At 39.6% G+C, this 57671-nt stretch carries 53 protein-coding genes (2 of these 53 running past the window's edge); 22 read left to right on the top strand and 31 right to left on the bottom strand.

Translation table 11 applies throughout. The annotated features are described in order from the left end of the window. The 4 genes from EU510_RS12755 to EU510_RS12770 all read left to right on the top strand — a co-directional run. Positions 1 to 390, top strand: partial view of a LysE family translocator gene (locus tag EU510_RS12755; protein WP_149593799.1) — the 3' portion only. 249 nt of this gene lie to the left of the window's left edge; the window shows 390 of its 639 coding nt (coding positions 250–639); its start codon lies off the left edge, out of view; the stop codon is at positions 388 to 390. A gap of 26 nt (positions 391 to 416) precedes the next feature. After that, complete coding sequence (locus EU510_RS12760) at positions 417 to 911, top strand: gamma-glutamylcyclotransferase family protein (protein WP_149593800.1); 495 nt, start codon at positions 417 to 419, stop codon at positions 909 to 911. Positions 912 to 926: 15 nt separating this feature from the next. Then, positions 927 to 2468 (top strand): serine hydrolase, encoded by a 1542-nt coding sequence (locus EU510_RS12765; protein WP_149593801.1) that lies wholly within the window; start codon positions 927 to 929, stop codon positions 2466 to 2468. A gap of 100 nt (positions 2469 to 2568) precedes the next feature. Then, positions 2569 to 3486 carry a histone deacetylase family protein gene (locus tag EU510_RS12770; RefSeq protein WP_149593802.1) on the top strand — a complete coding sequence of 306 codons (918 nt, stop codon included), beginning with the start codon at positions 2569 to 2571 and terminating at the stop codon, positions 3484 to 3486. A 13-nt stretch (positions 3487 to 3499) separates the two neighbouring features. On the opposite strand, the gene EU510_RS12775 is transcribed toward EU510_RS12770, so the two are convergent. The 14 genes from EU510_RS12775 to rsmD form a co-directional block, all read right to left on the bottom strand. Further along, entirely contained in the window at positions 3500 to 3793 is a 294-nt protein-coding gene (locus EU510_RS12775) for a hypothetical protein (RefSeq protein WP_149593803.1), read from the bottom strand. 6 nt (positions 3794 to 3799) lie between these two features. Then, positions 3800 to 4609: a DUF2797 domain-containing protein gene (locus EU510_RS12780; protein WP_149593804.1), complete on the bottom strand. Its 810-nt coding sequence runs from the start codon at positions 4607 to 4609 to the stop codon at positions 3800 to 3802. Between the two features lie 22 nt (positions 4610 to 4631). Continuing rightward, a complete protein-coding gene (locus EU510_RS12785; protein ID WP_149593805.1) occupies positions 4632 to 7172 on the bottom strand; it encodes an EAL domain-containing protein in 2541 nt (846 codons plus the stop codon). A gap of 112 nt (positions 7173 to 7284) precedes the next feature. Further along, positions 7285 to 8568 (bottom strand): phosphoribosylamine--glycine ligase, encoded by a 1284-nt coding sequence (purD, locus tag EU510_RS12790; protein ID WP_149593806.1) that lies wholly within the window; start codon positions 8566 to 8568, stop codon positions 7285 to 7287. A gap of 15 nt (positions 8569 to 8583) precedes the next feature. Further along, the gene (locus EU510_RS12795; RefSeq protein ID WP_149593807.1) at positions 8584 to 9405 is read right to left on the bottom strand and encodes a class I SAM-dependent methyltransferase; all 822 of its coding nucleotides are present in this window, start codon (positions 9403 to 9405) and stop codon (positions 8584 to 8586) included. 106 nt (positions 9406 to 9511) lie between these two features. After that, complete coding sequence (gene purH, locus EU510_RS12800; protein WP_149593808.1) at positions 9512 to 11098, bottom strand: bifunctional phosphoribosylaminoimidazolecarboxamide formyltransferase/IMP cyclohydrolase; 1587 nt, start codon at positions 11096 to 11098, stop codon at positions 9512 to 9514. 325 nt (positions 11099 to 11423) lie between these two features. Next, positions 11424 to 11714 (bottom strand): DNA-binding transcriptional regulator Fis, encoded by a 291-nt coding sequence (gene fis, locus EU510_RS12805; protein WP_002957804.1) that lies wholly within the window; start codon positions 11712 to 11714, stop codon positions 11424 to 11426. A 19-nt stretch (positions 11715 to 11733) separates the two neighbouring features. Further along, positions 11734 to 12705, bottom strand: coding sequence for a tRNA dihydrouridine synthase DusB (dusB, locus tag EU510_RS12810; RefSeq protein WP_024603689.1), 972 nt, complete (start codon positions 12703 to 12705; stop codon positions 11734 to 11736). Positions 12706 to 12987: 282 nt separating this feature from the next. Next, positions 12988 to 13869 (bottom strand): 50S ribosomal protein L11 methyltransferase, encoded by an 882-nt coding sequence (gene prmA / locus EU510_RS12815; RefSeq protein WP_149593809.1) that lies wholly within the window; start codon positions 13867 to 13869, stop codon positions 12988 to 12990. A 67-nt stretch (positions 13870 to 13936) separates the two neighbouring features. Beyond that, the gene (rpoD, locus tag EU510_RS12820) at positions 13937 to 15787 is read right to left on the bottom strand and encodes an RNA polymerase sigma factor RpoD (RefSeq protein WP_149593810.1); all 1851 of its coding nucleotides are present in this window, start codon (positions 15785 to 15787) and stop codon (positions 13937 to 13939) included. A gap of 390 nt (positions 15788 to 16177) precedes the next feature. Continuing rightward, the gene (gene dnaG / locus EU510_RS12830; protein WP_149593811.1) at positions 16178 to 17929 is read right to left on the bottom strand and encodes a DNA primase; all 1752 of its coding nucleotides are present in this window, start codon (positions 17927 to 17929) and stop codon (positions 16178 to 16180) included. Between the two features lie 244 nt (positions 17930 to 18173). Then, a complete protein-coding gene (locus EU510_RS12835) occupies positions 18174 to 18620 on the bottom strand; it encodes a GatB/YqeY domain-containing protein (protein WP_149593812.1) in 447 nt (148 codons plus the stop codon). A gap of 19 nt (positions 18621 to 18639) precedes the next feature. After that, the gene (gene rpsU / locus EU510_RS12840; protein ID WP_002957797.1) at positions 18640 to 18855 is read right to left on the bottom strand and encodes a 30S ribosomal protein S21; all 216 of its coding nucleotides are present in this window, start codon (positions 18853 to 18855) and stop codon (positions 18640 to 18642) included. A gap of 145 nt (positions 18856 to 19000) precedes the next feature. Continuing rightward, the gene (rsmD, locus tag EU510_RS12845; RefSeq protein ID WP_149593813.1) at positions 19001 to 19606 is read right to left on the bottom strand and encodes a 16S rRNA (guanine(966)-N(2))-methyltransferase RsmD; all 606 of its coding nucleotides are present in this window, start codon (positions 19604 to 19606) and stop codon (positions 19001 to 19003) included. Positions 19607 to 19813: 207 nt separating this feature from the next. Between rsmD and ftsY the strand changes: the two genes are divergently transcribed. The 4 genes from ftsY (at position 19814) to rpoH (ending at position 24788) form a co-directional block, all read left to right on the top strand. Next, positions 19814 to 21880, top strand: coding sequence for a signal recognition particle-docking protein FtsY (ftsY, locus tag EU510_RS12850; protein ID WP_149593814.1), 2067 nt, complete (start codon positions 19814 to 19816; stop codon positions 21878 to 21880). Positions 21881 to 21967: 87 nt separating this feature from the next. Next, positions 21968 to 22645 (top strand): cell division ATP-binding protein FtsE, encoded by a 678-nt coding sequence (gene ftsE, locus EU510_RS12855; RefSeq protein WP_149593815.1) that lies wholly within the window; start codon positions 21968 to 21970, stop codon positions 22643 to 22645. Continuing rightward, positions 22642 to 23628 (top strand): permease-like cell division protein FtsX, encoded by a 987-nt coding sequence (gene ftsX / locus EU510_RS12860; RefSeq protein ID WP_149593816.1) that lies wholly within the window; start codon positions 22642 to 22644, stop codon positions 23626 to 23628. Before ftsE ends, ftsX begins: the two co-directional genes overlap by 4 nt. Positions 23629 to 23924: 296 nt before the next feature. Continuing rightward, positions 23925 to 24788 (top strand): RNA polymerase sigma factor RpoH, encoded by an 864-nt coding sequence (gene rpoH / locus EU510_RS12865; RefSeq protein ID WP_149593817.1) that lies wholly within the window; start codon positions 23925 to 23927, stop codon positions 24786 to 24788. A gap of 168 nt (positions 24789 to 24956) precedes the next feature. On the opposite strand, the gene EU510_RS12870 is transcribed toward rpoH, so the two are convergent. From EU510_RS12870 to gpmM, 4 genes are read right to left on the bottom strand one after another with little or no spacing between them, the layout of a single operon-like run. Next, positions 24957 to 25718 (bottom strand): divergent polysaccharide deacetylase family protein, encoded by a 762-nt coding sequence (locus EU510_RS12870; RefSeq protein ID WP_188085424.1) that lies wholly within the window; start codon positions 25716 to 25718, stop codon positions 24957 to 24959. A 58-nt stretch (positions 25719 to 25776) separates the two neighbouring features. Then, positions 25777 to 27042: a S41 family peptidase gene (locus EU510_RS12875; RefSeq protein ID WP_149593818.1), complete on the bottom strand. Its 1266-nt coding sequence runs from the start codon at positions 27040 to 27042 to the stop codon at positions 25777 to 25779. A gap of 34 nt (positions 27043 to 27076) precedes the next feature. Next, positions 27077 to 28216 carry a murein hydrolase activator EnvC family protein gene (locus EU510_RS12880; protein WP_149593819.1) on the bottom strand — a complete coding sequence of 380 codons (1140 nt, stop codon included), beginning with the start codon at positions 28214 to 28216 and terminating at the stop codon, positions 27077 to 27079. A 3-nt stretch (positions 28217 to 28219) separates the two neighbouring features. Next, the gene (gpmM, locus tag EU510_RS12885) at positions 28220 to 29764 is read right to left on the bottom strand and encodes a 2,3-bisphosphoglycerate-independent phosphoglycerate mutase (protein ID WP_149593820.1); all 1545 of its coding nucleotides are present in this window, start codon (positions 29762 to 29764) and stop codon (positions 28220 to 28222) included. Between the two features lie 339 nt (positions 29765 to 30103). Here gpmM and EU510_RS12890 point away from each other — a divergent pair, with 339 nt between their 5' ends. The 4 genes from EU510_RS12890 to gpsA are packed head-to-tail and all read left to right on the top strand — an operon-like array spanning position 30104 to position 32355. After that, positions 30104 to 30535: a rhodanese-like domain-containing protein gene (locus tag EU510_RS12890; protein WP_149593821.1), complete on the top strand. Its 432-nt coding sequence runs from the start codon at positions 30104 to 30106 to the stop codon at positions 30533 to 30535. A gap of 31 nt (positions 30536 to 30566) precedes the next feature. After that, positions 30567 to 30824 carry a glutaredoxin 3 gene (gene grxC, locus EU510_RS12895; RefSeq protein ID WP_002957783.1) on the top strand — a complete coding sequence of 86 codons (258 nt, stop codon included), beginning with the start codon at positions 30567 to 30569 and terminating at the stop codon, positions 30822 to 30824. A gap of 34 nt (positions 30825 to 30858) precedes the next feature. Continuing rightward, positions 30859 to 31344, top strand: coding sequence for a protein-export chaperone SecB (gene secB / locus EU510_RS12900; protein WP_002957782.1), 486 nt, complete (start codon positions 30859 to 30861; stop codon positions 31342 to 31344). A 3-nt stretch (positions 31345 to 31347) separates the two neighbouring features. Beyond that, positions 31348 to 32355 (top strand): NAD(P)H-dependent glycerol-3-phosphate dehydrogenase, encoded by a 1008-nt coding sequence (gpsA, locus tag EU510_RS12905; RefSeq protein WP_149593822.1) that lies wholly within the window; start codon positions 31348 to 31350, stop codon positions 32353 to 32355. A gap of 72 nt (positions 32356 to 32427) precedes the next feature. Here gpsA and trmL read toward each other — a convergent pair whose 3' ends face one another. Further along, the gene (gene trmL / locus EU510_RS12910; protein WP_149593823.1) at positions 32428 to 32892 is read right to left on the bottom strand and encodes a tRNA (uridine(34)/cytosine(34)/5-carboxymethylaminomethyluridine(34)-2'-O)-methyltransferase TrmL; all 465 of its coding nucleotides are present in this window, start codon (positions 32890 to 32892) and stop codon (positions 32428 to 32430) included. Positions 32893 to 33053: 161 nt separating this feature from the next. Between trmL and EU510_RS12915 the strand changes: the two genes are divergently transcribed. Then, entirely contained in the window at positions 33054 to 33920 is an 867-nt protein-coding gene (locus EU510_RS12915; protein WP_149594088.1) for a cation diffusion facilitator family transporter, read from the top strand. Here EU510_RS12915 and EU510_RS12920 read toward each other — a convergent pair. The 3 genes from EU510_RS12920 to EU510_RS12930 are packed head-to-tail and all read right to left on the bottom strand — an operon-like array spanning position 33880 to position 36913. After that, positions 33880 to 34827: an alpha/beta fold hydrolase gene (locus EU510_RS12920; protein WP_149593824.1), complete on the bottom strand. Its 948-nt coding sequence runs from the start codon at positions 34825 to 34827 to the stop codon at positions 33880 to 33882. The two genes, EU510_RS12915 and EU510_RS12920, sit on opposite strands and share 41 nt — an antisense overlap. Before the next feature lie 3 nt (positions 34828 to 34830). Beyond that, entirely contained in the window at positions 34831 to 36246 is a 1416-nt protein-coding gene (locus EU510_RS12925; RefSeq protein WP_149593825.1) for an ATP-binding protein, read from the bottom strand. Beyond that, the gene (locus EU510_RS12930) at positions 36224 to 36913 is read right to left on the bottom strand and encodes a response regulator (protein WP_149593826.1); all 690 of its coding nucleotides are present in this window, start codon (positions 36911 to 36913) and stop codon (positions 36224 to 36226) included. Before EU510_RS12930 ends, EU510_RS12925 begins: the two co-directional genes overlap by 23 nt. 165 nt (positions 36914 to 37078) lie before the next feature. Between EU510_RS12930 and EU510_RS12935 the strand changes: the two genes are divergently transcribed. After that, positions 37079 to 37567 (top strand): periplasmic heavy metal sensor, encoded by a 489-nt coding sequence (locus tag EU510_RS12935; RefSeq protein WP_149593827.1) that lies wholly within the window; start codon positions 37079 to 37081, stop codon positions 37565 to 37567. A gap of 72 nt (positions 37568 to 37639) precedes the next feature. On the opposite strand, the gene yacG is transcribed toward EU510_RS12935, so the two are convergent. The 8 genes from yacG to nadC form a co-directional block, all read right to left on the bottom strand. Then, the gene (gene yacG, locus EU510_RS12940; protein ID WP_002957774.1) at positions 37640 to 37870 is read right to left on the bottom strand and encodes a DNA gyrase inhibitor YacG; all 231 of its coding nucleotides are present in this window, start codon (positions 37868 to 37870) and stop codon (positions 37640 to 37642) included. Between the two features lie 114 nt (positions 37871 to 37984). After that, the gene (gene pilB / locus EU510_RS12945) at positions 37985 to 39661 is read right to left on the bottom strand and encodes a type IV-A pilus assembly ATPase PilB (protein ID WP_149593828.1); all 1677 of its coding nucleotides are present in this window, start codon (positions 39659 to 39661) and stop codon (positions 37985 to 37987) included. Between the two features lie 126 nt (positions 39662 to 39787). Beyond that, positions 39788 to 40429, bottom strand: coding sequence for a dephospho-CoA kinase (gene coaE / locus EU510_RS12950; RefSeq protein WP_149593829.1), 642 nt, complete (start codon positions 40427 to 40429; stop codon positions 39788 to 39790). Between the two features lies 1 nt (position 40430). After that, the gene (locus tag EU510_RS12955) at positions 40431 to 41324 is read right to left on the bottom strand and encodes a prepilin peptidase (protein WP_149593830.1); all 894 of its coding nucleotides are present in this window, start codon (positions 41322 to 41324) and stop codon (positions 40431 to 40433) included. Between the two features lie 163 nt (positions 41325 to 41487). After that, the gene (locus tag EU510_RS12960; protein ID WP_149593831.1) at positions 41488 to 42717 is read right to left on the bottom strand and encodes a type II secretion system F family protein; all 1230 of its coding nucleotides are present in this window, start codon (positions 42715 to 42717) and stop codon (positions 41488 to 41490) included. Between the two features lie 87 nt (positions 42718 to 42804). Beyond that, the gene (locus EU510_RS12965) at positions 42805 to 44013 is read right to left on the bottom strand and encodes an O-antigen ligase family protein (RefSeq protein ID WP_262501229.1); all 1209 of its coding nucleotides are present in this window, start codon (positions 44011 to 44013) and stop codon (positions 42805 to 42807) included. A gap of 198 nt (positions 44014 to 44211) precedes the next feature. Then, the gene (locus EU510_RS12970; protein WP_149593833.1) at positions 44212 to 44637 is read right to left on the bottom strand and encodes a pilin; all 426 of its coding nucleotides are present in this window, start codon (positions 44635 to 44637) and stop codon (positions 44212 to 44214) included. A 493-nt stretch (positions 44638 to 45130) separates the two neighbouring features. Next, positions 45131 to 45982, bottom strand: coding sequence for a carboxylating nicotinate-nucleotide diphosphorylase (gene nadC / locus EU510_RS12975; RefSeq protein ID WP_149593834.1), 852 nt, complete (start codon positions 45980 to 45982; stop codon positions 45131 to 45133). Between the two features lie 234 nt (positions 45983 to 46216). Between nadC and ampD the strand changes: the two genes are divergently transcribed. From ampD to EU510_RS13010, 7 genes are all read left to right on the top strand, one after another. Next, positions 46217 to 46771 (top strand): 1,6-anhydro-N-acetylmuramyl-L-alanine amidase AmpD, encoded by a 555-nt coding sequence (ampD, locus tag EU510_RS12980; RefSeq protein ID WP_149593835.1) that lies wholly within the window; start codon positions 46217 to 46219, stop codon positions 46769 to 46771. A 13-nt stretch (positions 46772 to 46784) separates the two neighbouring features. Next, entirely contained in the window at positions 46785 to 47636 is an 852-nt protein-coding gene (gene ampE / locus EU510_RS12985) for a beta-lactamase regulator AmpE (protein WP_149593836.1), read from the top strand. Positions 47637 to 47988: 352 nt separating this feature from the next. Next, positions 47989 to 48738 (top strand): pyruvate dehydrogenase complex transcriptional repressor PdhR, encoded by a 750-nt coding sequence (gene pdhR, locus EU510_RS12990; protein WP_002957764.1) that lies wholly within the window; start codon positions 47989 to 47991, stop codon positions 48736 to 48738. Between the two features lie 90 nt (positions 48739 to 48828). Next, positions 48829 to 51495, top strand: a complete 2667-nt coding sequence (gene aceE, locus EU510_RS12995; protein ID WP_149593837.1) for a pyruvate dehydrogenase (acetyl-transferring), homodimeric type — start codon at positions 48829 to 48831, stop codon at positions 51493 to 51495. Positions 51496 to 51505: 10 nt separating this feature from the next. Beyond that, positions 51506 to 53422 (top strand): pyruvate dehydrogenase complex dihydrolipoyllysine-residue acetyltransferase, encoded by a 1917-nt coding sequence (gene aceF / locus EU510_RS13000; protein ID WP_149593838.1) that lies wholly within the window; start codon positions 51506 to 51508, stop codon positions 53420 to 53422. Between the two features lie 205 nt (positions 53423 to 53627). Beyond that, a complete protein-coding gene (gene lpdA / locus EU510_RS13005; RefSeq protein WP_149593839.1) occupies positions 53628 to 55052 on the top strand; it encodes a dihydrolipoyl dehydrogenase in 1425 nt (474 codons plus the stop codon). Between the two features lie 131 nt (positions 55053 to 55183). Continuing rightward, a complete protein-coding gene (locus EU510_RS13010) occupies positions 55184 to 55864 on the top strand; it encodes a tRNA-uridine aminocarboxypropyltransferase (RefSeq protein ID WP_149593840.1) in 681 nt (226 codons plus the stop codon). 10 nt (positions 55865 to 55874) lie between these two features. On the opposite strand, the gene EU510_RS13015 is transcribed toward EU510_RS13010, so the two are convergent. Next, positions 55875 to 56390: a hypothetical protein gene (locus EU510_RS13015; RefSeq protein ID WP_149593841.1), complete on the bottom strand. Its 516-nt coding sequence runs from the start codon at positions 56388 to 56390 to the stop codon at positions 55875 to 55877. 939 nt (positions 56391 to 57329) lie between these two features. Here EU510_RS13015 and EU510_RS13020 point away from each other — a divergent pair. Beyond that, positions 57330 to 57671, top strand: the beginning of a protein-coding gene (locus EU510_RS13020; RefSeq protein ID WP_149593842.1) for a Fe(3+) ABC transporter substrate-binding protein. 663 nt of this gene lie beyond the right edge of the window; 342 of the gene's 1005 nt are visible here — the first part of the coding sequence; the start codon lies at positions 57330 to 57332; its stop codon lies off the right edge, out of view.

A 57671-nucleotide genomic window follows, 5' to 3' on the forward strand; every position in this document is an offset into this window, starting at 1 on the left:
TTAGCTTATTTAGGCGTACAAGCACTCAGAGCTGCAAAACCTCCAGCAAGTAATGAAGGCGAGGCTGCAAAAGATATTGAAAACAAAACCGTTCAAGAGGAACCCGTTTGGGTGGCTTTTAGGCGTGGCTTTTTCACCAATGCATTAAACCCAAAAGCCACGTTATTTTTTATGTCGTTATTTACACTCGTGATTAACCCAACAACACCTACTAGCATACAGGTCGGCTACGGCGTGTACATGGCATTGGCTACTTGGGCGTGGTTTTCAATGCTTTCAATGATGCTTTCTCGAAATAATGTGAGGGGCTTTTTCCAGCAGCGTGGTTATTGGTTTGACCGTGGAATTGGCGTTATTTTAATTGCCCTTGCAGTACGTGTTGTTATTTAACTTATTCAAAGAGCGCAGGAGATAAAATGCCGCTATATAATTTTTCGTTTGGTTCTAATATGTCATCTAACCGTTTGTTAGCGCGCTTGCCCAATGTAAAGCGTGTAGGAACTGCAGTACTGAAAGGCTACGAACTTACTTTTGATATGCTATTTAAAGATGGCTCAGGTAAATGCAGTATTTGTCCAAGCGATAAAGAAGATGCGTTGGTTTACGGCGTTATTTATGAGCTTAATGAAGAAGAAAAAGCTATTTTAGACAGTATTGAAGGGCCCGGTTACGATTGTGTAGATATAGCCCCAACGCTTTTAACGGGCGAGACTGTAGCCGCACATTGTTATATAGCTAATACCCATGACAGCGATGCACTCCCATACGATTGGTACATAAAACATGTTCATCGCGGATCACTTGAAGCGGGCGTACCAAAAGAATACAGTGATGCGATATTAAATCGCGCACAAAAAAGCGACACTAATCAAGAGCGCGCAGCAATTGAATTTGCAGTTCATCAAAAATAATAAAATAGGATTGATATGAAATTAACCAAACTTGCCGCAATTGCACTATTAGCAGGCACTACATTTAGCAGCTGGGCACAAGTTGATACCAACAAAATTGACGACGTAATTAAAGCCTCAATGGCACGTTTTGACGTACCCGGTATGGCAGTTGCCATTGTTGAAAATGATAAAGTGATATTTGCTAAAGGCTTTGGTGTAACTAATCTCGATACCAACAAAAAAGTAAACAAAGACACTTTATTTGGTATTGCTTCAAACACAAAAGCATTCACTACTGCGGCACTGGCAAAGTTGGTTGATGAAGGTAAATTAAGCTGGGATGACCGCGTAATTGATCATTTACCAGAGTTTAGATTGTATGATTCGTACGTAACACGCGAAATGCGTATTCGTGACTTATTAAGCCATCGCAGTGGGCTTGGGCTTGGGCAAGGCGATTTAATGATTTGGCCAAGTACCGACAAGTCAGTTGATGAAATTTTAGCGGGATTACAGTATTTAAAACCAGCGAGCAGCTTTCGTAGTAAATACGCTTATAACAACTTGATGTTTGTTACCGCTGGTGAAGTGGTTGCACGTGTGTCGGGTATGAGCTGGAACGATTACATCGAAAAAAATATATTACAGCCGCTGCACATGGATAACTCACGCGCGGGCTTTTCACGTATTCCTAAAAGTAATAAAAACTGGGCGACAGGTCATATTCCTATGGATGGCACGCTTCATCCATTTTTTGTAAACTACCTTGAGGATTTTAGAGGAGCAGGCGCCATTGCTTCAAGTGTAAGCGATATGAGCCAATGGCTTCGTACGCAATTAGCAGGCGGTAAAATGCCAAGTGGCGAGCAGCTGTTTAGCGAAAAACAACAAGCGCAAATGTGGCACCCACATATTACGTCTATGGCGTCTAAAAGCGCGTTTGACTCGTATCATCAGCAGTTTAGGGGTTATGGGTTAGGTTGGAGTATTGAAGACTACCACGGCTTTAAAAAGCTAGGTCACGGCGGTGGTATTTTGGGAATGGTATCGCAAGTTACTTTACTGCCTGAGAAAAAACTCGGTATTGTTATTTTATCTAATCAACAAGCTTTTGGTGCTCTTTCGGCAGTAACTCATGAAGTGCTTGAAGATGCACTTGAGCTTGAAGATAAAGACTGGGTAGAAGATTTAGCTAAAAGTCATTTTGAAGGCAAGCAGCAAGCATATGCTAATGCAAAACCAGAAGCCCCCGCAGACTACCAACCACAATTACCAAATATTAATTACACTGGTACATTGCACGATGACTGGTATGGCGATGTAATTATTGAGCAGTTAGATGGTAAATTACGCATTGATTTTACGCACACTAAACGCTTGAAAGGCACTCTTGAGCATTACACTGGCAATACATTTATTGTTAAGTGGGATGAAAAGCTACTAGAAGCAGATGCGTTTATTCGTTTTGAAATGAGCACACAAAACCGTGTAAACAGTGCCAAAATGCGCGCGGTATCAACACAAGTGACCGACTTTAGCTTTGACTTTAGAAATCTACATTTAAAATCAAAATAGCTAATATTGATATTTAAAGTATTGATATAAACCAAAGTAGCAAAGCCACCCATCGGTGGCTTTGCTATATTAAGTTTTTACACCTTGTAATGGACTTTTTATGCGTACCGCTGTTATTTCTCATCCTCATTGCCGTAAGCATAAAATGATAGACGACCACCCCGAGTGCCCAGAGCGCTTAGATGCAATTACCGACCGATTACTTGCCAGTGGTGTAGATGTTGGCTTAACACACCTACAAGCACCCAAGGCCGAGCGTGAACATTATTTACTTGCTCACGATGAAGCTTTACTTAAACACGTAGAAAACACGCTACCAACCGAAGGACTCGCTAATTTAGACGGCGATACGTGGCTTTGCCCCGATTCGTTTAAAGCGATTGAGCGAGCAGTAGGTGCTGGGTTGTTAGCAGTTGATGAAATACTTGCCGACAAACTCGATGCTGCTTTTTGCTCAGTACGCCCGCCAGGGCATCACGCTAATAAAAACTCATCATCTGGGTTTTGTGTGTTTAATAACTTAGCTATTGCCGTTAAGTACGCACAAAGCAAAGGGGTTAAGCGCATTGCTATTGCTGACTTTGATGTACACCATGGGAATGGCACACAAGATATTTTTATTGATGACGAAAACGTACTGCTTTGTTCGTTATTTCAGTATCCGTTTTACCCAAATACAGCGGTTAAAAATAATAGTCATATAGTTAATTCACCTCTGCCAATTGCCAGTAATGGCGACGATTTAAAAGAGGTGTTTACTGGGCAATGGCTACCAAAATTAAAAGCGTTTAAGCCTGAATTACTTTTTATAAGCGCAGGGTTCGATGCACACCTAGAAGATGATATGGCAAGCTTAAAATTTGTTGAAGATGACTATATTTGGCTTACCGAGCAACTATGTGGTGTGGCTAAAGAGGGCGGCTGCAAAGGGGTTATTTCGTATTTAGAAGGTGGCTATGCGCTATCAGCTTTAGGTCGCAGTGCTGTAGCGCATATAAAAGTGCTTACTGAGGTTTAAATAAAGAGAGCGTTTATAGCCCTAATAAATCAAACGCCTGTGCTGTGCTTAGGGTTTTGATTTTACCAAGACAGCATTGTCCTTCATTTAATAAGTAAGCTGTAACTAACTGTGCTAGTTGCTCGCCATTCAATTTAGGGCAAACAGTGCCTTGTAAATTAAGGAAGTCACCTTGCTTGTTAAGTACTCGCACATCGCTTAGCTCATTTTGCGTAACGCTGTGTAAGCACTCTTGCTGCTCTTGTTGGTTATGGGCTATCTCAAGCTCATTATAAATAACCAATAATTGTGGGTAGCTGTTTAACATAGCCCGTTAGCCTACGGTTACTTCATAAGACGTAAATTTACGTATATTAATAACGCCTTTTTCAAAGATTAAGTACTGACCTTTAATACCTTGTAAAACACCACTTACAACCGGGTCTTTATCAAAGTTAAATGAGCTGATTTTTGTTGGGTATTCGGTTACTGGAAAGTTTAAATCAACCACATCTTCATCAAGTTGCTCTATGGCTGTTGCGCCAAATAATTCACTGAGCTCGTTTAGCTTTTCACTAATTTGTGGGATCAGCTCGGCTGCTGCTGCCTTTAAGTCAATTGCGTCGTTTTGACCTTTTAGCATATTGCGCCAATTCGTTTTATCGGCAATAAATTCAGCCAATGCAACTTCCACTAAACCGGATTGCAGGCGAGTTTGCACTTTAAAAATAGGCAATGCCTGAGTCGCGCCTTGATCAACCCAACGAGTCGGTATTTGTGTGTGGCGGGTAATACCTACCTTTAAACCTGAGGTATTAGCGAGATACACATAGTGTGGGATCATGCAGTTTTCTTCGCCCCACTGTGGCTCTCGGCAAGTGTCTTGATCGTAGTGGCAAGTTTCTGGTTTCATTATGCACATATCGCAACTAGCAAGCTTGCGCATACATACAAAACAGTGACCTTGAGAATAGCTTTTTTTGGTTTTTTTACCGCAGTTAGAACATAAAATAGTGCCACTAAAGGTAAGCGTAAGCTCCTTACCTATAAATGCATTTAAGTCTACTAAGTGTTCACCCACAGGTAAGTGATATTGTACTGGTTCGGTTAAGCTCGATTTTAGTTTACGAAGTGTGCCTTGCATCTTTACTTGGCCCCTAAAGATGTTAAAAAGAGGAGTCTAACATTTTTAAGCTATATTGGCTTTTTAAGAAGTGTAAATAGTCGGTGTAAGGCAGTGCTTTTGCGTATAAATAACCTTGGGCGGAATCAGCGTTCATATCTTTGAGTAAGTGATGGATTTCTTGGGTTTCTACCCCCTCAATTGTTATTGATAAATTGAGGTTATGCGCCATATCAATGGCTGTTTGTACAATAACTTGGTGAGTTGGGTTATTAGGCAAATCAAAAACAAATGACTTATCTATTTTAAGCTCACTGAAGTGATAATTAACTAAGTAGCTAAGTGACGCGTAGCCTGTCCCAAAGTCATCTAGTACCACTTTAATACCTAATGCGGTTAACTCATCCACTAACTTTATAAGTGCATCTTGACTATCTACAAAGGCCGATTCGGTTAGTTCAAATTTGAGTAAGTGTGCTGGTACTTGGTATTTAATTAAAATGTTTTCCACTTTTTCGGCTAAGTTATTTATGGTTAAGTTTTTAGCACTTAAATTTACGCTAATTGTGTGCTCGTTATAGCCATTTTTTGTAAGCTCAACTATGTCTTTACAGGCTTGCTCTATTACCCACAGTGTTAGCTCGTTAATAATACCTGTGTGCTCAGCAAGTATTATTAGTTCTTCAATTGATAAGTTGCTGTAAGTTGGGTCGGGCCAGCGCAGTAAAGCCTCGGCACCACTAACGTGGTTACTTAATAAGTTTATTTGAGGTTGGTAGTAAAGCGCTAGTTGATTTGTTTTGATGGCTTGTTGTAGCTTAGCGGCTAAAGCAACGTCCATCATCAGGTTATTACCGTTTGATGATGACCCAACTTGATTAATGCTACCTTTTGCTTTTTTAAGCGCTAAATATCCACGCTTTAACCAATATTCAAAGTCGTTACTCTTACCTGCACCACTAATACCTATACTGTAACTAAGCTGCAGGTTTAGTCCTTTAATTTCATATTGTTTTGGTAGGCTACTAATTATTTTAGTTAGTAGTGCTTCTAGCATTTCTTGGTTTTGTGTTTTAGTAGAAATACAGGCAAATACACCACTGCTTAAATCGGCTAAGCGAGGACTAGTGTTTAAATCTGTTTCGAGGTTTGTAAATTCACGTTCATGGCTGAGTTCTAATTCAAGCTCTTTGGCTATATGCTTTATAAGTGTGTAGCCCTGAGAAGAGGTAATAATCGTATTGAGTGAATTAAAGTGACGTATTTTTATTAAACACAACGTTGTTGAGCGGTTTTGGCTCTGTAGTGCCATAAATGCTTGTTTTAGCTTGGAGCTATTAAGTAATCGTGTTTGTTGTGTATGCGTGGCATGGTAAAGCGCACGTTCGCGCTGATACCTTACTCGGTCTGCTAACGCCATTGCCATTAAAATAACTTCGCACAAAATAGCGACTAAAAAGGCATGGCGGGTTGTAAAGGTATACGGTAAAAAGCCGGTGAGTTCCATAGGTTGAATTAACGCACCAATTATTAGCGGTATCCATGAAAAAACATAAAACTTAGCCCATCTAAAGCCACTGCGTAACTTGTTATATATTAAAATAATACAGGTAATATAAAGCAGTGCCATCACACCAAAAAAGATAGGCGCCGCTATGTTTTCAGGAATAAACAAGCTACATACAGCAAGAATAAACATAAGCCAAAGTAAGGTTATGCTCATTTTATAGCGCCAGCATTTATCCTTATGGTAGCGTAAAAACATGGTGCAAAAGGCAAGGGTAAAAAAGGCGACTCCGTAATTACTAAACACAATTTGTTCGTGAATAAAGAGCTGCCATTGCTTAGGCCATAAATAAAAGCCAAAGCCCAGTACAGCCCCCATTAGCGTAATAGCGCTGACGATGTAGCCAATATAAATTAAATAAACACGGTCTTTTATTCCAAAATAAAGCACCAAGTTATAAAGCGCAGCCATCAATAGTACGCCTACAAAAATACCCCAGATCCCAGTTTGGGAGCGCAATAAGTCAATAAACTCTTTGTCACGATACAAGTTTACGGGTGTTTTACTTATGCCGATTGTGTCTATTTTTATTACTAGGCGTTGTGATGATTTTCTTTCTACTAAAAAGCGAATATGCGGTACGCTGTATTCAAACAAAGAGAGGGCTTCTTCTTTATCGCCGAGTTTGTATGTTTCAATCAGTTTGTTATTTTTATCGAGGCGATAAACCGTAAGGTGATCGACCATAGGGTTGTCAAAATGTGCCACAACATTTTGCTTGTTAAGGCTTTTATTTTCTAAATCAAGAAATAACCAATAGTTTTGCTGGCTAAAGCTCCATGGAACATCAGAAAATGGTTGATGGGTAAGTAATTCAGGTTGGTTAATGATGGTATCGAATGTTTTAGTTTTGGTTTCGTCAATATAGTAGGCGTAATCGAGGTACATTGGAGCCGTTTTATCAATTGTATATCGTGTAGGCACGACAAGGTTAGATGCCAATGTACTGATTATAAAAAATATAAAGATCAGTATGGCAACAGCAATTGCATGATAGCGTAAAGTTCTTAGTTCCAACGTTTGTGTACTTTTAAAAAACCTTTTAATTAGTGTAGCACTAAAAAAGCGCAGATAAACTGCGCTTTTGTAGTTAAATTAATTGGTTATACCAATGAATAGGTATTATAGGCTATTGCTCGCGTGCAATAGCACGGTAAGCTATATCAGTGCGATATTCCATACCATCCCAGCTAATTTGTTTAACAAGCTCATAGGCGCGCTGCTGCGCTTGCGTAACAGTGTTACCAAGTGCTGTTGCGCATAATACGCGACCGCCAGCGGTTACTACGTCTTCGCCACTTTGTTTAGTACCCGCATGAAAGACTTTTTCACCCGCAGGGTAATCAACTTGTAGCCCCGAAATTGCATCGCCTTTAGGGTAATCACCAGGGTAGCCTTTAGCGGCAAGTACAACACCAACGGCGGCGCGTGGGTCAAACTCAATTGTTGTTTTATCAAGTTCTACACGGTTAGCAGCTTCAATCAATTCAACCAAATCTGATCGCAAACGTAGCATCATTGGTTGAGTTTCAGGGTCGCCAAAGCGACAGTTGTACTCAATTACTTTAGGGGTACCTGTTTCGTCAATCATTAAACCTGCGTATAAAAAGCCTGTGTACGGATGGCCTTCGCTTGCCATGCCTTCTACCGTAGGGGTGATCACTTCGTTCATAATACGCTGGTGGATTTCATCAGTAACAACTGGCGCAGGTGAGTATGCACCCATGCCACCCGTGTTAGGACCCGCATCGCCATTGTAAGCGCGCTTATGGTCCTGACTGGTAGCAAATGGTAATACGTTTTTACCATCAACCATTACAATGAAAGACGCTTCTTCACCGTCTAAAAACTCTTCAATAACAACACGACTTCCCGCATCGCCAAAAGCATTACCCGCAAGCATATCGCGAATCGCTTCTTCGGCATCGGCTTCCGTCATCGCTACAATTACGCCTTTACCCGCAGCTAAACCATCTGCTTTTACAACAATTGGTGCGCCTTTCTCTTTTAAATAAGCAAGGGCAGGCTCAATCTGTTCAAACGTTTGGTAGTCGCCCGTTGGGATTTTATGACGTGCTAAAAAGTCTTTAGTAAACGATTTCGAACCTTCAAGCTGAGCTGCGCCCGCCGTTGGTCCAAAAATAGCCATGTTATGTTCACGAAACTTATCAACAACACCCAGTACTAACGGTATTTCTGGACCTACAATAGTAAGCTCTACCTTATTTTGCTGTGCAAAACTAAGTAGACCCTCTAAGTCGTCAACGTTTATTGCTACGTTTTCAAGTTTTGGTTCAAGTGCAGTACCTGCATTACCAGGGGCTACAAATACAGTATTTACTTTGGTGTTTTGAGCGGCTTTAAACGCAAGTGCGTGTTCGCGGCCGCCGCTGCCAATGACTAAAACATTCATGGCGAAAATTCCTATTTAAAGCGGTTTCTTAAATTTCAGCGTCATGCGGTCGCTTTCACCAATGGCTTTGTATTTATCAGCATCTTGTTCGCCGAGTCTTAAGCTTGGTGGTAGCGTCCATACACCTTTAGGGTGATCAGCTGTATCTTTTGGATTTGCATTTATTTCACTGCTTGCTACTAATTCAAACCCAGCTTGTTCAGCAAGGTCTACTACGTAGCTCTGCTTCATATAACCTGATGTTTTTTGATCTTCATCAGCACGCTCTTCAGCTAAACGGTGTTCAACTAAACCTAATGTACCACCTGGTTTAAGGGCTTTATAAAAAGCTTGGAATGCACTTAATGCACCGCTTTTATCTTTGCCCATATACCAGTTATGTACATTACGGAAAGTTAAAACCATATCGGCACTGCCAGCTGGCGCAATATCTAAATGTGTTACAGGTGCAAACTCAGTAATTTTAACGCTACTAAAGCGCTCATCTTCAGCTACTTTTTGTTTAAAGCCCGCAAGAGAGCGTTGGTAGTAGCCAACTGATGAATCAGCAGGAAAGTGCGCGGCATAATAAGTGCCTTGCTCTTTTAGTGCTGGCGCTAAAATTTCACTATACCAACCACCGCCTGGCGCAATTTCAACAACTGTCATAGTTGGTTTAAAGCCAAAAAATGCAAGTGTTTGAGCCGGGTGACGATATTCGTCACGAACGCTGTTTTTAGCGCTACGTTCGCTTGATTGAAGTGCATGCTCAAGGCTCGATTCGTGGTTATGGCTAAGCGCCATAGTCGATGTCATCGTTAGTGTGGCTACAAGTAGCGATTTTAGCGCAAATTTCATTGTTTGTTCCTTCACATTATAATTTTAAATAGGTTATTGAATAATCAGAATACGTGAATTTATAGCAAACAAAAAGGGTTAAACCAACGTTTAACCCTTTGTGTGATTAGTGGCGGAAATGGCGCATACCAGTTAGTACCATTGCCATGCCGGCTTCATCAGCAGCTGCAATCACTTCTTCATCACGCATTGAGCCACCAGGCTGAATTACCGCAGTAATGCCAGCGGCTGCGGCTGCGTCAATGCCATCACGGAATGGGAAGAACGCATCAGACGCCATAACTGAACCTTTAACTTCAAGGTTTTCGTCTGCTGCTTTTATGCCTGCAATTTTAGCTGAGTATACGCGGCTCATTTGGCCTGCGCCTACGCCAATGGTCATACCGTCACGGGCATAAACAATTGCGTTTGATTTAACAAACTTAGCTACTTTCCAGCAAAACAGTAAATCTTTAAGTTCTTGCTCAGAAGGCTGGCGCTTAGAAACAACTTTTAAGTCGCCTTGCGTTACCATGCCTAAGTCGCGGTCTTGAACTAAAATACCGCCGTTAACGCGTTTAATATCTTGGCCAGCGGCTTTACCTGTCCACTGTCCACATTCTAATAAACGAACGTTCTTTTTAGCTTCAACAATTTTTGCAGCGCCGCTCGAAATACTAGGTGCGATAATTACTTCAACAAACTGACGGTCAACAATTGCTTGTGCAGTTGCTGCATCTAGTTCTCGGTTAAAGGCAATAATGCCACCAAATGCTGATGTAGGGTCTGTTTTAAATGCACGGTCGTATGCTTCAAGGATGTTGTCCCCAATTGAAACACCACACGGGTTTGCGTGTTTAACAATAACACACGCAGGTACATCAAATTCTTTAACACACTCAAGGGCTGCATCGGTATCAGCAATGTTGTTAAACGAAAGGGCTTTACCTTGCAATTGAGTTGCTGTTGCAACTGATGCTTCAGCAATGTCATTTTCAACATAAAAAGCAGCATCTTGATGTGAGTTTTCACCGTAACGCATATCTTGCTTTTTAGTAAACTGCATATTGATAGTGCGTGGGAATTTAGTCTCTACAGCAGCTTCCTCGGTGTAATCAGGCACCATTTTACCGAAGTAGTTAGCAATCATGCCATCGTATTGTGCAGTGTGCTCGTAGGCGGCAATCGCTAAATCAAAACGTGTTTTGTACGTTGTTGAGCCATTATTGCTTTGCATTTCACTAATAACACGGTCGTAGTCGCTCGCGTTTACCACAATAGTTACGTCTTTGTGGTTTTTAGCTGCTGCACGAACCATTGTAGGGCCGCCAATATCAATATTTTCAATGGCATCTTCAAGGCTGCAGTTTTCTTGAGCGACTGTATTCGCAAAGGGGTATAAGTTAACTACAACTATGTCGATAGCAGAAATGTTGTTATCTGCCATTACGTTTTCATCTTGTCCGCGACGGGCCAATATTCCGCCGTGAATTTTTGGGTGAAGTGTTTTTACGCGACCATCCATAATTTCTGGATGACCTGTGTGATCTGACACTTCAGTCACTTTTATGTTGTTTTCAGCAAGAAGTTTGCATGTGCCGCCAGTTGATAATATATCAACGCCTTGGGCTTCAAGTGCGCGGGCAAATTCAACAATACCGGTTTTATCAGACACACTTAATAGTGCGCGACGAATGGGACGATGAGTATCCATTGTAGTTTGATTTCCTCAGTTAATGAGCTAGCTTAGAAGCGGGCATTTTAACTGATTACAACTCAAAAAACGACTTATAAAGCGCCGATGAGGGTGAGCATTTTGCAATTTGGTTAATAAGTTGTAGGCATAAAAAAAGCACCCGAGGGTGCTTTTTTTGCATAATACCAGTTGTATTGGATTAGTAAGTAGTTATAACGATAGAAAAACAAGTCTATAACAAGGCAAAAATTTTGCTGTGTAGTTATTCTACATAAAAAATTATTAACGACGTTATGGGCTTGTTTAACTCGTTAGAATACTTACGCTTTCAATATAATTGGTATTAGTTCATGCCGTATTTTTTAAGCTTTTTACGTAAAGTACCACGGTTGATACCTAGTAAAATTGCTGCACGAGTTTGGTTACCACGTGTATATGTCATTACTTCTTCAAGTAATGGCGCTTCTAGCTCTGAAAGAACAAGGTCGTAAACGTCTTGCACATCTTGACCGTTAAGCTGCTTTAAATAGTGGTGAACAGCTTTTTTTACTGCATCACGCAATGGCTGCGGTTTCTCGTGTGACTGAACATGAGGGTTAGTGATAAATGGAGAAGTCACGTTTTGTTCGAACATTATTAAGTCTCTTTCTTTCTTAGTTAGCTGCTAGTGTTTTAAAGTATTGCTCTAATGCGACGACCTGTGCCTGCGGGTTGTCGAGCGCATTAAATACTCGCCTAAACTGACCATCACTGTCATGGGTTTGCAAATACCAAGATACATGTTTGCGAGCAATTCGCGCTCCCATCGGCTCACCGTAAAACATATGGAGGTTTGTTAAATGCTCCATTAATATACTGCGCACCTCTGCAATAGCAGGTGGCTGTAAATGTTCCCCAGTTCGCAAATAGTGGTCTATCTCCCTAAATATCCAAGGGCGACCTTGGGCGGCTCGGCCAATCATAATGGCATCTGCACCCGTATAGTCTAAAACCTGCTTTGCTTTTTCTGGTGATGTAATATCACCATTGGCAACAACAGGAATCGACACTGAACGTTTTATATCCCTAATCGTGGCGTACTCAGCATCACCTTTGTACATACATGCGCGCGTACGCCCATGTACAGCAAGTGATGCAATGCCATAACGTTCAGCTATTCTCGCAATCTCTACACCATTACGGTTATCCGGATCCCATCCTGTACGGATTTTAAGTGTCACAGGTATATCTACAGCATTAACTACTGCATCAATAATCTCTTCCACAAGTTCAGGAAACTGTAATAAGGCAGAGCCTGCGAGTTTCTTGTTCACTTTTTTTGCTGGGCACCCCATATTGATATCTATGATCTGTGCACCATTAGCAACATTGAATTGTGCGGCCTGCGCCATAAGCTCAGGATCTGCTCCTGCAATTTGCACCGCGCGTATACCCGACTCACCGCTGTGATCCATACGGTTCATCGACTTTTCTGTTTTCCAAACCTTAGGATTTGACGATAGCATTTCAGACACAGCTAAGCCCGCACCTAAGCGTCGACAAAGTTGTCTAAATGGTCTGTCTGTAATGCCAGCCATTGGCGCGACAATTACATTATTCTCAAGTTGGTATTTACCGATACGCACTATATTCAATAGGCCTCTTTTCAAGGGGCGCTAAGTTTACGGTTTTTTTCACAAAAATCAAAGGCTATAAATTGAACAAAAGTAACTTTTTTTTGCCCTTTTCGTATTGACATTTGATAACCACATGACAAGTAGGTTGATTTGTTTGAAATTCATACAGATTTTATTTTTTACAAGATAACTAGAAAATTTTTGGATATGTAAAAAAATAGTAAAGCCTGTTAAATACAGGCTTTACATGCATGTTTTGAGTTAATGCTCTAGATTTGATTGTTCGATTTATTACGCTTTTTTTGTGCCACTTACTCGAGTCCAATCACCTTCAACGGCAATATCATCTAGCTCAATAAAGGGTGCATAAATATCAGCAACTGATTGTGCTTGTTCTTCTAAAATACCCGACATGGCAATTTTACCGCTAGGCTTTAATAAACCTAAAATTACACTGTGCAATTCGCGAAGTGGCTGGGCTAAAATATTTGCCACTACTATATCTGCACTAAACTCAGGTTGGTTTTCTGGCAGGTATACTTCAAGTTTGTCTGCAACACCATTTCGGTTAGCGTTATCTAGGCTTGCTTCGAGTGCTTGAGGGTCAATATCAATCCCAATCATGCGCTCTGCACCTAATTTTATCGCTGCAATCCCTAAAATGCCTGAGCCACAACCAAAATCAACAACCGTTTTACCCGTCAGATCTTGGCTTTCTAACCATTTAAGGCACAAGGCCGTTGTCGCATGCGTGCCCGTGCCAAAAGCAAGGCCAGGGTCTAGCAATACATTTACTGCATCAGGGTCAGGAATGTCGCGCCAGCTTGGGCAAATCCATAGTTTTTCGCCAAATTGAATAGGGTGGAAGTTATCCATCCATTCACGTTCCCAGTCTTTATCTTCAAGTTGCTCTATTTTGTATACTAAATTGTCTTTTAGCTCATCATGGCGCTTTAATAACGCAACGACTGCGTTCATATCATGATTAGCTTCGAACAAGCCAATAACTGTGGTATCAGCCCAAAACACAACGGTGCCAATTTTAGGCTCGTAGATAGGGGTGTCTTTTGCGTCAATAAAGGTTACTGAAGCGCTACCCGCTTCCATTAATAGGTCGCTTACGGCATCAGCTGTTGCAGCATTGGCATTAATACGAATTTGGATCCAAGCCATGGTTATTTCCTTCAAATAGAAAAAAGGCCGCTATAGCGGCCTTTTTAGTTTATATAGTAGCGCTAAATTATTTAGCGTCTAAAAAGCTTTTCAGTAAATCTGAGCGAGAAGGGTGGCGTAATTTACGCAGCGCTTTCGCTTCTATTTGACGAATACGTTCACGTGTTACGTCAAACTGTTTACCTACTTCTTCTAAGGTGTGGTCGGTATTCATATCAATACCAAAACGCATACGTAGTACTTTAGCTTCACGAGCTGTTAAGCCTGCAAGTACATCGTTAGTTGCGCCACGAAGAGACTCCATTGTTGCCGAATCGATTGGCGAATCAATAGTTGTATCTTCGATAAAGTCACCTAAGTGAGAATCTTCATCATCACCGATTGGTGTTTCCATTGAAATTGGCTCTTTAGCAATCTTAAGTACCTTACGGATTTTATCCTCAGGCATCATCATGCGTTCTGCTAATTCTTCTGGATTTGGCTCACGACCCATTTCTTGTAACATTTGACGAGAGATACGGTTAAGTTTATTAATCGTTTCAATCATATGTACAGGAATACGGATTGTTCTTGCTTGGTCAGCAATAGAGCGTGTGATTGCTTGACGTATCCACCACGTAGCATAAGTAGAGAACTTATAACCACGGCGATATTCAAACTTATCAACCGCTTTCATCAGACCAATGTTACCTTCTTGGATTAAATCTAAGAATTGTAAGCCACGGTTTGTGTATTTTTTAGCAATTGAGATTACAAGACGTAAGTTAGCTTCAACCATTTCTTTTTTCGCACGGCGTGCTTTCGCTTCACCAATGCTCATTCGACGGTTAATGTCTTTAATACGCTCAATGCTTAAACCTGTTGTTTGTTCAATAACAGATAATTTATTAATGCTACGAATGATTTCTGGCTTAACTTCTTCAAGTTTAGCTGAATACTTTTCGTTACCTGAAATTTCTAAATCAACCCAAGAAGCATCAGTTTCGTTGTTAGCAAAGTGCTTAACGAATGTTTTCTTCGGTAATTTAGCAATTTGTACAGCTTGTTTCATGATTAGACGTTCTTGAACGCGAACACGATCCATCATTTCACGCATGTTATTTACCATGCGGTCAAACTGTTTAGGTATTAATTTAAAGGTTCTGAAAAGCTCACCGATTTCAAAAATGGCGGCTTGTGATTCAGGATGCGAACGACCTTTAGCTTCAAACGTATCACGTGCTTTATTGTATAAATCACGTAAGTTTTCAAAGTGAATACGAGCTTCTTCAGGATCTGGACCTGTGTCTACTTCTTCTTCATCTTCGTCATCGTTATCAGCATCATCTTTGTCATCTTTATCGTCATCATCAAGTTGCTTAGCACTTAATTCTGAACCGATGTTAGTTGCTGAAATTGGCGCTGTATCTTCATTCGGATCGATAAACCCAACAATAATATCGCTTAAACGCATTTCTTCAGCTTCAAACTTATCCCACTGCTCTAGTAGGTAAGTAATTGCTTCAGGATACTCTGCAACAGAAATCTGTACTTGGTTAATGCCTTCTTCGATACGTTTAGCGATTACAATTTCGCCTTCACGTGTAAGAAGTTCAACAGTACCCATTTCGCGCATGTACATGCGAACCGGGTCCGTTGTACGGCCGATTTCTTTTTCTACAGTTGCAAGTGCTGCTGCGGCAGCTTCAGCTGCGTCTTCGTCTGTCGTTGTTTCTTGCATCATTAATTCATCAGCATCAGGCGCGTTTTCGCTAACCTTGATACCCATATCATTAATCATGCTTATGATATCTTCTACTTGATCTGAGTCTATAATGTCTTGTGGAAGGTGATCATTTACTTCTGCAAAAGTTAAGTAGCCTTGCTCTTTACCTTTTTGAATCAGAAGTTTTAATTGTGACTGAGGAGTTGGATCCATAGAGATTGTTTCTTCCACTCTGATAAGTTGATACAACAGGCGCCATCATGTAGTTTGCATTAAAGCTAACTAGAATAATGTGACGCAGTGAATAGCACAGTATAACAGTTTAAATCAATTTTGACTAGGGTCTGTTGGTCTTTCAGGATTAAAGTTTGTTCTATCCAAGTGTGGTTTAATCGCGGCGCGAGGTTTGTAACCTAGTGGGCTAAGTAAAAACCGAGCAACAAAGAGTAAACCTCCCTTGGGTCGAACCCAAAGGGCAGCGCGTGTTTGGTATTTATGCTGCGTTATCGCCTATTTATGTGGAATAACCACACTACATAAGCTCTGTCTTGTCTAAATACCAAACACACTGCTGTAAACTTAACCTCGAAAGATAAACAGACCCTAACTGTTAGTCGCTTTTAACGCTGTCATTAACAAATGACACTCAAGTCTTTCGTCGCTACTGAGGCCTTGAGTCTTGTCCTTTATTAATAGGGTCTCGAGTCGATAATTTAAACACTGATCTTCAATAAACTTGAAAGTATTTTTAAAAACCGTCTCTAAACGTTCTTCATTTATTTCGTGTTGCCACGTTGCAAGCTTTATTAATGGCTCATAATCTTCAGTCCCTCTGAAAAATTCGAGCAATTGTGCAGTGGTAACATTTTCTTTTTCTAGGGCTTGTTCTTGTAAGCGTAATAACAGGCCTATGCCAGCAATATTCATTTGCGCGAGTTCTGGTAAGTACGGCACACTTTTAGCTAAATTAGGGTGCTGAATTAAAATACCGATTGCTTGGCGCATGGGTGTTATTTTAAATTTTCGCTCAATCGAATGCTGTTGCTTAGGTGTTTTTAAACGGTTATTTAATTGCTCACGTGTTCTGCCAATTAAACGGCCTAATTGTTCCAAAATATTTTCTTGGTAAAATTCACTCGGAATTTTTTCAATTAGTGGAAGTGCAGCACTAAGCAGTTTGGCTTTTCCTGAGTCGAGCGTTAAATCAACTTCTTGGCTTAATTTATTGAACAATACTTTGGTAAAGTCATCTGCTTGGCCTAGGCGCAATTCAAATTGTTCTTTACCTTCTTTTTGCACTAACGTATCTGGATCTTCACCATCGGGTAAAAATGCAAATTGCAGTGCTTTACCATCGTTTAAATAGGGGAGTGCGTTTTCAAGCGCTCGCCATGCAGCATCACGGCCTGCTCTGTCGCCATCGTAACAACAGATTACTTTATCAGTAGTTCTAAACAATGTGTGCATGTGCTCGCTTGTTGTTGCGGTGCCTAGTGACGCAACAGCATATTCAATTCCCTGCTCTGCTAGGGCAACAACATCCATATAACCTTCAACAATCATGACATGGTCAAGTTTTTTATGGGCTTGTTTTGCCTCATAAAGCCCGTAAAGCTCAAAGCCTTTATGGAAAATTCGGGTCTCTGGCGAGTTTAGATATTTTGGTCCTTGGTCGGCTTGCATTACACGTCCGCCAAAGGCAATAACGCGCCCACGCTTATCGCGAATAGGGAACATTAAACGATCGCGGAAAAAATCAAACTGCCTACCAGGAGTTTTTTCTGAGGCTAGTTTTAATTCAACTAATTGCTCTTTTTGTTCTTTGTTGCGGCCAAGTTGTAGGCATAGCCCGTCCCACTCGCTGGGGGCGTAGCCAATCATAAACTTTTTAACTGTTTCGCCGCTTAAACCACGGCCTTTAACATATTCAATAACAGCAGCTGAATTACTATGATGCTTTAACTGATGCTGATAAAAGCGTGCAGTATGAAGCATTAAATCGTAATCAGAGCGCTTTTGCGCAGCTGTACGTTCTGGTGCTGAACTTGTGCCTTGTTCTCGAGGTACTTCTAAGTTGAGCATGCTGGCTATTTCTTCAATAGCATCTACAAACTCTAGCTTTTCGTACTCCATTACAAACGAAATAGCATTACCATTAGCGCCACACCCAAAGCAGTGATAAAACTGTTTGTCTTGCGATACAGTAAATGAGGGGGATTTTTCGTTATGAAATGGGCAGCAAGCTTGATAATCTTTACCTGCTTTTTTTAGACCTATTTTTGAGTCTATCAGGTCGACAATATCGGTTCTGGCAAGTAAATCGTCTATAAAGTTACGTGGGATCTTTCCAGCCATTAGTAAAATACAGTCCTGAAATAATAAGAAGAATAACGAATATGAAATTTACTTTTTTATACTTGCTTGATGCAAAGTATAGCCTGCTTTAACTTACCAAAATGATAGCAAAATAAATAGGGAAGCTATAAAAAATTTCATTTTAAAGTAACTTAATAGGTGTACTTTTTATTAAAGTTAAAAACAAAGAAACCGAGCGCAAGGCTCGGTTCACTTCAATCATACTTTAATGTATGTGGGAGTATTAGGCAGTTAATCGTTGCTTAATTAAACCAGAAATCTTGCCCATATTGGCACGACCTTCGGCTTTGCTTTTGATTATACCCATTACTTTACCCATGTCTTGCATACCTGCTGCGTTAGTATCAGCAATAGCCGCATCAATGAGAGCAATAATTTCTTCTTCACTCAATTGTTGAGGTAAAAAAGTTTCAAGTGCTACTATTTCACTGGCTTCAATATCAGCTAAATCATCACGCCCAGCATCTTTGTACTGAGTGTAAGAGTCACGACGTTGTTTAACAAGCTTCACTATAACGGAGGTAATACCTGCGTCGTCTAGCGTTATACGCTCGTCAACTTCACGTTGTTTTATTGCAGCAAGTACCATACGAATAGGATTAAGACGTTGTTTGTCTTGGGCTCTCATCGCATCGTTTCGTGCATTTTCTAGCGTTATTAAAAGGCTCATTTATACAAGACCTAATATATTAGTATAATTTAACGCGACGTGCGTTATCACGAGAAAGTTTTTTCATGTGACGTTTAACTGCAGCAGCTTTTTTACGCTTACGCTCAGCTGTTGGCTTTTCATAGTGCTCGCGACGACGAACTTCTGAAAGGATACCTGCTTTTTCACATGAACGCTTGAAGCGACGAAGTGCTACGTCAAACGGTTCGTTCTCTCTTACTTTAATTACTGGCATTAAAAATTCACCTACCTAAATTATGAGCGTTGCTCAAGTTGATCAAACATTGATCAAGTGGTTCAAAAATGGTGCGGTATTGTAATCCGAAGCAACACCACATGTAAAGGACAATATTAACAGAAACGCATTACGTTAAACAGTATTAATTTGCTTGGCGCTGGTACAGTTGGCAAAGTACTTGACCCGCTTTTTTTTCTTTAATTAACAACCAGTTGGTTGGCGTTTCTAAGGCGGCTAGCTCTGCTTCTACTTCAACATAAATTAATGCGTCGTTGCTTAGCCATTGGTTTTTTTCTAATAAATTGCAGGTTGTTTGCGCTAAATCTTTACGAAATGGTGGGTCAACAAATACAAGATTAAAGGTTTCGTTTGTGTTTTTTTGCTCTAAAAACGAGAGTGAATTGGTATGTTTAATGTATGCGTTGTCGAGCTTTAAAGTGCTAATATTTTGTTCTAATTGCTTAGCAGCTAATGAGTCAAGCTCGATAAATGTAGCGCTTTTAGCAAATCGTGATAGCGCTTCAAATCCCAATCCACCAGAACCTGCAAAGCAATCAAGTACATTTGCGTCACGCGTATCTTGCATTAGCCAATTAAATACAGTTTCTTTAATTCGATCGGTAGTAGGTCTCAAGCCTTCTACGTTTTTAACAGGGAGTTTACGGCCTCTAAATTGACCACTAATTACTCTAATAAAGCCATCATTGGGCTTGTTAGTAGCTTTATTTTGCGTTGTTTTTTTTCTCATTTAGCTCACTAAAAAATGGTATATGGTATCTAGCTCAGATAATATTATGGGCGATTACGTGTAGCTTCATTTTTCAACCGCATTAAAAGTGTTACTATTGAACACTTACGTTTTGAATGGTTGTATTTATTAGCAACTATTGCTGGGCATTGCCAAGCTATTTCAAATTTTAGTTTATCAGATTTTTATAAGTGGTTATTAGCAAGTATGACAAAAAAAAGTAAATTCATGTCGTGGCTCGGTTTTGGCAAGTCAGATAAAAAAGAAGCAGAGCAAAAAGCAGCAGCTGATAAACAACAAGCATTAGCGCAAGAAGAGGCGCAGAAGCTAGAGCAAGAAAAACTAGCGCAGCAAGCTGAAGCTGATCGTTTAAAAGCTGAGGCTGAAACAGAGCGCTTAGAGCAAGAGCGTATCGCTGCTGAAAAAATTGAAGCAACACGTTTAGAGCAAGAAAAACTCGCGCAAGAGCAAGCTGAAGCTGAACGGTTAAAAGCAGAGGCTGAAACAGAGCGTTTAGAACAAGAACGCCAGCGTGCTGAAAACGCGGAAAAGATTGCCGTTGAGCAGGCCAATGCTGAATTGCTTGCAAAACAGCAAGCAGATGCCGAGGCGAAAAGACAAGAACATGCGCAACGTTTAGCCGAACAAGAAAAAGAGATGCGCTTAGAGCAAGAACGATTAGCGGCAGAAAAAGTAGAGGCTGAGCGGCTAGAACAAATACGCCTTGAAAAACAAGATGAGGCAATCAAAGCCGAAAATCTTGCAATAGAGCAAGCGAATGCTGAATTATTAGCAAAAGAACAAGCGGACGCTGAAGCTCAAAGGCAAGAGCAAGCGAAGCGCTTAGCAGAACAAGAAGCGCAGATGCTTTTAGAGCAAGAACGCATTGCGGCTGAAAAAGCAGAAAATGAGCGCTTAGAGCAAGTACGTATTGCAGCTGAAAAAGCAGAGAATGAACGTTTAGAGCAAGAACGCCTTGCAGCTGAAAAAGCAGAAAATGAGCGCTTAGAGCAAGTACGTATTGCAGCTGAAAAAGCRGAGAATGAACGTTTAGAGCAAGAACGCCTTGCAGCTGAAAAAGCAAAGAATGAACGTTTAGAGCAAGAACGCCTTGCGGCTGAAAAAGCAGAAAGTGAGCGCTTAGAGCAAGTACGTATTGCAGCTGAAAAAGCAGAGAATGAACGTTTAGAGCAAGAACGCCTTGCAGCTGAAAAAGCAGAAAACGAACGCTTAGAGCAAGAGCGTATTACTGCAGAAGAAGCAGAAAATGAGCGTTTAGAACAAGAACGTATCACAGCAGAACTTGCAATTGAAGAAGCTAAAAAAGCCGAAAAGCCAAAAAAAGAAGGTTTTTTTTCTCGCCTCAAAAAAGGCTTGTTAAAGACTCGCGTTAATATAGGTTCTGGTTTTTCGTCTATTTTTAGTGGAAAAAAAATAGACGACGAATTATTTGAAGATCTTGAAACTCAATTACTCACCGCCGATTTAGGCGTTGATACCACCATGAAGTTGATTGATCGTTTAACTGATGCAGCGAACCGTAAACAGTTAAAAGATGGTGATGCGCTTTATGAATTAATGAAACAAGAAATGGCAGCAATGCTAAAAACTGCTGAACAACCTTTAGTTATCAATAAAGATAAAAAGCCGTTTGTTATTTTAATGGTCGGTGTAAACGGAGTTGGCAAAACAACTACGATTGGTAAGTTAGCTAAGCAATTTCAAAACGAAGGTAAGTCGGTCATGCTTGCCGCAGGAGATACGTTTAGGGCCGCAGCTGTAGAACAGTTACAGGTTTGGGGTGAACGTAACAGTATTCCGGTTATTGCACAGCACACAGGTGCAGATAGCGCGTCGGTAGTATTTGATGCATTTCAAGCCGCGAAAGCGCGTAATGTTGATGTATTAATTGCTGATACAGCTGGGCGCTTGCAAAATAAAGATAATTTAATGCAAGAGCTTGAAAAAATAGCCCGTGTAATGAAAAAAATTGACCCAGATGCACCTCACGAAGTAATGCTTACTATTGATGCTGGTACAGGTCAAAACGCTATTAGCCAAGTAAACTTATTTAATCAATGTGTTGGTTTAACTGGTATTACACTTTCAAAACTTGATGGTACTGCAAAAGGCGGTGTTATTTTTGCGGTTGCCGATAAGTTTAATATTCCAATTCGTTACATTGGTGTTGGTGAAGGTATTGATGATTTACGCGCTTTTAAAAGCGATGACTTTATTGATGCATTATTTAGCCAAGATGAGGACGACGTTTAATTTACCAAAAGAGGGAGCTAGCTCCCTTTTTAATTGCGAGGATTACTAATGCTGTTAACAAGCTAATGGCGTTGGCATAATAAAAAGATGATAAATTTTCAGCAAGTAAGTAAAACTTACCCTGGTGGGCACCGTGCACTTGAAAAGGTTAATTTTCACATTAAGCCTGGCGAACTCGCTTTTTTAACGGGCCACAGTGGCGCCGGTAAAAGTACGCTACTTAAGCTAATTAGTTTAATGGAGCGCCCATCTGCGGGTAACGTGTTTATTAATGGGGTTGATTTGAATAAAGTTAACTCGCGTCAAATTCCTTATGCTCGTCGTGATATTGGTATTATTTTTCAAAACCACCGTTTATTAGAGCGCTATACCGTTTTTGATAATGTAGCATTACCTCTAATTATTGAGGGTACACATCATAAGCAAATAGCTAAACGAGTACATGGCGCGCTTGATAAAGTGGGCCTGATAGATAAAATAAAATGTCATCCTTCTATGCTCTCTGGTGGTGAACAGCAGCGAGTAGGTATTGCCAGAGCTATTGTAAACTCCCCGCCAATATTATTAGCTGATGAACCTACTGGTAATCTCGACCCTGAGCTTTCAATGGAAATATTAAAGTTGTTCGAAGACTTTAATAAGCACGGTACAACTGTGCTTATTGCTACACATGATCTTGGTTTAGTGTCGCGTATGAAGTATCGAAGCCTAACTTTAAAAGATGGCCGTATGCTTGAAGATCCGCTTGCTGAGGGAACATTATGAGTTTACTTTTTAAAGGTCGTCAAAATAGTAACGATAAGCAACAGAAATCGATATTAGCGGGTGGTTATTTTTTCATAATTAATATTTTTCGCCAAGGTGTGCATAGTTTAGGTGAAATGTGGCGTACACCACTTGCTTCAATGATGACCATTGCAGTACTTGGATTGAGCCTAACTTTGCCAGCTACACTTTATTTAGTTGTTAAAAATGTACAGCAGGTAAGCAGTGGTTTTGAAGAAGCGAGTGAAATATCGTTATTCGTAAAAGAAAGTATGAACGAGCAAGAAACGCAAACCTTAGTAAAGCGTTTAGCACTTTACCCAGAAGTGGAGAGTGTTGAGTTTATTTCAAAGCAAAAAGCACTCACCGAGTTTAAAGATGTTTCCGGTTTTGGGCAGGCTTTAGAGTATTTAGATAAAAATCCATTACCTGATGTAGTGCTTGTTACGCCAACAAAGCGTAATAGGCAGCCAAACGCCGCTAAGGCGCTTCTAACTAAACTTGAGAGTGAACGTGAAGTTGACTTTGGAAAGCTTGATATAGCATGGTTAGAGCGTTTAAATGCACTGCTTGATTTACTCAAAGAAAGTGTAATAACTATCGCACTATTATTACTTACCTCAGTGACTCTCATTATTGGCAACACTATTCGCTTGTCTATTATGGACAAAAAAGAAGAAATTCAAGTAATGAAACTTGTAGGGGCTACCAATACATTTATACATGCCCCATTTTTGTGGACTGGTATATGGTACGGCGTAATAGGCGGTTTATTTGCTTTTATATGTGTTGGATTAATGATGTGGTGGCTTTCGAGTGCTGTGAGTAGCGTTGCAGGCGTATATCAAACAAGCTTTTCACTTATTGGCTTATCGCTTAGCGAGCTTGGCTTTTTAGTATTACTTGCCACTAGCTTAGGCTTTATTGGCTCGTATCTATCTGTAAATCGGTATATTAAAGAAATAGAACCCGACAAAGTATAAATGAACCAATTCAACTTGATACACGTAGAGTATCAAGTTGGATACGCTTTCGGTTTATTAAAACTGTCATATCTATATACTATCCTCCCTTAAAGTAATGAGTTGTAAATAGTGTGTTGCGACGGAGCGAATTGCTTGCAAACCCTTAATTCATCACTTATTCAGTCGCTTGTAGTAGACTAAATACATACCAAAAAACTACTTGATTTATACTTTAAAAAAGTTTTAAATTGGGGTTAGCACTCTTAAGTAAAGAGTGCTAAGATGGTTTCAAATGTTTATCACCGAGGTGAAAAATGAGTAAAGATTTATACGCAATGGCACTTACAGTCGGACAACAAAGCGCAAGCATGGATGGTTACCTTCAAGCGGTAAGCACTATTCCTATGCTTAAAGTGGAGCAAGAGCAAGAGCTTGCTAAAAAGCTTCAGGAAGAAGGCGATCTTAGTGCTGCCAAGCAACTCATTATGTCGCATTTACGCTTTGTAGCACATATTGCTAAAGGCTACTCGGGATACGGCTTGCCACAAGCTGACCTTATTCAAGAAGGTAATATAGGCCTGATGAAAGCGGTTAAACGTTTTGACCCTTCAGTGGGTGTACGTTTGGTATCGTTTGCAGTGCATTGGATTAAAGCCGAAATTCACGAGTTTGTGCTTAAAAACTGGCGCATAGTTAAAGTTGCAACCACTAAAGCGCAACGTAAATTGTTTTTTAATCTTCGTAAAAACAAAAAGCGTTTAGGTTGGTTTAATCAAGCTGAGGTTAGCACTGTTGCTAGTGAACTAGGTGTGAGTGAGAAAGAAGTACGTGAAATGGAATCGCGAATGAGCGGCCAAGACATGGGCTTTGATCTAACGGGCGACGATAACGACGACGCACCAACAAGCACGTACTCTCCAGTACAGTACCTAACAGATGGCGCAGCTGATTTAGCTGACGACGTTGAACAAGAACAGTGGAAAGAGCAAGCGCACACTCGTTTATTTAGCGCACTTAAAACACTAGACGAACGTTCACAAGATATTGTTAGCGCACGTTGGTTGTCTGATGATAAAGCGACTCTTCAAGAGCTTGCACAAAAGTACAGTGTATCTGCTGAACGTGTTCGCCAGCTAGAAAAAACAGCAATGAAAAAGCTGCAAAGCGCTATGAGCTAATCACTCTAAAGAATGAAATTTAAAAAGCCCTGCATGAAAATGCGGGGCTTTTTGCTTTCAGGTAGGTTGGTTTGAGCGAAGCGAAACCCAACGATAAAATTTATACCGATACTCTGCATTATCGAATGGTTAGTTTATCATTCGGGCATAGTATTATTTAAAGCTATATCATCTAGCACTAATTCCTTTTCCCTCAGCCAGAGCCAACTGAATATATTTACGTTCAACCAGCTGCGAAACCGGCACGAGCTCAAAACCTTGCTTAGTTAGCTCTGGTAAGGCATGGCGTAAAAATTCGATGGTTTCAGGGTAGGGATGAGCAATTGCAATGGCAAAGTTATGTTTTGTAGCTTTGTGTTTTAATTCGTCTAACCTAAATTGCAATTGCTCGGGCGTAGTTATGTTATCTAAAAACACGTGGCGGCCGATATTCTCGACACCTAAAAAGTTCGCGGCGTTTTGTGCTTGGCTTAAATCGGTTGTGCGACTATCTAAAAAATATAAATGACGCTTTTTAAGTACTTCCATTGTCCACTTCATAGCTTGGCTTTTTTGCGTAAGCGCTGAGCCCATGTGGTTATTAACGCCTTTAACTTGCGGTAAACTAGCGAGAGCGGTTCCAAGAGTTTGCTGAAGCTGCTCTTTATCCATATTTAAAGTAAGCGCACCAGGCCCTAGTTCTTTACCGTTAAGTGCTTGCATAGGCACATGAAGCAATAACTCTTTATTTGATTGACTGGCAAGTGTTGCAAAAATTTGCGAATAAGGAGTATGGGGCAAAATTGAATACGTCAATTGCCCTGGTAATGAGAGGAAATCTAAATCTCGCTGATGATAGCCTATGTCGTCTATCACTATTGCTATTTGCTTAGCGCTAACACCTGTGCAGGCTAAGCAAATAGACAGTACTAGCCATTTTATTATTTTCACGTTTATAGTTTTTATTATCTTTTTTAAATTTCAGTAGGTTGCTTTAAATAAAGCTGTTTTATTGCATACTGAGTAATTGTTTTGCTTTAACTAATTGTAGATCGGCTAAGTTACCCGTAAGTAATTGCGCGTTACTGTTAGTTTGCTCATTTTTTATTATAACGGCTTTATTAGTTTGTGAAAGGCTTGTTTGATTAATCGCCACATCAGGTGTTATTCCTATGCCATCAATAGATTGGCCAAGGGGGGTATAGTATTTAGCTGTAGTGAGTTTAAGTGCTGTGTTGCCATCGCCTAAAGGGATTAACGATTGAATCGATCCTTTCCCAAAGGATTGACTGCCAACAACGGTTGCTCGTTTATTATCTTTAAGGGCTGCGGCTAGTATTTCTGCTGCTGAGGCAGAGTTTTCATTTATAAGTACAACAATGGGCGCATTTTTTAGAATGTCTCCACGCTTTGCATAAAATGCTTGGTTGGCATCGTAAAAACGTCCTTTAGTCGTCACTATAGTGCCACTTTGTAAAAATAGGTCTGATACCGCCACTGCGCTTTGTAATGTCCCCCCTGGGTTATCACGTAAATCAATTACTAAGCCTTTAAGTGGGTAGCCAAAATGGTTTTGCAGGGCGGCAACTTGTAGTGCAACTTCATGTAATGTGTGGTTAGAGAAGTTATTGATAGCTATGTAACCAGTTCCAAAATCTAAAAGTTCGCTTGTTACACTTTCGAGGTTTATCTGGCGACGTGTAACATGAAAAGTGAGTGGGTTTTTATTGTTATCGCGATTTACAATTATATCTATATTCGAAAAATCACTGTCTCTTATTTGTGTTGCTACTTCGTCGATAGTACGGTTTTGGGCTGCGTTGTTGTTTACACTTACAATAATATCACCTGGTAAAATACCTGCTGCTTTTGCGGGCGAATTATTAACCACGTTAACAATAGTCATATTCTCGTCTATGTTCTTAACTTCTATACCAATACCTGTGTAACGACCATTTGTGTTATCAAATAATGAGGCTAATTCATACTCATTTAAGTACTTAGAATAGGAGTCGAGTTTTGAATATAAACGCTCAAACTGCTGGTTGTTATATTTAATATGGTGGCTATTTTGTAAGGTGAGATCTTCAACGTAATAGGTATGAATGTTAAAGAGTATTTCGTCTATTTGTTGTCTTTTAAGATCTTTAATTGAGCTTGCTAGTGTATTACTAGTAAAGGTAATTAGGGTTAGTAATACAAGTAAGTACAGACTTATATAAAAGTCTGTACTTTTTTTATTAACGGTATTTATTGTGTGTTTTTTAGTTGTCATCAGCTGCTCCAGAGCGGTGCAGCGATTTATCTAATTAAATACGTTTGCACCATTTTACAGGATTTACTGCGCGTCCTTTGTGGCGTATTTCAAAGTATAGACCAGAACTTGCCTGTCCGCCGCTTTGGCCTACCAAAGCGAGGGTTTCGCCTTCACGTACCATATCGCCTACATCTCTTAGTAGCGTTTGAGCGTGGCCATATAGGCTCATAAAACCTTCACCATGGTCTACAACAATTACCCATCCATAACCTTTTAGCCAATCGGCAAATACAACTTGGCCGTTGTGCACGCTATTAATATTAGTGCCTTCTTTTGCACCAATTAATACGCCTTTCCAATCAATACCACCATGTTTACGTTGGCCGAATGTGTGCTCTAACTTGCCTTTGCTCGGCCAGTCTAATTTGCCCTTACTCTTATTTAGGCCAAGTAATTCTATTTTTTGTGTTTTTTCTTTTTCGAGCTCTTTAATCGTTGTTACTAAAGTTTGTTGGTTTTCTTTTAAATAATTTATTGAGCTTTTAGTGCTGTTGAGCTGAGCTTGTAAGTTTTTAAGATTAGCTTGGCGTTCACTTTGTGCATTGAGTAATGCAGTTTGACGCCTTTTTTGCTCATCAAATAAAAGCTCTAGTTTTTCTTGTGTTTTAACAAGCTCTTCTTGGTTTTGTGCTATTTGCTGTTGAAGATCTTTTAGATCTTCGATTTGTTCAATACGGGCTTTATTTAAGTAGTTGTAATAGCTAAGTGTGCGCTCAAGCTTGGCTGTGTCTTCTTGATTCAACAGCATTTTAGAGTAGTCGTCGCCACCGGCCATATAGGCACTTTTGAGTTGCGCGGCTAAAATTTTCTGAAACTGAGTGTGTTTTTTATCAAGCTCATCGGCTTTACTCTGTAACTCTTTTTGCTGTGTTTTAGTCTCTTTTACGGATTGCTCTGCCATGTTAAGTGCTTTAGCATTTTTAGCTATATCGAGTTCATGGCTTTTTAGATTTTTTTGTAGGGACGCTATTTTTTTTCTTTGGGCGTTATATTCAGCTTGGCTCTGCTCAAGTGCATTTTGAACTTCTGATAAGTCTTTTTTAGTACGATCTTCATTAGCAACTGCAGATGCAGCCACTAATGAAGTTAGTATCAAACCGCACTTAATTAACCGGTTAATACGTTTATTCATGTGTTATTTCAACATCATGATAGGAGTACCAGTCATTTCTTTTGGTTGCTCCATACCCATTAAGTGAAGCATTGTTGGGGCTACATCACTTAAGGCTTTACCTTGCATTGGCTCTGCATCGCGACCAACATAAATAAAATGTACCGGTTCGCTAGTGTGGGCAGTATGTGCTTGGCCTGTTTTAAGATCAGCCATTTGCTCAGCATTACCATGATCGGCTGTAATTAGTGCTTCACCACCAAACTCTTCTAGTGCATCAACAACACGTCCGATACAGCTATCTACAGCTTCACAAGCTTTAACAGCGGCTTCAAATACACCTGAGTGACCAACCATATCGCCATTAGGGTAGTTACAAATAATAGCATCGTATTTACCGCTTTTAATTGCTGCTACTAGTTTGTCGGTTAGCATTTCTGAGTTCATTTCAGGTTGTAGGTCATAGGTTGCCACTTGCGGCGAAGGAATTAGCTCGCGTGTCTCACCTTCAAATTCACTTTCGCGCCCGCCACTAAAGAAAAACGTAACGTGTGCGTATTTTTCGGTTTCTGAAATGCGAAGCTGTGTTTTATTATTTTTTTCAAACCATTCACCAAGTACGTTTATTAGTGGTGTAGGTCCAAATGCAACAGGTGCGTCTATATCGGCTGCATACTCTGTCATCATTACAAATGCGCTAAGCTCTGGTGTTCTTTTTTTAGTAAAGCCATCAAATTTAGGTTCAACAAAAGCGCGGGTAATTTCGCGAGCTCTATCTGCTCTAAAGTTAGCAAAAATAACGGTGTCGCCATCGTTTATTGAAGCAGGAGTGGCGCCTGTTGGCGTAATAGTCGTAGCTGCTACAAACTCGTCGTTTTCGTCGCGCTCGTACGCTGCATTAAGTGCTTCAACACCATTATCAAAATTAAAGTCGCCTTCGGCGAGCGTCATTACGTTGTAAGCTTTTTCTACACGGTTCCAACGGTTGTCTCTGTCCATTGCGTAGTAACGGCCAATAAGTGATGCTAAACGTCCGCACTTAAGTTTACTAAATAACGCTTCAATTCGTTCGATTGATGCTTTTGCGCTACGTGGAGGAGTGTCACGGCCATCTAAAAATGCATGGAAATAGACTTCTTTAGCACCACGTTTTGCAGCAAGTTCGATACTTGCAACTATATGATCTTCATGGCTATGCACACCACCTGGGCTTAAAAGACCCATTATGTGAACCGCTTTACCAGCACTTACTGCTTTGTCTATGTTTTCAACTAAGGCTGGGGTTGAATCAAACTCGCCATCGTTAATTGCTTTGGTAATACGAGTAAAATCTTGATACACAATGCGCCCAGCACCTAAGTTTACATGGCCAACTTCTGAGTTACCCATTTGACCATCAGGAAGACCAACATCTAAACCCGAAGCTGATATTAACGTGTGTGGGCGGGTGGCCCATAAATTGTCTAATACGGGTGTGTTAGCTGCAAGAATGGCATTACTTTGCGTATCTTCGCGGTGTCCCCAACCGTCTAAAATCATTAATACCAGTGGTTTTTTATGCTCTGTCATAATAGCTCCTGAAAATTAGTATCTGTTGATGGATACTGTGCACCTAAAAAGGTTTATTAGCGTGGTTTTAGCATACCGTGTTTTTAAGCTAGGATCAGCATTGAAAACAAGATATTAAATATTTTTACTTATACCTTATTGACTAACATGAACTCTGCTTGAGATAGATTTATTATCCAGAGTTCTGTTAACTATATATGGGGGGGCTTTATCGTTTTTTAAACGTCTCTAAGTGCTCCTAAACTCGCATTTTAGGTTGGTTTGGGTATACTTGCGTGGCTAAAGTACAAAACATTTGAAACATCACGTTTTAAAACATAATTTCATAGTGGAAGTAGAATGGATCAATATATTGAATTTATTACAAATCACCCCATTTTAAGCCTTGCTTGGGTTGGTATTGTTTTCCTTATAGTTAGTGGCTGGATAAAAAGTAAGCTTTCAGCTGTTCGTCAAATAAATCCTCAGCAGCTTACGTTACTTATTAACCGTGATGACGGTCAAGTAATCGATATACGTGCGCAAAAAGAGTTTAATGCAGGGCGTATTTCTGGTGCTGAGCACTTAAGCCCAGAGAATGCGAAAAAATCTGACTTTTCAAGCCTTGAAAAGTACAAGACTAAACCCATTATAGTTGTATGTACTACAGGTATGACTGCCCAAAGTACTGCAGCCGCTATGAGTAAAGCTGGTTTTGAACGAGTTTACTTATTAGCAGGTGGCATGGGTGCGTGGCAATCTGCCAGCTTACCAACTACAACAGGTCGCTAATCAGTTTAGCTAGGCCGATAGAGGATTTATTATGAGTAATGTTGTTTTATACACCAAGGCGTATTGTCCATTTTGTCAGCGTGCTCTTTCGCTTTTAAACAGCAAAGGCGTTGAATACACAAATTATGATATTGGTGTGCAGCCTGAGCTACGCGATGAAATGATTGCCAAAGCAGGTGGTGCAAGCACAGTACCGCAAATTTTTATTAATGATGAACATATCGGTGGCTGCGACGACATGATGGCTATTGAAGCGCAAGGTAAACTTGACGCTAAGCTAAACGCTTAATTTAATTATAATAACGAACAAGTTAGGAATAACAATGAACGAAGAAAATCAAAACGTAGCAGCTGCAGAAGCTGGCGCACAATTTACTATTCAACGCATTTACACTAAAGATGTATCGTTTGAAACGCCAAACTCTCCGGCCATCTTTCAAAAAGAATGGACGCCAGAAGTTAAGCTAGACCTAGATACACGCTCAAACAAGTTGGACGAAGGTGTATTTGAAGTTGTTTTAGCGCTAACTGTAACTGCATCTATTGGTGAAGAAACTGCGTTCTTATGTGAAATTCAACAAGCAGGTATTTTTACTATTGCTGAAGTTGAAGAAGTGCAACTTGCGCACATGCTAGGTGCATTTTGCCCTAACGTATTATTCCCATATGCACGTGAAGCTGTTTCAAACCTTGTTAACCGTGGTACTTTCCCACAGCTTAACCTTGCGCCAGTTAATTTTGATGCGTTATTTGCACAATACATGCAACAACGTACTGCGCAAGCTGACCAGGCTTCAGCAGACGCATAACTTATGAGTACAGCAACTACAGCTGTTACTGTATTAGGGGCGGGGTCTTACGGCACCGCCCTTGCTATTTGTTTAGCCCGAAATGGTCACCAGGTGACACTTTGGGGAAGAAATAGCGACGACGTTGCCACGCTTGCAGCTGAGCGGAAAAATCAACGTTACTTACCTGATGCTCCTTTCCCAGATACTCTTACTCTTGAAGCTAACTTACAAAATGCCGTTGCTAGCAGTGCTATTGTACTTGTTGTTGTGCCAAGCCATGCGTTTGGCGACACGCTTGCGCAGATAAAACCTGCATTGCAAGACGGTGCTAAAGTAGCGTGGGCAACTAAAGGGCTTGAGCCTAATACTGGACGTTTGTTACAAGAAGTTGCTTTGCAAGAATTGGGTGATGACATTCCACTTGCGGTACTTTCGGGTCCTACGTTTGCAAAAGAAATGGCGATGGGGTCACCTACAGCTATTTCAGTGTCTTCAACGTCACCTGAATTTGCACAGCAACTGGCTGATTTACTTCATTGTGGTCGCTCATTCCGTGTGTATAACAATGATGACTTTATCGGTATACAGCTCGGTGGTGCGGTTAAAAATGTAATTGCAATTGGCGCCGGTATTTCGGACGGTGTAGGTTTTGGTGCTAATGCGCGTACCGCGCTCATTACCCGAGGCCTTGCAGAGCTCACTCGTTTAGGTTGTGCTCTGGGCGCTAAGCCAGAAACCTTTATGGGAATGGCAGGCCTTGGTGATTTAATACTAACCTGTACAGATAACCAATCACGTAATCGTCGATTTGGTTTGGCGTTAGGTAAAGGCGAGAGTGTTGATGCTGCTATTGAGTCTATCGGCCAAGTAGTTGAAGGCTTTAGAAACACTAAAGAAGTGTATTTACTAGCGCAGCGTGCTGGCGTAGAAATGCCAATCACAGAGCAAATTTATAAAGTACTTTATGAAAATAAAGACATGAAAGAAGCCGCTATGGCTCTTTTAGGACGAGAACAACGCGCTGAATAAGCGCTTGAGCTAGGCCTTAACTAAAAAACCGACATTATGTCGGTTTTTTAGTTAAGGCCTAGCGGATTATATTTACTGGGCGTTAGGGAAGCCCAACTGACGCCACGACTCGTAAACAAATACGGCGACTGCATTTGACAGGTTCATACTACGGCTATTTGCTTGCATAGGAATACGTACACGCTGATCGTTTGGTAATGCTTGGATCATATCATCAGGCAAGCCGCGAGTCTCTGGGCCAAATACCAAACAGTCACCCGCTTCGTAACTTGCTTCATGGTGAAACTGACTACCTTTGGTTGTGCATGCATACACTTTTTTTGGTTTACATTTTTCAAGGTAATCCTCAAATGAGGCATGGCGTTGAACATGACTAAATTCATGGTAATCAAGTCCTGCACGTTTCACGCGCTTATCGTCCCACTCAAAACCTAATGGCTCTATTAAATGTAATGCATAGCCGGTGTTGGCACATAGGCGAATAATATTACCAGTGTTAGGCGGTATTTCAGGTTGGTATAAAACAATATCCAGCATAATGAGCCTTATAAAATAATCTGTAGTTTGACGAAGGGCAGTATACACGAAACCTTTTAAAAAAATGATATACTCACACTATTGAATACTCCTAATTATCGGATTAAAACGTGCATAACCGTAGCTACGAATTTTGGGTTAAAACTTCCAGCATTGTTACCATGGTAATGGTTAGTTTAATGATTGGCGCAAAAACATGGGCGTGGCTTGCTTCGGGCTCGGCCTCAATGCTTGGCTCGTTAACTGATTCGTTAATGGATATAACAGCCACTGCTATGAGCTTTTTAGTTTTGGGTTACGCACTGCGCCCAGCGGATGATGACCATAGGTTTGGGCACGGAAAAGCTGAAGCACTAGCAGGACTTGGCCAAGCTGCGTTTATTGCAGGCTCAGGTTGCCTACTTGCTTTTCATGGTATTGAGCGTTTATTTAATCCTATACAGTTAAGCCATTCTTTATTAGGCGTGTGGGTAAGTATTTTTGCTATTGCATGTACGCTGGTAATTGTATTTGTGCAAAATAAAGTAGTTAAGTACACCGATTCAATTGCTATAAAAGCCGACTCAGTTCATTACAAAGGCGATTTAATATTAAACGCTGCGGTGCTGTTAGCTATTTTGTTAGCTTATTATGGTGTGCTGTATGCCGATCCTGTTTTTGCGATAGGTGTAGCGGGTTACTTACTTTATAACAGTTGGGATATAGCGCGCGATAGTGCCGATCACTTAATGGATAAAGAGCTTCCAGACGATGAAAAGCAAAGCATATTTGACATAGCCAGAGCCCATGCTGATGTGCATGGCGTGCATGATATTCGTACTCGCCAAGGCGGAAAAGTTAAGTTTATCCAAATGCACTTAGAGCTTGATGATAACTTAAGTTTAATACGAGCTCATAACGTAGCTGATGAAGTGGAGTCAATGCTTAAAGAACGTTTTGAATCTGAGGTAGATATACTGATCCACCTCGATCCTTTATCGGTACTTGCTAAGCCGTCACCGACTCACAAAACTGATACAAGCTTTTAAGCAATGGCTGACGTATTTCATCACGTTCAAAAAATAGCTCGTGTTTAGCACCTTCAAAACTTTTAAGTACTGTATTTACGTGTCTGTTTGCTAATTTATATTGGGCATTGTTATCGACTACTTCGTCGTTTTGCGCGCTGGCAATATAAAGTGGGATAGTCACGCTTAAGTTATCCACAGAAGTTATAAATGCAAACGTTGCATTTAGCCAGCCGTAAGTAACACCGCCCAGCTGTAGTAATGGCTCTTCTTTATATGTTTGTCTAAATAGCTCGTAACGCACTGGACTGCTGGTTAATACATTTGTAGCAAACTCATCGGGTATATAATCGGTTTGCCCTAGCGCGTAGTTGTCTTTTTGACCCAAAAGGGTAGCGGTGCTGGCTATTAATTTAGCTAAAGGTTTTGGAGTGTTTTTTGTGTAAATATCAAGCATCGGCGCTGATAAAAACGCGCCACTAAAATTGTGTTCAAAATGCGCAAGGTAATCAAATGCAATAGCGCCGCCCATTGAATGACTCACTAATACTTTTTTACCCTGCCAATAAGTATCCACAACTTGTTTATTAAATAAGTTTAGATCGGCACTGTAATCGTTAAATTGGTTAACGTGGCCTTTATGCTTATTTATTAAGTGGCGATAAGAGCGGCCTTGTCCTTGGTGGTCGACTATGAACACGGCAAAATTATTGTTATAAAGCTCCCACAACAATTCTTTATATTTATCTAACCCCTCAAGGCGCCCCGAACTGATAACAATGGCAGTTTGAGCTTTTTCAGGTATGGCATAAGCATAAAATAATTGCCCGTTAGGCGTATCTAAATAAGCTTTAATTAGCGTGTTTTTATAAAAGTTATTAATTGTTATTTGATTACTTTTCAGCTCACGCTCACTACTATAAAACATGGTTTACTCTTTTATTAATGGCAAGGTTATATTAGCACACAAGCCACCTAGTTCTTTATTTGATAATACTAGACTACCGCCATGCGCAGTAATAGCATTTTTAGCAATCGCCAGCCCTAAACCCGTGCCGCCACTTACTCGGTCGCGCGCATCTGATTGCCTAAAAAAGGGCTCACAAAGCTTACTCAGTTGATCATCTGGCACACCAGAGCCGTCATCACATATTTCTATAAAAATGGCATCTGTGTGCTTTAGAGTAATGCTAATTGTATTGTTTGCGTATTTAATAGCGTTGCGAAGTAGGTTTTCAAGCGCACTGGCAATAAGGCCTTCGTCGCAATCAATATTTACTTCTACAGCGCCCATTATATTTAGCTGCTTATTATTTTGTTTTGCTTCAAACTGCGCATCGTTAAGCACATGATCTACTATTATTTGCAGTGATTGTTTTTGCAGTGAAAGAGCTTGGCTTTTTGCTTCTAAGCGAGACACTTGCAGCACGTCGGCAATCATTTTATCAAGCTGATTTGCTTCTTTTTCTATGCGTAATAAATACGATTGGCTAGCGTCGTTAGCTTGCATTTGTGCAAGCCCGGTAGCCATTTTTAAACGTGTAAGGGGCGAGCGTAACTCATGTGATATGTCGGCTAATAAGCGTTTTTGTGAACTAATTAAAAGCTCTAACTGATTAGCCATGCTGTTAAAGTCTCGCCCAAGTATTCCTAGCTCATCTTTTCGGTTTACAGAAATGTCGGCTCTTGCGCTTAGGTTGCCCGCTGATAGTTTAATAGCCGCTTTTTTAAGGCTATTTATAGGGGCTATTAAGTTGCGGCTAAATACAAAGCTTAAAATAAGAGAGGCAACAATTGCGATGACTATTTTCATCCAATTAGGCATAAGCTTAAAGCGCATAAGTAACGGTGGCTGATGATTAATATCTATTTCATATAGATAAAAATTTCCTTCAGGCACGTTTATATTAACAGGACCAAAAGCTTGGTATTTTTCAGTGAAAATAATTTGCGGCGACATATTTTGGGTAAAGTTCAATAAACTTAAGTCGATGCTCTCTGGCACCTCTTTATTACTTAGAGAATCCTCACTTTGCATTGCACTTAAGTATAAAAGTTTACGCTTTGACAGGCGAGGGTGCGCTAACACTTCGCTTAGAGTTCGTTTGTGCTTTATGGTGGAGCGCTCAATACTTTTGGCTGTATATATAAGGTTTTTTTTCATCGGGCCATAAAGTGGCTCGTTAGATACCGTATTAATAGCGGTTATATTACTTAAAAATATAAGCGCTGCTACGGTGCCGATTATAGTTAACCAAAACCAAATAAATATTTTAAAAAACAGGTAGTGCCCAGGATGTTTTAACCACGCAAAGTAGATGCTTTTATTCGCCTTGGATAAAGACATAACCCGTACCTCGCATTGTTTTAATTCGCTCACCTGGAATATGTTCTGCTATTTTTTTGCGGATATTACTTACATGCATATCGATAGAGCGATCAAAAGAAGCTAAACGCCTACCAAGTACTTCTTCACTAATTTGCTCTTTACTAACCACTTCACCTGCATTTTTACACAATAGCGTGAGTATTTCGTACTCTGTACCTGTAAGGGTTAGTGTAGAGTCGTCTATTGAGGCTTCTCGAGCTGCAAGGTTAACAGTAATGCCATTAACGAGTAACTTACTCGTTGTAGCTATATTTAAGCTATTAATGTGCTCTATACGGCGAGTTATCGCTTTTACGCGGGCTAGTAATTCACGATGATTAAAAGGCTTTGGAATGTAATCGTCAGCGCCTAGCTCTAGACCAAAAATACGGTCAAAGTCTTCACCTTTTGCTGTAAGCATTATTACCGGTGTGAGTTTTGTTTGCCTAAGTTGTTTAAGTACTTCAAAACCATCAAGCGTTGGTAACATTACATCTAGCAATATCAGGGCGTAGTCATTTGCTTGTGCTAGTTTAAGGCCTTGTTCACCGTCGTGTACGCTTTGTATTTCAAAACCTTGGGCAGTTAAATATTCACTTAATAGCTCACAAAGGCCAGTGTCGTCATCAATCATTAATAGTTTCATTTACAAACCCTTAGAGTTGTTTATAGCGTTATTTTACCCGCTAAATAGTGCAAAGGTGAATCTTTACACAACCTTTACACTGCTTTGCGTTACTTTGCGTTGAGTTAGGTATAGTTAACTCACTGGCTTAGCAGCCACAACCAACCCAATATTAAGGTAATGATTATGACTAAATTAAACACACTTTCAAAATTAGTACTTATCTGTGGCTTAGCAACAGCAACGCTTGGTGCTGGTAGCGTGTTAGCTAAAGGCGACGGACATAAGCAAGGCCATTCTCAAGCTCGTTTTTTACTTTCTGAGCGCGGCGTTGAAAAATTAAACCTAACAGATGAGCAGCAAACTAAGCTAAAGGCTATTTTTGAAGCGCAAAAAACACAAATGAAAGCACTGCGTGGCGACGATAAAGAAGCCCGTAAAGCGATGCGTGAAGCGCACAAAGCAAAAATGGATGCGTTACTTTCGGCTGCAACATTTGACGAAAATGCAGCAAAAGAGCTATTAAATGAACGTCATGCAAAAGGTGAGCAATTTGGTTTAATTGAACTAAAAACACAACACCAAGTAATGCAAGTGCTTAACGCTGAGCAAAAAGAGAAGTTTGCTAAAATGCAAAAGCGTATGAATAAAAAGCATCGTAAACAAAAAAGTTAATTTTACTTTTTTGTAAATACTAAAAAACCAGCGTAATGCTGGTTTTTGTATTTAGGGCATTATGAAGATAAATTATTTAAAAAAGTCATCTTCATTTTTAGCCATCATTGCCTCAATATCTTCTATCATGTCTTGGCTAAACTCTTCAGCCGAAGTGATTGGTGCAGAAATTTTATTATTTTCGAACGACCATTCACCTAAATCAATTAGTTGGCAGCGCTTTGAGCAAAAAGGGCGAAATGGGCTTTGCTCTGACCATTCAACTTTAGTTTTACAGGTTGGGCAGTTTACAACAGTAGGCATAAATTACTCTCTACAAATTTTTGGTGCATATTACATTACTTAGATATGAGTCTCTAGGTATAAGTAAGGCTCTGAACTTGGTGTTCAGAACCTTGTAGCCATTGCTATGGGCTTTTAGAAATTAGTTACGCGATTAATTTCACCAAGGGACGTAAGGCCATCGGCTGCTTTGCGTAAACCTGATAAACGTAAATTATTAAACCCGGCTTTAAGGGATACGTCAGCTATTTCAAGCGAGTTACCACCGCGCATAATAATTTGAGCAATTTCAGGGGTAATTTGCATTACTTCGTAAATACCCACACGCCCTTTGTAACCATCAGTACAGCTATCACACCCTTTAGGCATATATAACGTCATTTCTTCAATTTGCTCGGCACTAAATCCTTGGCGAGCTAGTTCTTCGCTCGGCAGTTGTTCTGGCGTTTTACATTTAGGGCACAAGCGACGTGCTAGACGTTGGGCTATTATTAAGCTGATCGAGCTTGCTACGTTATAAGCGGGTACACCCATATTTAATAAACGAGTGATTGTTTCCGGCGCTGAGTTTGTATGCAATGTTGATAAAACCAAGTGACCTGTTTGCGCCGCTTTTATTGATATTTCTGCGGTCTCTAAGTCACGTATTTCACCTACCATAACTACATCTGGATCTTGACGTAAAAATGCGCGCAGTGCGTTGGCAAAAGTCATGTCGGCTTTAATATTTATTTGTACTTGGTTTACACCTTCAAGGTTAATCTCAACCGGATCTTCCGCAGTACTAATATTACGCTCTGGCTGGTTTAATATATTTAAACCTGTGTATAGCGATACTGTTTTACCAGAACCGGTTGGCCCTGTTACAAGTATCATCCCTTGCGGCTGGGCAAGTGCATCCATGTAGAGCTTTTTCTGCTCAGGCTCATAGCCTAATACATCAATGCCTAACATAGCGCTTGATGAATCAAGGATACGCATTACTATTTTTTCGCCCCACAAGGTAGGCATGGTACTTACACGAAAGTCGATACTTTTGCGCTCAGTAATTTTTAGCTTAATACGACCATCTTGTGGTTTGCGTTTTTCGGCAATATCGAGTCTCGACATAACCTTAATACGTGCAGAAAGCTTGGTGGCTAATGTATTAGGTGGGCTTGCTACCTCATGTAAAATACCATCAATACGAAAACGAATACGGTACTTGTGCTCGTATGGCTCAAAATGTAAATCAGAGGCGCCTTTTTTAATGGCATCCATTAAAATTTTGTTGATATATACGATGATAGGCGCATCATCTTTGTCGTCATCTTGTGGTGCTGTATCTTTTTGGCTGTCTGAGTCTAAATCAGCAAATTCCTGAAACTCGTCATCGGTTAAATTTAAGCTGCCAGCGGCATCTAGTAATTGCTCAATTTTGGCATCGAGTTGAACATAATCAACAACCACGACTTCGCATGAGAGGCCGGTACTAAATTCAAAGTTTTCGAATGCGCCGTAATCTGTTGGGTCTGATGCTGCTATATAAACTTTTCGATCTTTTTGAACAAGCGGCAAAATGTGATGCTTGCGTATGAGTTTTTCTTTTACGAGATCGGCCGGGATTTTTGTAGGATCAAAATCTTTTAAATCAAAATAGGGTACGCGAAACAAATCAATACATTGTTCAGCTAAATCATTACTATCGATTTTTCCACATTTAGAAATAAGCTCAGCTGTTGAGGCAAATTCATTTTGTTTGTTTTTAACCGTGTCGGCATCAATGCGGCCAAGGGTTATAAATTTTCTCAATAACGGTGAGTTAATATTCATTGCGCACCTGTTTTATTCCTTCAATAGTAAGCAATTTATCAGAAAAAAGAAGGGGATTACATCTCCTTTCATTCTTTGTTGTGATTTTACTAACTAAAATACGAGTTTGTGTGAGTTAGGACAGTGTTAATGTGAGTTAGTTTTGTTGTGTAATGCATATTGTAGGTACTTTTTATGAAGATCAACAAGTTCTATATGCACTAGGTTTAAACTACGGTCGTTATTTAAAATATCATTCGCTTTTTGCTGTTTATCGGCACGTGACATTTGTGAGGCAATAATACTTTTAACTTGCTCGATATTTGTGCTGTCACGTTTTACTGTACGCGCTATTTGTACAGAGGTTGGTACATCAATAAGTAGGGTATGGTCGCAATACTTATCAAGATTATTCTCAAACAATAAAGGCGCTACTAAAACAGCATAAGGGCTAGTTGCATTATTTAAATCGGTTAGTATTTTTACCCGAATAAGAGGGTGCAGTAACGCATTAAGCCATTCTTTGTCATTGTTGTTAGTAAATATTTTTGCGCGAAGCTCTGCTCTATTTAATGTTCCATTTGGCAATAAAATATTATCACCAAAGTGTTGGGCAATCGCTTTAAGCCCTTTGCTGTTAGGCTCTACTACTTGACGCGCAATTATATCGGCATCAACGATTGTAATACCAAGTTCTTCAAACATGTTACTAACGGCTGTTTTACCACAGCCAATACCACCTGTTAAACCTAATACCCAGCTATTAACTTTAGTTATTTGCTCACTCATTTTAATAACCAATTAAATTAAAATAAGCGCCTTGAATTTGGTTGCCCCAAAGCATTGCAATCCAGCCCGCTATTGCTAAATAAGGCCCAAAAGGGATAGGAGTCGCTTTGTCTTTACCTTGAATACTCAACAGTGCAATACCTATTATGGCACCTACTACGCTCGAAAGCAGAATAATAGTAAGCAGGGACTGCCAGCCAAGCAAAGCACCAAATACAGCGAGCAATTTAAAATCGCCATAGCCCATGCCTTCTTTTCCGGTTAGTAACTTAAATAACCAAAACACACTCCATAAGCTTAAATAACCGCAAGCTGCGCCAATAATGGCATCGGTTGGTGTAATTGTGTAACCCAATACCGAGGCAATAAGTGCAAGCCATACCAGCGGAAGTGTAAGTTGATCTGGCAGCAGCATGTGGTCAATATCAATAAAGGTCAGTGCGACTAAAATCCACGTTACAAAAATATATAAAAGGGCTTGCTCGGTCGCACCAAAGCTATAGGCAACAATTAAACTTAATAGGGCAGTAATTAGCTCTACAGCAGGGTAGCGAGCAGAAATAGGGTTACTGCAACTCGCGCATTTACCTTTAAGTATTAACCAACTAATTATAGGGATATTCTGCCAAGGCTTTATGGCTGTTTTACATTTAGGGCAGGTAGAATTGGGTTTTACTAAGTTAAAAGGCTCGTTGATATTGGCTTGTTTAGATTTATTGGCTGTAAGTTCATCTTCTAGCAGTAGTCTGCATTCGCTTTGCCACTCACGTTGCATCATCAACGGTAAACGATAAATAACTACATTTAAAAAGCTACCAATACATAAACTAATTAAGCCAATTGTGGTTAAATAAAACCACAATTGGCTTTGCATTACTTCTATAATACTTTGCATCATATTACCTGAAAATTATTTTAAAAATTAAGCGTTTAAAAATTAAGTGAAGTATTTATCACAAAGAGAAGTTAAAGAGAGTAAATGAGAAGACATTAATAGTTATATCTTAACAAAAAGGTAAGCCTCTCTTTTATTTCCTGTAAATTGTTATTTTTGGTAATTAAATAACAGAGCCCAATTGGAAAATAGGTAAGTACATCGCAACAATCAACCCACCAACAAGTACACCTAGTACGGCCATAATAAGCGGCTCTAATAAGCTAGATAAGCCATCAACTGCATCATCAACCTCTTGCTCATAAATAGTGGCTACTTTTGCAAGCATACCATCTAGTGAGCCAGACTCCTCACCAATAGCAACCATTTGTATTACCATATCAGGAAATATTTTTGAGTTACGCATTGCCCAGTTCATTTGATTACCAGAGCTAACCTCTGCTTTAATATCTAAAATAGCGTAACGATAAACTGCATTACCTGAAGCGCCTGCAGCAGAATCAAGCGCATCTACAAGTGGCACACCAGCGGCAAACGTGGTCGAAAGAGTACGTGCATAGCGAGCAACGGCTGCCTTATTTAAAATCATGCCAATAACAGGGAGTTTAAGTATAGTTCTGTCGGTAGCATCCCGGAGTTTTAAACTTCGTAGTTTTGCTTCTTTGAATGCATACCCAAAAGCTACAATAGCGATTAATATTACCCACCAATACGCTTGCATAAATTCTGATATACCAATTACAAATAAAGTAAAAGCAGGAAGTTCTGCCCCAAAACCTGCAAAAATATCTTGGAACTGGGGTACTACAAATATTAATAATATGGAGGTAACAATACCTGCAATAACTAATACTGAAATAGGGTAAAACATTGCTTTTTTAATTTTAGATTTTAGTGCTTCGGACTTTTCTTTATATAAAGCTACTCGGTCAAATATTTTATCAAGCGCCCCTGATTGTTCGCCCGATGCTACTAAGTCGCAATATAAATCATCAAAATAGCGAGGGTGTTTTCTAAGCGCTGTAGATAATGGCTGCCCCGCTTTTACTTCATCAGCAATAGTCTCCATTAGTTTGGCAACACTTTTATTGGTTGAACCAGAGCCAATCATTTCAATTGCTTGAATAAGGGGAACGCCAGCCATAAGCATGGTTGCTATTTGCCGAGTCAGTAAAGCGATATCCTTTGGAGTAACCTTTTGAACACTTTGAATACCAAATAGGGGTTTTGCTTTACGCTTCACTTTTGAGGGGGTTATACCTTGTTTACGAAGTTGGGCTTTTACTAATGCAATACTATTGCCTGTAAGCTCACCTTCAAGTTTTTTCCCTCGCGCACTTACACCGACCCACTGAAAAGTATCGAGGCCTTTATCTTGTTGTTTTTTTGCCATTAAGAGTACCCAGCTGAATTTGGTTTAAAACTTCATTATTATAAGCATAACTTAAACTAATGATTCTTGGTAGAAAAGTTGGGCGCTTTAAAATCGTTGCCCAACGGACCAAAACCTAGGTCCGTAAATATACCCTTTATCAGGATCAATATTATTATAAATACTTATCGCTTTTTGTAAGTAAAGGTACCATGCAAAAATAAATAAGATGGCTATTAAAGCTTTTAAGTATTTATTTATGGTGAGGCTTTGGTTGCTTTTTTTATTAATTCTTCCAAGTAGCAATCCCCACATTATAAATAAGAGTGTTTGCGAAACCGGCATTACATGCACACCAGAAAATAGTGAGTATGTAATTCCTATAGCAAAAGAATAAAAGAGGCTTTCAGTAATGATGTCTTTTTTATACTTTTTTAAATGCGCTATAGCTTTTTTAAAGGTTTTAAAAACAACTATTAAAATACATATAAGGGCGATAAGGCCCCACTCATTTAAAATTTCAATTAACGAATTATGAGGATGGCTAAAAGGAGCTGAGCTGCCAAGTGACATTTCAAATACCCCAGGGCCATTGCCGATAAATAAATGCTTTAAAGATAGATTAGAAAGAGTATTAAACCATAGGTCGATACGGCCTGAGGTGGATGTGCGTAGTATTTCAGCACCTCCTTTATTTAACGAATCTAGAGCATAAAAAGTAATACAACTTAAAACAAAGCAGGCTAATCCGATAAGTACTTGTTTTTTTAATGTAGTTTTTAAAGCAAGAGCAAAAATAGAGAAAACTAAAAATGAGAGTAAAGCCCCACGAGCTTGCCCAATAAATATAAGTAATAAGTTTAAAAACAAAATAATAAATACAACACGCTGAATGCTTTTAAACTTTAGGAGTAGCACCAAAAATGGAAGTATAAACACCTGTACTTGGTTAAAAAAACGAATGTTAATAAAACCGGAGTAGATTATATAGGGGTTTAAGGGCTGTTGTTCAGATAGCGTAAAAGTTATATTAAGTAGGCATATTAAAATTAAGCTCGTATGAGCTATCAATAATGCATAAATGATAAATAAAATAGACCTTTTGTCATTTATGGTACTTACATAACACATAGTTAAAATAAGTAAGCTTATATGAAATGTGTAAAGTAAGCTAAAACTTTGCTCCGCACTCATTAATGCAGATAAACAACCACAAAAGATAAAAACTGAAAATAATATTCCACTTTTTTTGTTTAGTACCAGCCTAAACATAGGCTCTTTAATGTCTAAAAAAGAAGTAAGCGCTATAAAGCTCATACTAAGTAACAACGCTATTTGGACGATACGTTGGTGGTTATGGTAATCGTAGGAAATTATGGGTATCAAAGGTATTAGCGTACATAGAAAAAACAAGCTGATGATTGATGGTTTTATTATATTTATTATATTCATGAATGCTGATTCTTACGCATTAAAAAAGCGCCAAACTAGGCGCTTTTAGTAATCAATAAATGATTAAGAATGAGGACAGCTTTTAGGAGCTAAAGCTTTGCCTTCGTCGCTAGTTATATTGGATGTTACACATGACCACTCTCCAGTCGAGCTGCGGTTCCATGTAAGTATCGCTCCAGCGACTTGTGTTGGAGCGCTTACTATTTTACAAGCAATTGATGTTGCTGTCGTAGAAATTTCACAGTTTTTAGTTGGTGTTTTAAGTCCAATTTCATCAAGAGTTGGAGCATCTGCTTCACCGTTGTTTTTTGCTATTTCAAAACCAGTTCTACCAGCTGATATTTCAGCTAAACCCGCAGTTAATTTAGATGTAGCTTGGTAGTTTGAGTAAGCAGGCAATGCGATTGCAGCCAAAATACCGATGATTGCTACTACAATCATTAATTCAATTAGGGTGAAACCCTGTTGTTTTTGAGTCATTGTTTTCATGTTTCCTCTCCTAAAGGATAGATTTTTGTAAGTTAAATCACTTAAGCGGCAAAATGCCTCACTTAATTTAACTGATTTACTTTACAGTTTTACTTAAAATTAATTTTATTACACTTTAGCTTTAGAGTATGAAACACAAAAGCTAGACGTGAATTCATTATGTTTAGTACTAACTATAAAAGTTTACTAAGAGCACTACACGTTGTAGCAACAAATAGTATAGGCATAAAGTAAGTAGTTTAGTTGCTTTAGTTTTTAATTTTATTTTTAAAAATAAAGAACAACTAAAGATTCTAGTTGTTTATGATTAACTTTTAAAGCAAAGTAATACAACAGTATTAGTCTACCATTTTATTTCAGTAATTAGCACGTACATTTTTTATAAAAAACCATTTTATTTAACAAAATGTTACAAATTAAGCCTTTCGGGTTATTTAATGCTTTTTTGCTTAATTTGTCAACTAATTAGAGTTTTTAAAGTTTTTAAGTAGCTTTAAAATTGCTCAAAACGCATCGATAAATCGATTGATTGTAAATTTTTTGTTAATGCCCCGCTTGATATAAAATCGACACCTGCTTGTGAGTAAGTTTTGAGCGTTTCTAGGGTCATATTGCCTGAAACCTCTAATTTTGCGCGCTTATTGGTTAAAATTACGGCTTGCTTAATTTGCTCTACGCTAAAGTTGTCTAGCATAATTATGTCGGCGCCAGCTTCAATTGCTTGCTTAAGTTCAGGGAGTGATTCTACTTCTACTTCGACAGGTTTGTTTGGGTGATTTTGTTTAGCTTGAGCAACGGCTTTGTTTATTGTGCCACAAGCCGCTATATGATTTTCTTTAATTAAAAAAGCGTCAAATAAACCAATACGGTGATTTGCCCCCCCGCCACATTTTACTGCGTATTTTTGAAGTGCTCGCAGACCAGGTATGGTTTTGCGTGTATCGAGTAGTTGCGTAGTTGTACCACTTAGCTCTTTTACATAATGCGCTGTAGTAGTGGCTGTACCCGATAACGTTTGTACAAAGTTAAGTGCAGTACGCTCGGCAGTTAATATTGAACGCGCTGAACCAGTGGCTGTAAATAATGTGCTGTTTGCTTTAACTGCGTCGCCATCGTTTATAAGTACGTTAACCTCAACGCTTGGGTCTACTTGTTTAAATACTTCAAGGATGATGTCTTTTCCGCAAAAAATACAGTCTTCGCGGGTAATTACTTTGGCGCTTGCTTGCTCATTTTGAGGGATTAATTGCGCGGTAATATCGCCTTCTTGTGCTGTTTGATAATTTAAATCTTCGTCAAGTGCTAGAGTAACAAGCTGAGTAATAAGAGTGTGCGAAATAGACATGGAATGCTCATAAGCGTTAATAAATTAAGCAAATTTTACTATGTTTATAAAAGAAAGAGAAGCGATTACCTTTTCACCAATATAAAGATAAGTGCTTATAGTAAATTAGTATCTACGTGTGGGTTTGTATTATCTGTAGGTGAGGTTTTATACCTGTTTGTTACTATCATTGTTTTAATAAATCCTTTAGCATCAGTACTATGTATATCTTGATATTTATATAATAAACGTATCATGAAAATAGATTTAAACGGTGTTTTAAGTACTGTAGTGCAGCGGCCTTGTTCGCATTTCGATGAGCGCCCTGATGAGGCTGATATTTCTTTATTGGTGATTCACAATATATCATTGCCAGCTGGGCAGTTTGGTACCTCTTTTGTTGATGAGTTATTTATGGGGTGCATTGACTGTAATGCTCATCCTAGTTTTAGTGACTTAAAAAATTTACGTGTATCGGCCCATTGCTTTATAAAGCGCACTGGTGAGGTTATACAATACGTGCCTTTTGAAAAGCGTGCTTGGCATGCTGGGCAATCTGAGTTTGAGGGGGTATCTGCTTGTAATAACTTTAGCATTGGCATTGAGCTTGAAGGTACCGACACCACGCCATACTCTTTAGCGCAATACAAAGTATTAACTACACTTGGTAAATCTATAATACAACGCTATCCAAAAATTACCCCTTCGCGTATTGTTGGTCATTGCGATATTGCCCCGGGACGTAAAACTGATCCTGGCAGTAGCTTTAATTGGCCATTGTTTTTTAATATGCTTGAACAACTAAGTTAAGAGAGTTATTCCCATGATTTTAGTTTCTATAATAATTGCATTAATACTAGAGCGTTTAGGGGCTCGGTCTAATTACTGGCAGATAAGCTATTACACAAATGGTTATTTAAATCGCTCTAGTAAGCTACTAGGTGACAAAGGCTTATTTAGTTCTGCACCGGGTTTTTTAATTTGGCTTTTACTCCCAGTAATAGCAATAGCGTTTATTTATTGTTTATCTGATTTTGTACTATGGCAGTTAGCTATTAATATTGCTGTGCTTTTGGTTTGCTTTGGTTGTGCTAAGCAGCGTGCTTTATATAAGTCGTATTTAAATGCGTTAACGCGAGATGACGGTACTGCTGCATCTTTATATGCGTTGCAAATAGGTCAAAAGCGTACTGATGATCAAGAGGGTGGCGAAACCTTTGGGCAAACATTGGCATGGGTAAACTTTAGATTTTACTGTGCGGTGATTTTTTGGTTTGTTGTTTTAGGCGCGCCGGGCGCAGTTTTATATGCACTGGTACGTACTTTAGCTGATTTAGTACGAGAAGATCATAAAGTAATATTTGCTAAGCGTTTTAAACTTATACATAAACTACTGTTCTGGCTTGACTGGTTGCCTGCACGCATCACCAGCTTTGGTTATTTAGTAATAGGTAACTTTAATAAAGGCACCAGTTGTTGGCTACGTTACGTACTTAACTTTAAATCTCCAAATCGCGAAGTAGTAACATGTACTGCACTTGCTGCAGAGCAAGTTGAAAAGCGTTATTACGGCTGTACCTACGAGGCCACGTGTATGATTAAACTTGTTAAGCGCAATGTATTATTTTACTTAGTACTTATAGCGTTGCTTACATTATTTGGTGGGCTGTCTTAAGTTGATGCCTTTTTAATAAAGTACCTTATGCAATGTAAGGTGCTTTAATCTCTTCCTGCAGTTTTTAAATACAATAAAATAGAGTTAATATTCTAATTTATTCTGGTCAGACCAATTGTTTTCATCCCAAATGCCTTATAACAATTTTTGCAAATTGCGCATTGTTTGATCTTCGTTCAAAATGCGTTACGCTACTTTAATTGCTCAAACTACCTGTAAATTGACAGCTAATAGTGTTTTTGATACCGTATTGAAAATTTTTGGTATGACCAATTTACCTTTTAGGTAAATCATACTACTTAAAGCCCCGTTTTATGGGCTCTTGGTATTTATACAACGCGGACGTTGATTCATGTCTTTAAAGATTAAAGCGGCAAAATTATCTGATGTTATTTTACAGCAACTTGAGAATATGATTCTTGAGGGCTCGTTAGCACCAGGTGAAAAGTTGCCACCAGAGCGTGAACTAGCAAAGCAATTTGAAGTGTCTCGCCCGTCACTGCGTGAGGCAATTCAAAAATTAGAAGCAAAAGGTTTAGTTACGCGTCGCCAAGGTGGCGGCACGTTTGTAAAAAATCAGCTCGAAGAAGGGCTTACTGATCCACTTTTTGATTTGATTAGTAAACACCCTGAGTCGCAGTTCGATTTACTTGAATTTCGTCATGCATTAGAAGGGATTGCTGCTTACTACGCAGCACTGCGCGGGACCAGCAACGATTTTAGCAAAGTAAAACAAAGCTTTGATGAAATTGCCTTAGTTAATGATGATTTACAGCAAAAAGCAAAAGCAATTAATGCATTTCACTTTAGCGTGGCAGAAGCCTCGCACAATGTGGTGTTACTGCATTTAGTTAGAGGTATGAAAGCGCTGCTTGAGCAAAATGTATTGCAAAATTTAACTGTTCTATTAAAAAAGTCAGATATTAGCAGTCAGTTAGCCCAACACAGGCGTTTATTAATGGATGCCGTTATTGACGGTAATCCAGAACAAGCCCGTTTAGCAAGTAATGCGCACTTAGCATTTATCGAAGAAGCACTACTTGAAGCAGGCAAAGAGCATTCGCGAATTGAACGTAGTTTAAGACGCACTAAACAAAATTAAGTTAGTACATAACTACTTTGAACACACAAATTAAGTAGCTGTGATATTAAATTAACAATATTCGTATTTTAAACATAAGGAAACCTCCATATGTCTGAAGTCAATAAAATTGACGTAGACGCGCTAGAAACACAAGAGTGGTTACAAGCTCTTGAATCAGTTGTGCGCGAAGAAGGTGTTGAACGAGCTCAGTTTTTACTTGAGCAAGTATTAGAGCAAGCCCGTTTAGACGGCGTTGATATGCCAACGGGTATTACCACGAACTACGTTAATACTATTCCTGTAGATCAAGAGCCTGCTTACCCAGGTGATGTAAATCTTGAACGTCGTATTCGTTCAATTATACGTTGGAACGCGATTATGATCGTTCTACGTGCATCTAAAAAAGATCTCGACTTAGGCGGCCATATGGCGTCTTACCAATCATCTGCTGCATTTTATGAAGTGTGTTTTAACCACTTCTTTAAAGCACCAAATGATGTAGACGGTGGTGACTTAGTTTATTACCAAGGTCATATTTCTCCGGGTATTTACGCACGTGCATTTGTTGAAGGTCGTTTATCGGCTGCGCAACTAGATAACTTCCGCCAAGAAGTTGATGGCGAAGGCTTACCATCGTACCCACACCCTAAGCTAATGCCTGAATTTTGGCAGTTCCCTACGGTATCAATGGGCTTAGGTCCTATTTCATCAATTTATCAAGCACGCTTCTTAAAATACTTAGATGGTCGTGGCTTAAAAGATACTAAAAACCAACGTGTATATGCGTTTTTAGGTGACGGTGAAATGGATGAGCCAGAATCGCGTGGTGCTATTTCTTTCGCTGCACGTGAAAAACTAGATAACCTTTGTTACTTAGTTAACTGTAACTTACAGCGTTTAGACGGCCCAGTTATGGGTAACGGTAAAATTATTCAAGAGCTAGAAGGCTTGTTTAAAGGCGCTGGCTGGAACGTAATTAAACTAGTGTGGGGCAGCGGTTGGGATATTCTGCTTGCTAAAGACACAACAGGTAAATTACTACAGTTAATGAATGAAACTGTTGATGGCGATTACCAAACATATAAAGCTAAAGATGGCGCGTACGTACGTGAAAACTTCTTTGGTCGCTACCCTGAAACAGCAGCACTTGTTGCTGACATGACAGATGACGAAATTTTCGCGCTTAAGCGTGGTGGTCATGAGTCATCAAAATTATTTGCTGCATTTAAAAAAGCAGAAGAAACAAAAGGCCGTCCAACTGTAATTCTTGCTAAAACTGTAAAAGGTTACGGCATGGGTGAAGCAGCTGAAGGTAAAAACATTGCGCACCAAGTGAAAAAAATGGACATGAGCCATGTTGAGCACTTACGTGACCGTTTAGGCCTACAAGATTTAGTATCTGAAGAGCAATTAAAAGAATTACCATACCTAGAACTAGAAGAAGGTTCACCTGAGTACAAGTACCTACATGCTCGTCGTGATGAGCTTAAAGGTTACACACCTAAGCGTATTCCACGTTTTAGTGAAAAACTTACGTTGCCAGAAGTAGATGCATTTAAGCCGTTACTTGAAGAGCAAAAGCGTGATATTTCTACTACTATGGGCTTTGTTCGTGCACTTAATATCTTATTAAAAGATAAAGGCATTGGTAAAAATATCGTACCAATTATTGCCGATGAAGCGCGTACATTTGGTATGGAAGGTTTATTCCGTCAAATCGGTATTTACAATCCGCATGGCCAAAATTACACGCCACAGGATCGTGATATTGTTTCTTACTATAAAGAAGCAACTTCAGGTCAAGTATTGCAAGAAGGTATCAATGAGTTAGGTGCTATGTCGTCATGGGTAGCTGCTGCAACTTCATACAGCACTAACGATTTACCAATGATCCCATTCTACATTTACTACTCTATGTTTGGTTTCCAACGTGTTGGCGACATGGCATGGATGGCGGGCGATCAACAAGCACGTGGTTTCTTATTAGGTGCTACAGCGGGTCGTACAACGCTAAATGGTGAAGGCTTACAACACGAAGATGGCCACAGCCACATTCTTGCAAACACGGTTCCTAACTGTGTTTCTTATGACCCAACTTACGCGTTTGAAGTTGCTGTTATTGTACAAGATGGTATTCGTCGTATGTACGGTGACGACCAAGAAAATATTTACTACTACCTAACGCTTATGAACGAAAACTACCATCAACCAGCTATGCCAGAAGGCGCTGAAGAAGGTATTCGTAAAGGTATTTACAAGCTTGAAAGTTACGAAGGTAAAAAAGCCAACGTTCAGCTATTAAGCTCAGGTACTATTATGACTGAAGTGCGCAAAGCTGCTTCAATCTTAAGCGAAGAATATGGTATTGCATCAGATGTTTACTCAGTAACATCTTTCAATGAGCTAACGCGTGATGGTCAAGATGTTGAACGTTTCAACATGCTTAATCCTGAAAGCGAGCAAAAAACAGCATTTATCACAAGCGTATTAAACGACTCTGTGACTGTTGCAGCAACGGATTACATGAAAAACTACGCAGAACAAGCGCGTTCATTCATTCCAAGCAGCAACTACAAAGTGTTAGGTACAGATGGTTACGGTCGTTCTGATAGCCGTGAAAACCTACGTCGTCACTTTGAAGTTAACGCAAGCTACGTTGTTGTTGCTACGTTATCTGAACTTGCTAAACGCGGTGAAGTTGAGAAGTCAGTAGTTGTTGAAGCACTTAAAAAGTTCAACATCGACACTAACAAACTTAACCCACTGTACGCATAAGAGGTTTGCAATGAGTATTGAAATTAAAGTACCTGATATTGGTGACGACGAAGTAGAAGTAACCGAAATATTAGTAAGCGTTGGCGATAAAGTAGATGTTGACCAATCATTACTAAATGTTGAAGGCGACAAAGCATCAATGGAAATACCTGCTTCTCAAGCGGGTACAGTTAAAGAGATTAAAGTAAACGTTGGCGACACCGTTACAACAGGCTCTTTAGTATTTTTGTTTGAAGGCGAGAGTGAAGGCACTGATAAGAAAAATACATCAGCCGCTGCTCCAGCTAAATCTGAAGAGGCAGCACCAGCTGCTTCTACAGGTTCTTCAATTAAAGAAGTAACTGTACCAGATATTGGCGATGATGAAGTTGAAGTAACTGAAATCATGGTTGCTGTTGGTGACACCGTTTCAGAAGAGCAATCTATCTTAAACGTGGAAGGCGACAAGGCAGCAATGGAAGTTCCAGCTCCATTTGCCGGTACAGTTAAAGAAATTAAAGTAGCCGCTGGCGACACAGTTAAAACTGGCTCGTTAGTGTTTGTTTTTGAAGTAGCAGGAAGTGAATCTGCAGCACCGGCTAAAGAGTCGGCTCCTGTAGAAGCGCCAGCAGCTAGCTCAACAGCAAATGCAGCACCAAGTACTAAAGAAGTAAATGTACCTGATATTGGTGGCGATGAAGTTGAAGTAACTGAAATTATGGTTGCAGTTGGCGATACGGTTTCAGAAGATCAATCAATCTTAAACGTTGAAGGCGACAAAGCTGCAATGGAAGTACCAGCTCCATTTGCAGGTACAGTTAAAGAAATTAAAGTAGCCGCAGGCGATAAAGTATCGACTGGCTCATTAATTTTTGTATTTGAAGTTGCAGGCAGTGCGCCAGCGGCATCTGCACCAGCTGAAAAATCAGCTCCTGCAGCAGCGGCTAAAACTGAGTCAGCACCGGCTCAAGCGGCACCTGAAAAAGCAAGTAATGAAAGCTTCACAGAAAACAGTGCGTATGCTCATGCATCGCCAGTTGTTCGCCGTTTAGCGCGTGAGTTTGGTATTAACCTAGCTAACGTTAAAGGCACTGGTCGCAAAGCCCGTATAGTTAAAGAAGACGTGCAAAACTACGTTAAAAACCTAGTTAAGCAAGTTGAATCTGGTCAATTATCTGCAGGCAGTAGCGCAGGTGGTAGTGAGCTTGGTCTTATTCCATGGCCTAAAGTAGATTTTGCTAAATTTGGCGAAATTGAAGAGAAAAAGCTGTCTCGCATTCAAAAGCTATCAGGTAAAAACTTACACCGTAACTGGGTACAAATCCCACATGTTACACAGTTTGATGAAGCTGATATCACAAGCCTTGAAGTATTCCGTAAAGAGCAAAATGCACTTAGCGAGAAGAAAAAACTTGGCGTTAAAATCACACCACTTGTGTTTGTGATGAAAGCAGCAGCTAAAGCACTTGCAGACTTCCCAACATTTAACTCTTCACTGTCTAACGACGGCGAAAGTTTAATTCTTAAGAAGTACATTAACATTGGTGTTGCTGTTGATACGCCAAATGGTTTAGTAGTGCCAGTGTTTAAAAATGTTGATAAAAAAGGCATTATTGAATTATCACGTGAGCTAATGGAAGTATCTGTTAAAGCACGTGACGGTAAGCTTACATCGTCTGATATGCAAGGTGGCTGTTTTACTATCTCTAGCCTTGGCGGTATCGGTGGTACGGCATTTACGCCAATTGTTAATGCGCCAGAAGTTGCTATTTTAGGTGTATCTAAATCTGAAATGAAACCTAAATGGAATGGCAAAGAGTTTGAACCAAAACTAATGGTTCCGCTGTCTATGTCATACGACCATAGGGTTATTGACGGAGCATTAGCTGCACGCTTTACTGTGACTCTTGCAAGTTACATGAGCGATATTCGCCAGTTGGTGATGTAACCAGTTTAGTAAAATTGGTATACACAATAAAATAAATAGAATCAAATCCCAGCCAGTTGTTTTTAGCTGGGATTTTTACCATTTGCAATGATACAATCTTTGTACAAATTGCATCACTTTGTGCGCTGCTCACTCTTTCTGCCTTGCAGAAACATGGCAGTTAAATTTTAGGGCAGTGTCCCGTTCAAACAATTAAGGTAAAAGCATGAGCAACGAATTAAAAACTCAAGTTGTTGTACTAGGCGGTGGTCCTGGTGGTTATTCTGCGGCTTTCCGTGCTGCTGACTTGGGCTTAGAAGTTACATTAGTAGAATCTCGCGAAACATTAGGTGGCGTATGTCTTAATGTTGGTTGTATTCCTTCTAAAGCACTTTTACACGTAGCTAAAGTGATTGATGACGCAGCAGAAATGTCATCTCACGGTGTTACTTTTGGCGCACCAAAAATCGATCTTGACCAAGTTCGTACTTGGAAAGATTCTGTAGTTGGCCAGTTAACTGGTGGACTAGAAGGCATGGCCAAAATGCGTAAAGTGAAAGTTGTATCTGGATACGGCAAATTCACTGGCAGCAATACTTTAGTAGTTGAAGGCGCAGACGGCGCTACAACTATCACGTTTGATAACGCGATTATTGCAGCAGGTTCTAAGCCAGTTAACCTACCTTTCATCCCAGAAGATGACCGTGTAATTGATTCAACTGGTGCACTAGAGCTTAAAGACGTTCCAGAAAAACTACTTGTATTGGGTGGTGGTATTATCGGTCTTGAAATGGGTACGGTTTACCGTGCGCTAGGTTCTGCAATTGATGTTGTAGAATTTGCTGATCAATTAGTACCAGCAGCTGATAAAGACATTATCAAAATTTACCAAAAATACGTAAGCAAAAAATTCAACGTAATGCTTTCAACTAAAGTTGTTGGTGTTGAAGCTAAAGAAGACGGCTTATACGTAACGTTTGAAGGTAAAAACGCACCAGCAGAGCCAGTACGTTACGACAAAGTACTTGTTGCAGTTGGCCGTACTCCAAACGGTAACTTACTTGATGCTGAAAAAGCGGGCGTAAACGTTGATGAGCGTGGCTTTATTAATGTTGATAAGCAATTACGTACTAACGTTGACCATATTTTTGCAATTGGTGACTTAGTTGGCCAGCCTATGCTTGCGCATAAAGCGGTTCATGAAGGTCATGTTGCTGCAGAAGTTATTTCTGGTCAGAAGCATTTCTTCGACCCTAAATGTATTCCTTCAATAGCATACACAGACCCAGAAATCGCTTGGGTAGGTGTTACTGAGAAAGAAGCAAAAGAGCAAGGCTTAAAAGTTGAAACTGCGGTATTCCCGTGGGCAGCATCTGGCCGTGCAATTGCATCTGCTCGTACTGAAGGTTCTACTAAACTTATCTTTGATAAAGAAAGTGGCCGTATAATCGGTGGTGCTATGATCGGTATTAACGCAGGCGAAATGCTTGGCGAAATCGGTTTAGGTATTGAAATGGGTGCTGATGGTGAAGACTTAGCGCTTACAATTCATGCTCACCCAACATTGAACGAATCAATCGGCCTTGCAGCTGAAATTTTTGAAGGTTCAATCACTGATTTACCAAACAAAAAAGCAGCTAAAAAGAAGTAATTTAACTTTTTAGCATTTGCTTGAAAAACCCAACTTCGGTTGGGTTTTTTTATGTCTGGTTTTTATTAAATATAAGATTAAATAACAAGAAGTCGTTACAATGCGCGCTTAATTAATTGAAGGTAAATACAGTGAAAAACTCAGTTTTAGCATTACGCGCTCAACAAATAAGTGAATCTCGTCGAGAGTTTAATGCTCGAGGCGGTAAATTAGATCGCTGTGAACAATGCCTGATTGCTAAGCACTACTGTATTTGTAAAGGTGTTGAGCATGCAGATTGTAAGGCAGCGGTATGCTTACTGATGTATCATAATGAAAGCTTTAAACCTTCTAATACAGGGCGTTTAATTGCTGAAATAGTGCCAGATAACCACGCATTTAGATGGGACAGAACAGATCCTAACCCCGCTCTTTTAGCTTTAATAAATGATTCGCAGTATCAGCCTATGGTCGTCTTTCCTGCTGAAGATGTAGAAGAGGGCAGAGCCATTACAGAAGTGAGTATTGAATTAGGTAAAAAGCCGCTATTTATATTCTTAGATGGTACGTGGCGCGAAGCTAAAAAAATGATTCGTAAAAGCCCTTATTTAGATAACTTGCCTGTACTCTCTGTTACTGCTGATAAACTATCTGATTACCGATTACGTGTAGCCCCTCATGCACATCAACTAGGCACTGCTGAAGTGGCTATTATGGTATTAGCACTTGCTGGCGAAATGGATGCATCGACAAAATTAGAGCAGCATTTTATTAAGTTTCGTGATGCGTATTTATTGGGTAAGCGCAACAAGGGCCGACCGCTAGAAGATTAATTTTACGAAGTTAAGCAAATGCTTGCTGATTTTTTAAGTGAGCAAGTGCTTTATTTTGAATAGCTCTGAAGCCTTCTTCAGATGTTAATTGTAAAACAGTATTATACAATTGACTTATACTATTATGCACTTGAATTAACGAGATACAGTCTTCACCAATCATTTCTTTTGCTTCTTCAACTCGTTTTAAAAAGTAGCAGCTAATGTCTATTTTGCCATTAAATTGAGTCGTTGCAATTGCGTTTGCTATTCTATTAAGTTGATAGCTAAACTCATCAGGTCGGGCACCTTCACCCCACTTGCTAATACGAATGTCGCGTTCTAACTGAATAATTTCGTTAAGTATATTTTTAAACTCACTCATTGGCATATTTAAAAAGTTATAACCTTTGGGGTTAAATAAAGCTTTATACGGATTTTCGTTGGGGGGCTGGGCACTTAATACACCAATTGGTTTTGCTGTACTTGCGTCTGATACTTTACACAAAAAGGTATTACTTTGAGATGTTTTAAAATTCATATCCATTGAGTATTTATGATCCTTGCGTTATTTAGTTATCGGCGCAATTAATAAAAAAATTAGCGAAATTTAAAATATTAATAAAGTATTTTAAGGTCTTAGCATTGATTGGCAGGGATGCGATATATTACTTGTTAAAAATTAGTAATAGTTGCTCAGAGCTTTACTCAACCCAAATTTTAGGCAAAGAAAAGCGCGCTCTATCTCTAGGCGCGCTTGCGGAATCTTCTAATTTTCTGCATCCTGCAATTGAACTTAATCAACTCCAATTTTCACTAATCCATGTTTATTACTATATTACTTTTTAGTTCTATGTAATGTAGACCGTCCGGGCCTGTATCCTTAAATTCCTAAACATCCTGTAGGGTAAATACTATTACCAAATCCTTAATTACACTTCCTAGTGTATCCTTGTTTTGACCAATCCCTTGTGTTGCCTTAAAGGCCTGTCCATTTATTCCTTCAACATCCTGTTGAACAACTTAGCCTTGTTGTTATCCTTTTCGCATCTTCCTGACGCTGTCCTTTTTACAACATTGCGTTGTGATACTCATCCTGAGCCTGTCCTAAAATCCGTGTTGTCCTGATAACCTAATCATTGGTTGGTTGAGTAAGCAGTCCGTTTCCTTTTACTCAATAAGCGTCATTGCTTGGTTGATGCGTAAATTATAGTGCAATAGAGCAACTAAAATAGAGATAAAACTACATTCAATTAGTGTTTTTGCAATAGTAATGAAAATAAATTTCATATAATTCATGGGTTTAATTGTTTTTGGGTTGTTTTTTATCTTGTTTTTTACTCATTAGCTGTCACATCCGTAAGACATCTCTTACACCGTATTTCCTTTTTGGGCGTTATTTACATATTTACATTTATTTAAAGTGTGCACTTTTAGAATGAGCACGGTAGAATTCGTTGATAATAACAGTTATTTAGGTGGAATAATGAAGAAAGTATTTGCACTTGTTTTAGGGGTAGTTGCATCGGCACCAGTCTTTGCAAACGATGTTGTTAACATCTACTCATTTCGTCAACCGTTTTTAATTCAGCCAATTTTAGAAGACTTTACAAAGCAAACAGGCATAAAAACCAATGTTGTTTTTGCTAAAAAAGGGCTAATTGAGCGTGTTAAACGCGAAGGCAAGCACAGTAAAGCTGATTTAGTATTAACCTCTAACTTTAGTGCGCTTATTCAATTAGAAGATTTAAAATTAACACAAACTATAAAAAGTGACAGTGTAAATAACAATGTTCCAGCCGCCTTTCGTGACGGTGATGGCCAATGG

The organism is Pseudoalteromonas sp. FUC4 (genome assembly GCF_008370255.1).
GTDB lineage: Bacteria > Pseudomonadota > Gammaproteobacteria > Enterobacterales > Alteromonadaceae > Pseudoalteromonas.

Coding starts and splice junctions, on each gene's coding strand:
- rpoH (WP_149593817.1), top strand. CDS start 23,925: ATGAGTAAAGATTTATACGCAATGGCACTTACAGTCGGACAACAAAGC.
- trmL (WP_149593823.1), bottom strand. CDS start 32,892: ATGCTGGATATTGTTTTATACCAACCTGAAATACCGCCTAACACTGGT.
- aceE (WP_149593837.1), top strand. CDS start 48,829: ATGTCTGAAGTCAATAAAATTGACGTAGACGCGCTAGAAACACAAGAG.
- purD (WP_149593806.1), bottom strand. CDS start 8,568: ATGAATGTTTTAGTCATTGGCAGCGGCGGCCGCGAACACGCACTTGCG.
- EU510_RS12795 (WP_149593807.1), bottom strand. CDS start 9,405: ATGAAATTTGCGCTAAAATCGCTACTTGTAGCCACACTAACGATGACA.
- rpsU (WP_002957797.1), bottom strand. CDS start 18,855: ATGCCAGTAATTAAAGTAAGAGAGAACGAACCGTTTGACGTAGCACTT.
- ftsX (WP_149593816.1), top strand. CDS start 22,642: ATGAGTTTACTTTTTAAAGGTCGTCAAAATAGTAACGATAAGCAACAG.
- purH (WP_149593808.1), bottom strand. CDS start 11,098: ATGGATACTCATCGTCCCATTCGTCGCGCACTATTAAGTGTGTCTGAT.
- secB (WP_002957782.1), top strand. CDS start 30,859: ATGAACGAAGAAAATCAAAACGTAGCAGCTGCAGAAGCTGGCGCACAA.
- EU510_RS12765 (WP_149593801.1), top strand. CDS start 927: ATGAAATTAACCAAACTTGCCGCAATTGCACTATTAGCAGGCACTACA.
- EU510_RS12935 (WP_149593827.1), top strand. CDS start 37,079: ATGACTAAATTAAACACACTTTCAAAATTAGTACTTATCTGTGGCTTA.
- EU510_RS12915 (WP_149594088.1), top strand. CDS start 33,054: ATGGTAATGGTTAGTTTAATGATTGGCGCAAAAACATGGGCGTGGCTT.
- EU510_RS12835 (WP_149593812.1), bottom strand. CDS start 18,620: ATGAGCCTTTTAATAACGCTAGAAAATGCACGAAACGATGCGATGAGA.
- EU510_RS12770 (WP_149593802.1), top strand. CDS start 2,569: ATGCGTACCGCTGTTATTTCTCATCCTCATTGCCGTAAGCATAAAATG.
- EU510_RS12890 (WP_149593821.1), top strand. CDS start 30,104: ATGGATCAATATATTGAATTTATTACAAATCACCCCATTTTAAGCCTT.
- yacG (WP_002957774.1), bottom strand. CDS start 37,870: ATGCCTACTGTTGTAAACTGCCCAACCTGTAAAACTAAAGTTGAATGG.
- coaE (WP_149593829.1), bottom strand. CDS start 40,429: ATGAGTGAGCAAATAACTAAAGTTAATAGCTGGGTATTAGGTTTAACA.
- ampD (WP_149593835.1), top strand. CDS start 46,217: ATGAAAATAGATTTAAACGGTGTTTTAAGTACTGTAGTGCAGCGGCCT.
- pdhR (WP_002957764.1), top strand. CDS start 47,989: ATGTCTTTAAAGATTAAAGCGGCAAAATTATCTGATGTTATTTTACAG.
- fis (WP_002957804.1), bottom strand. CDS start 11,714: ATGTTCGAACAAAACGTGACTTCTCCATTTATCACTAACCCTCATGTT.
- EU510_RS12970 (WP_149593833.1), bottom strand. CDS start 44,637: ATGAAAACAATGACTCAAAAACAACAGGGTTTCACCCTAATTGAATTA.
- gpsA (WP_149593822.1), top strand. CDS start 31,348: ATGAGTACAGCAACTACAGCTGTTACTGTATTAGGGGCGGGGTCTTAC.
- EU510_RS12775 (WP_149593803.1), bottom strand. CDS start 3,793: ATGTTAAACAGCTACCCACAATTATTGGTTATTTATAATGAGCTTGAG.
- EU510_RS12960 (WP_149593831.1), bottom strand. CDS start 42,717: ATGGCAAAAAAACAACAAGATAAAGGCCTCGATACTTTTCAGTGGGTC.
- EU510_RS12965 (WP_262501229.1), bottom strand. CDS start 44,013: ATGAGCTTTATAGCGCTTACTTCTTTTTTAGACATTAAAGAGCCTATG.
- lpdA (WP_149593839.1), top strand. CDS start 53,628: ATGAGCAACGAATTAAAAACTCAAGTTGTTGTACTAGGCGGTGGTCCT.
- ampE (WP_149593836.1), top strand. CDS start 46,785: ATGATTTTAGTTTCTATAATAATTGCATTAATACTAGAGCGTTTAGGG.
- prmA (WP_149593809.1), bottom strand. CDS start 13,869: ATGGCTTGGATCCAAATTCGTATTAATGCCAATGCTGCAACAGCTGAT.
- ftsE (WP_149593815.1), top strand. CDS start 21,968: ATGATAAATTTTCAGCAAGTAAGTAAAACTTACCCTGGTGGGCACCGT.
- EU510_RS12780 (WP_149593804.1), bottom strand. CDS start 4,609: ATGCAAGGCACACTTCGTAAACTAAAATCGAGCTTAACCGAACCAGTA.
- rpoD (WP_149593810.1), bottom strand. CDS start 15,787: ATGGATCCAACTCCTCAGTCACAATTAAAACTTCTGATTCAAAAAGGT.
- EU510_RS12760 (WP_149593800.1), top strand. CDS start 417: ATGCCGCTATATAATTTTTCGTTTGGTTCTAATATGTCATCTAACCGT.
- grxC (WP_002957783.1), top strand. CDS start 30,567: ATGAGTAATGTTGTTTTATACACCAAGGCGTATTGTCCATTTTGTCAG.
- EU510_RS12920 (WP_149593824.1), bottom strand. CDS start 34,827: ATGTTTTATAGTAGTGAGCGTGAGCTGAAAAGTAATCAAATAACAATT.
- aceF (WP_149593838.1), top strand. CDS start 51,506: ATGAGTATTGAAATTAAAGTACCTGATATTGGTGACGACGAAGTAGAA.
- pilB (WP_149593828.1), bottom strand. CDS start 39,661: ATGAATATTAACTCACCGTTATTGAGAAAATTTATAACCCTTGGCCGC.
- gpmM (WP_149593820.1), bottom strand. CDS start 29,764: ATGACAGAGCATAAAAAACCACTGGTATTAATGATTTTAGACGGTTGG.
- EU510_RS12925 (WP_149593825.1), bottom strand. CDS start 36,246: ATGTCTTTATCCAAGGCGAATAAAAGCATCTACTTTGCGTGGTTAAAA.
- EU510_RS13015 (WP_149593841.1), bottom strand. CDS start 56,390: ATGGATATGAATTTTAAAACATCTCAAAGTAATACCTTTTTGTGTAAA.
- rsmD (WP_149593813.1), bottom strand. CDS start 19,606: ATGAGAAAAAAAACAACGCAAAATAAAGCTACTAACAAGCCCAATGAT.
- EU510_RS12930 (WP_149593826.1), bottom strand. CDS start 36,913: ATGAAACTATTAATGATTGATGACGACACTGGCCTTTGTGAGCTATTA.
- EU510_RS12875 (WP_149593818.1), bottom strand. CDS start 27,042: ATGACAACTAAAAAACACACAATAAATACCGTTAATAAAAAAAGTACA.
- dnaG (WP_149593811.1), bottom strand. CDS start 17,929: ATGGCTGGAAAGATCCCACGTAACTTTATAGACGATTTACTTGCCAGA.
- EU510_RS12880 (WP_149593819.1), bottom strand. CDS start 28,216: ATGAATAAACGTATTAACCGGTTAATTAAGTGCGGTTTGATACTAACT.
- nadC (WP_149593834.1), bottom strand. CDS start 45,982: ATGTCTATTTCGCACACTCTTATTACTCAGCTTGTTACTCTAGCACTT.
- EU510_RS12955 (WP_149593830.1), bottom strand. CDS start 41,324: ATGCAAAGTATTATAGAAGTAATGCAAAGCCAATTGTGGTTTTATTTA.